General features: G+C 56.9%; 31 protein-coding genes and 4 pseudogenes. 9 read left to right on the forward strand and 26 right to left on the reverse strand.

Translation table 11 applies throughout. From position 1 onward, the window contains the following. Positions 1-729: 729 nt before the first annotated feature. From B5F27_RS07790 to B5F27_RS07885, 20 genes and pseudogenes are all read right to left on the reverse strand, one after another. Positions 730-1,460: pseudogene (locus tag B5F27_RS07790) on the reverse strand (ABC transporter permease). A 36-nt stretch (positions 1,461-1,496) separates the two neighbouring features. After that, the gene (locus B5F27_RS07795) at positions 1,497-4,682 is read right to left on the reverse strand and encodes a toll/interleukin-1 receptor domain-containing protein (protein ID WP_087366132.1); all 3,186 of its coding nucleotides are present in this window, start codon (positions 4,680-4,682) and stop codon (positions 1,497-1,499) included. Between the two features lie 42 nt (positions 4,683-4,724). Next, positions 4,725-5,393 carry a YdcF family protein gene (locus B5F27_RS07800; RefSeq protein ID WP_087366134.1) on the reverse strand — a complete coding sequence of 223 codons (669 nt, stop codon included), beginning with the start codon at positions 5,391-5,393 and terminating at the stop codon, positions 4,725-4,727. Positions 5,394-5,407: 14 nt separating this feature from the next. Beyond that, complete coding sequence (locus tag B5F27_RS07805; RefSeq protein ID WP_087366137.1) at positions 5,408-6,724, reverse strand: toll/interleukin-1 receptor domain-containing protein; 1,317 nt, start codon at positions 6,722-6,724, stop codon at positions 5,408-5,410. A gap of 46 nt (positions 6,725-6,770) precedes the next feature. Further along, positions 6,771-7,226, reverse strand: coding sequence for a hypothetical protein (locus tag B5F27_RS07810; RefSeq protein WP_087366139.1), 456 nt, complete (start codon positions 7,224-7,226; stop codon positions 6,771-6,773). Positions 7,227-7,368: 142 nt separating this feature from the next. Then, positions 7,369-8,802 (reverse strand): hypothetical protein, encoded by a 1,434-nt coding sequence (locus tag B5F27_RS07815; RefSeq protein WP_144066498.1) that lies wholly within the window; start codon positions 8,800-8,802, stop codon positions 7,369-7,371. Between the two features lie 9 nt (positions 8,803-8,811). After that, a complete protein-coding gene (locus tag B5F27_RS07820) occupies positions 8,812-9,006 on the reverse strand; it encodes a hypothetical protein (protein ID WP_087366144.1) in 195 nt (64 codons plus the stop codon). Positions 9,007-9,022: 16 nt separating this feature from the next. Then, entirely contained in the window at positions 9,023-11,233 is a 2,211-nt protein-coding gene (locus tag B5F27_RS07825) for an Mbeg1-like protein (protein WP_087366147.1), read from the reverse strand. Between the two features lie 18 nt (positions 11,234-11,251). After that, positions 11,252-11,977, reverse strand: coding sequence for a hypothetical protein (locus B5F27_RS07830; protein WP_144066499.1), 726 nt, complete (start codon positions 11,975-11,977; stop codon positions 11,252-11,254). A gap of 38 nt (positions 11,978-12,015) precedes the next feature. Continuing rightward, entirely contained in the window at positions 12,016-12,648 is a 633-nt protein-coding gene (locus B5F27_RS07835; protein WP_087366153.1) for a hypothetical protein, read from the reverse strand. 66 nt (positions 12,649-12,714) lie between these two features. After that, positions 12,715-13,029: a hypothetical protein gene (locus B5F27_RS07840; RefSeq protein ID WP_087366156.1), complete on the reverse strand. Its 315-nt coding sequence runs from the start codon at positions 13,027-13,029 to the stop codon at positions 12,715-12,717. Positions 13,030-13,054: 25 nt separating this feature from the next. Next, positions 13,055-13,348, reverse strand: coding sequence for a WXG100 family type VII secretion target (locus B5F27_RS07845; protein ID WP_087366159.1), 294 nt, complete (start codon positions 13,346-13,348; stop codon positions 13,055-13,057). 50 nt (positions 13,349-13,398) lie between these two features. Next, positions 13,399-13,650, reverse strand: coding sequence for a hypothetical protein (locus B5F27_RS07850; protein WP_087366163.1), 252 nt, complete (start codon positions 13,648-13,650; stop codon positions 13,399-13,401). Between the two features lie 14 nt (positions 13,651-13,664). Further along, positions 13,665-18,242 carry an FtsK/SpoIIIE domain-containing protein gene (locus B5F27_RS07855; protein ID WP_087366167.1) on the reverse strand — a complete coding sequence of 1,526 codons (4,578 nt, stop codon included), beginning with the start codon at positions 18,240-18,242 and terminating at the stop codon, positions 13,665-13,667. A 36-nt stretch (positions 18,243-18,278) separates the two neighbouring features. Continuing rightward, entirely contained in the window at positions 18,279-22,190 is a 3,912-nt protein-coding gene (locus B5F27_RS07860) for a hypothetical protein (RefSeq protein ID WP_087366170.1), read from the reverse strand. Beyond that, a complete protein-coding gene (locus B5F27_RS07865; RefSeq protein ID WP_087366173.1) occupies positions 22,187-24,151 on the reverse strand; it encodes a hypothetical protein in 1,965 nt (654 codons plus the stop codon). The genes B5F27_RS07860 and B5F27_RS07865 overlap by 4 nt, the downstream gene beginning before the upstream one ends. Before the next feature lie 41 nt (positions 24,152-24,192). Beyond that, positions 24,193-27,726, reverse strand: a complete 3,534-nt coding sequence (locus tag B5F27_RS07870; RefSeq protein ID WP_087366176.1) for a tubulin-like doman-containing protein — start codon at positions 27,724-27,726, stop codon at positions 24,193-24,195. Between the two features lie 63 nt (positions 27,727-27,789). Continuing rightward, on the reverse strand, positions 27,790-30,168 hold the full coding sequence (locus B5F27_RS16985; RefSeq protein ID WP_158098218.1) for a vWA domain-containing protein: 2,379 nt from the start codon (positions 30,166-30,168) through the stop codon (positions 27,790-27,792). Positions 30,169-30,192: 24 nt separating this feature from the next. After that, positions 30,193-32,550 (reverse strand): hypothetical protein, encoded by a 2,358-nt coding sequence (locus B5F27_RS07880; protein WP_087366181.1) that lies wholly within the window; start codon positions 32,548-32,550, stop codon positions 30,193-30,195. A 1,097-nt stretch (positions 32,551-33,647) separates the two neighbouring features. Further along, positions 33,648-34,238, reverse strand: coding sequence for a hypothetical protein (locus tag B5F27_RS07885; RefSeq protein ID WP_087366184.1), 591 nt, complete (start codon positions 34,236-34,238; stop codon positions 33,648-33,650). Between the two features lie 146 nt (positions 34,239-34,384). Between B5F27_RS07885 and B5F27_RS07890 the strand changes: the two genes are divergently transcribed. Together B5F27_RS07890 and B5F27_RS07895 are read left to right on the forward strand one after the other, a co-directional pair. Next, the gene (locus tag B5F27_RS07890) at positions 34,385-38,818 is read left to right on the forward strand and encodes an AAA family ATPase (RefSeq protein ID WP_087366188.1); all 4,434 of its coding nucleotides are present in this window, start codon (positions 34,385-34,387) and stop codon (positions 38,816-38,818) included. Positions 38,819-38,941: 123 nt separating this feature from the next. Beyond that, positions 38,942-39,232 (forward strand): RyR domain-containing protein, encoded by a 291-nt coding sequence (locus B5F27_RS07895; RefSeq protein ID WP_087366191.1) that lies wholly within the window; start codon positions 38,942-38,944, stop codon positions 39,230-39,232. A 66-nt stretch (positions 39,233-39,298) separates the two neighbouring features. On the opposite strand, the pseudogene tnpA reads toward B5F27_RS07895, so the two are convergent. Both tnpA and B5F27_RS07905 read right to left on the reverse strand, forming a co-directional pair. Next, positions 39,299-39,489, reverse strand: a pseudogene (gene tnpA, locus B5F27_RS07900) (IS200/IS605 family transposase); the annotation flags it as partial. Between the two features lie 476 nt (positions 39,490-39,965). Further along, positions 39,966-40,700: a MurR/RpiR family transcriptional regulator gene (locus B5F27_RS07905; protein WP_087366194.1), complete on the reverse strand. Its 735-nt coding sequence runs from the start codon at positions 40,698-40,700 to the stop codon at positions 39,966-39,968. A 208-nt stretch (positions 40,701-40,908) separates the two neighbouring features. On the opposite strand from B5F27_RS07905, the gene B5F27_RS07910 reads away from it, so the two are divergent. The 4 genes and pseudogenes from B5F27_RS07910 (at position 40,909) to B5F27_RS07925 (ending at position 43,545) form a co-directional block, all read left to right on the forward strand. Further along, entirely contained in the window at positions 40,909-41,517 is a 609-nt protein-coding gene (locus tag B5F27_RS07910; protein WP_242962127.1) for a PTS transporter subunit EIIC, read from the forward strand. Positions 41,518-41,706: 189 nt separating this feature from the next. Beyond that, positions 41,707-42,627, forward strand: a pseudogene (locus B5F27_RS07915) (UbiD family decarboxylase); the annotation flags it as partial. Beyond that, positions 42,620-43,192: a UbiX family flavin prenyltransferase gene (locus B5F27_RS07920; RefSeq protein ID WP_087366200.1), complete on the forward strand. Its 573-nt coding sequence runs from the start codon at positions 42,620-42,622 to the stop codon at positions 43,190-43,192. The pseudogene B5F27_RS07915 and the gene B5F27_RS07920, both read left to right, overlap by 8 nt. Continuing rightward, positions 43,189-43,545: a hypothetical protein gene (locus B5F27_RS07925; RefSeq protein ID WP_087366203.1), complete on the forward strand. Its 357-nt coding sequence runs from the start codon at positions 43,189-43,191 to the stop codon at positions 43,543-43,545. The genes B5F27_RS07920 and B5F27_RS07925 overlap by 4 nt, the downstream gene beginning before the upstream one ends. Positions 43,546-43,809: 264 nt before the next feature. On the opposite strand, the gene B5F27_RS07930 is transcribed toward B5F27_RS07925, so the two are convergent. Continuing rightward, positions 43,810-45,270 (reverse strand): C69 family dipeptidase, encoded by a 1,461-nt coding sequence (locus B5F27_RS07930; protein ID WP_087366206.1) that lies wholly within the window; start codon positions 45,268-45,270, stop codon positions 43,810-43,812. A gap of 589 nt (positions 45,271-45,859) precedes the next feature. Between B5F27_RS07930 and B5F27_RS07940 the strand changes: the two genes are divergently transcribed. Both B5F27_RS07940 and B5F27_RS07945 read left to right on the forward strand, forming a co-directional pair. Then, positions 45,860-46,267, forward strand: coding sequence for a transcriptional repressor (locus B5F27_RS07940; RefSeq protein WP_087366209.1), 408 nt, complete (start codon positions 45,860-45,862; stop codon positions 46,265-46,267). Between the two features lie 28 nt (positions 46,268-46,295). Continuing rightward, positions 46,296-46,577: pseudogene (locus B5F27_RS07945) on the forward strand (6-carboxytetrahydropterin synthase); the annotation flags it as partial. Positions 46,578-47,249: 672 nt separating this feature from the next. On the opposite strand, the gene B5F27_RS07950 reads toward B5F27_RS07945, so the two are convergent. The 3 genes from B5F27_RS07950 to treP all read right to left on the reverse strand — a co-directional run bounded on the left by B5F27_RS07950 (position 47,250) and on the right by treP (position 52,950). Continuing rightward, on the reverse strand, positions 47,250-49,013 hold the full coding sequence (locus tag B5F27_RS07950) for a bifunctional UDP-sugar hydrolase/5'-nucleotidase (RefSeq protein WP_087366212.1): 1,764 nt from the start codon (positions 49,011-49,013) through the stop codon (positions 47,250-47,252). A gap of 798 nt (positions 49,014-49,811) precedes the next feature. Next, positions 49,812-51,446 carry an alpha,alpha-phosphotrehalase gene (treC, locus tag B5F27_RS07955; protein WP_087366215.1) on the reverse strand — a complete coding sequence of 545 codons (1,635 nt, stop codon included), beginning with the start codon at positions 51,444-51,446 and terminating at the stop codon, positions 49,812-49,814. 88 nt (positions 51,447-51,534) lie between these two features. After that, complete coding sequence (gene treP, locus B5F27_RS07960) at positions 51,535-52,950, reverse strand: PTS system trehalose-specific EIIBC component (RefSeq protein WP_087366218.1); 1,416 nt, start codon at positions 52,948-52,950, stop codon at positions 51,535-51,537. Positions 52,951-53,181: 231 nt separating this feature from the next. Here treP and treR point away from each other — a divergent pair, with 231 nt between their 5' ends. Next, on the forward strand, positions 53,182-53,922 hold the full coding sequence (gene treR, locus B5F27_RS07965; RefSeq protein WP_087366221.1) for a trehalose operon repressor: 741 nt from the start codon (positions 53,182-53,184) through the stop codon (positions 53,920-53,922). Positions 53,923-54,337: the final 415 nt, after the last annotated feature.

The following is a 54,337-nucleotide window of genomic DNA, read 5'->3' on the forward strand; positions in this document are numbered from 1 at the left end:
AGGCCGTGTATTTTTAAGAGTGGTCTCAAAAATACACGCCCACTACATGGAATAATTCTCTCACTGTGAGACTGGGTTTAGCAAGTACGCCGTTTCGTGAGGCGCTTACTGCCAAACAGAATAAAGCCGTACAAGATAAACGAATAAAAAGACGCAGTCACCCTCCAAGTTATGGAGTTGTGGTAACTGCGCCCTCATGCACACGTAAACGCCCTCGAACGAGTTACCTTTTTAACTCGCTCAAGTTTTACTACAAAGTTTTCAATGCAACGCTACTTGTATTGTGCTACTGTGCGTTACAAATGATTATACAGAAAAAATTCGATTTATCAATATTATTTTTTACCGAAATAACAATGCTGAAGATTTTTTTATTTTTTATTGCTATCATCGGCCGCTTCTTTAGACGAATCAGCTTGTTTTTTGATAAACCATCGCCTTAGCTGGCCCGTAAATCGAGGGTCAATATGTTTAAAATATAGAGCTTTCTCCTTTTTCCGAATCACAACCGTAAATATGTCCTGTAGTGAATTGTTCCCTGGCATCCCAGCGAAGCGGAACTCTGTGACCAGATCCTACCAGAATAGCGACTCCCCACGTGAGCTTCTGATCCTACAAAGAGAGCGGTGGCCTTGATTTTATCAGAGCCGCTGCAGGGTTGCACGAGTGTGGCAAAAGGCTGCTTGTAGGGCGGCTTTTTTCTTTTGACATCGTCAAGATAGATTGCATTTATTTCGTCTTGCGGTTCAATCCTTTCAAAATGAACCATGGCAAAACCGCACAAACCATCAGAATTCCAGCACCGATTAAAACCTGAAACATATTTGCATCGTAGTAGCCGGAGAGATTGAAAACAGCTGTGATGGGATATGCCGTCTTGAGTTAACTGGACATACTTGCGAATAGTCCGGCAAAAGAATACATTTCAGCAAATACCAGCGCCAGCCAATACCCCTTTTTGATCCGGGCCACCAAAGCAGTGATTGGCAAAATGGCAAAGAATGCGCCAATCCCATCCAGAAGATATCGTTTCATATTTTCCAAAACGAGGCCAATGGACAGAGCTTTCAAGTGCAAAACAGCCTCCATGAAAAAGGTAAAAGCAAACAGCAGAAGGTAGATTAAGACGCTGAACGCAAGGGCAAGCACCATTTTAGCAAGCGTCAGCTTCACTTCATCCACCGGAATGAGCCGCAGGGATTTTAGGGTATCTCCTGTTCCTCCCGGCAGATCATATAACTTCCCAGCAGGGCAATGACCGCAGGCAGCACATAAAAGGTGGCAAGAGATTGGGCCGCTGTCATAAACCATCCGGCCTCGTCGATATAGCGGCTGCCATAGAATGTGAACTGCCCCTGTGCAAAGACAATCAACGCCACCATGACCGTTGCAAAACTAGCAATCCACAAGATTTTGGAACGTCGGAGTTTCCGGCACTCCGCCCGATGTACAGCATTCATTGAAAGTTAAATCGCAGGTTTTGAAACCGCAGTCGTCTATGAAATGCGCTCCTCGCCCAAACGGATCAGCTCCTCTGTCGTATACCGTGGAAAGAGGCCAATGTTATGATCCATCAGAGACCCTACATAAAATTGATCTTCTTCCTGTATCCAGCCGCAGCCGTTTTTTACCCATTGTCGCATTCCAAACAAGTCTTCCGATATATCCAAAACCGCACTCCCCATACTCGAAGTGAGAATCAGCGTTTCTGAATCAACATACTGCCACTTTGAACTTCTTGACTGTGTGGTTTGCAGTTCCAACCGGTTGACCCGCTGCCCCGACAGAAGGTACCTTTCCAGCCCTCCTTCTTGGTACAGCACCAGCAGACTCTCGCCATCCGGCGCAAATGATACGCTCACAGGGACATCTTCGCTTTCCTGTAGCTCGATCTTTCCCCGAAATCCTCCCTTCTGGTCATACAAATACACCCGCTTTTCTGTGAAGATGGCAAACCGAGTACTCTTTTGATTCCAGGCGTATCCGATGATTTCCTCCACTTCCTTCGGCAGATCTATTTGTTTTCCTGGTTTTAGCTGCCCGTGATCCATGCGCAGCACGCAAAAGATCTGTCGTTCTTCCTGCTGAACAGAAAAAGGGACTCTGTTTCCCATCAGCAGGAAATATTCCCCATTGGGAGAGACCACAAGGTCTGAAAAGCGTACCATCTCTTCCTCCGGATTCTCTGCCGGAAGTGCTGCGATCTGTGTCGGCTCTGGCGTCCCTGGCGTCCAGGCCCAAAGCCCATCCTCCAACTGATTGTCGGCATCAGGACCCAGCTCGTAGAGGACTCCATCTAACAAAAAATAGCCTAATCTGAGCATCCACGAATCACTGAGCTGCAGATCCAGTTGATGTACCACGCCGTCCTCCAGGGTAATTGCTACGGCTTTCACCTGATATGTCTCTGCGTCTTCTCCCAAAATAAGCAGGGCCTGCTTGCCTTCCAGCGTACAACAGCCAAGAATTTCCGGCAAAATCATACGGTCCTGCCAGCCAGATACACAGTGGTTTTCTCCCTGCCAGCGATATAGTATTTTACTGTTTTGGTTCGAGGCATTCACAATGGAGACGCAAACACCATCCACCACACAGCTGCTCATCACCCATTCCTCGTCTGTCATTGTGTAGATCGGTACAAAGTTTGGATCTGCCACCTTTTCCTGATAGGCGTAAATTTCCGGCTGCTCCAGCCAGCCATCCTCTGTATAACCGACATAAACTGTGTCAGGCCCGTCAAATACGGCCTCGTATACACCTTTGCCGCAATACAGGGCGTTGGTCCAGATGGGGAAATCATATTTCAGCCGGTACATCCGCCCATTTTCCGCCAAAATGGACATGCCCCGATCCGCTGCAAAAACTGCGCGGAACTGGGCCTCCAATTCCATCTCTTCCAGAACAGATCCACTCTGTGCGTCCAGCCGCAAGAATTGATTCCCCATCAAAAGCAGCACACAGGGCTGCTCCCCTACCGTTCTGACCAGCACCTGCATGTCATCACAGGTTCCGCTGGAAAATTGTTTTTGCCAGACCCACCGGCCGCTTTCCAGATCCACTCTGCCGCAAACAATTTGGGCCATGGTCTGAAGTTTGTACACCCAGGGCTCTCCGGGATAATTTTCACTCTCCAGCCAGCTTTCGTCTTTGTTCCACATTCCCACGGCCAGCGCTCCATCCCCCAGGAAGGACAGTGTTCTTCCCGCGCCCATCTTCCATGGGAAAATCTGTGTCTGCCTCTCCTCCAGGTCGTAAACCAAAGCCGCACTATTCAGCGGTTCACCGGGGAGCGTGTCGATAAAGAACGCAATATAACGTCCATCCTCTGACGATTCCAGAGCACTGTCGCTCATAGAATATCCATCTATTTTCACTTCGTCCTGGTAAATTTCCCGGCCGGTGGTTCGATCTACCAGAGAGACAGCAAGGGTGCTCTGGATCAAAGAAGTCCAGATCACCACCACCTGATCCTTCTTTGGCAGATACAGTGCATAACAGTCACTGTAGGGTTCATCTCCGGTCGCACGCCAGACTTCGGTCCCTTCTGCATAGTCATAGCACACCGCATCTTTCCCATCCGTATAGATCAGTTGACGGGCATTGTCCACCAGCAAGTGCTCGGAAAGGTTTTGGACGCCTGTGCCGTTTACCGGCAGCTTCTGATCCAGTTTGCCTGTCTGGGTATTCCACAGATAAATGTTGTTTCCATCCCGCGCAAAAAGAATTCCATCTGCTGCAAAAAATCCCCCTGTATGTTTGTTTTCTCTCACAAAAACGCCGGTTGTGAACGCCTCATCGCCGATTTGATTTTCGGTTGTATAGACTTGCAAGGCCTTGCTCAGGGCGTATTCTGCCTCTGGCACGGCCGGCCTTGGATCCCCATCACGCTGTAATCCCCGCAGTGCCAACTCGATTGCACCCATTGCATCATTGGCCTGGAGTTTTTCTTCTGCATTGAAAGCCTGCAAACGGGACTGCTCGATCAGCGTCGCTGTATACTGCTGCTGAATTCGCACATTCTGCATCATGGCATAGACCAAAAAAGACGCCATACAGCAAAACACACCCACGCCGGCCACTGTCATCCGTTGCAGGCGATAAAGCCGATGCCGCTGTTTCAGGGTATCATAAGTTGTGTCCAGCATGGGCGCAGCAATCCGCAGCAGCACATCTCTGCGCAATTTCCGCCGTATCTGCGACACTGTCATGCCGCGGGCATCTGCCGCAAGCGCTTCGCCGTGAACGCCTTCCCGTTTCCGAAGCTGCTCCGGGAAGGCATTTTCCGGCCCGCCTTCAATCAATACCGCCAGAACACGGGAACGATCGTGATGCTCCAGGAAGGTTTCGATTTCCCAGTTGACCCAAACCGAACCGGCAGACCGCGGCGAGCAGATGACAATCAGCCATGGCGTTTTGGACAGGACGTCTTTCAGCTCCTGTGCAAAATCTGCACAGCTGGACATCTCCCCCTGGTCCAGAAAAACCCGCCGGAACGGATGCCTTTGGCGATCCGGCCCGCTCTTTCCGACCGCCTTCGGAAGCCTGAACTCCTCCAGCATCCGCTGCACCTCGACTGCTACCACGTTGTCGACAGCGCCATGCGAATAACTGATAAACGCGTCATAGTTCTGGTCTGCCAAACTGGCGGGAACGTTCGGTTCCATGCTTTTTCGTTTCATCATACAATCCTCAGCCGGGCAAAACCACCCTGTTCGGTGTCCGGGTTATTCGCTCTTTGATTCTGCAATCAGCTGCTTGTCATACCCCTGCTGCACCAGAGCCAGATAGGCTTTCCATACGTCGTTCGGGATCTGCTGGGGAATTTGGAATCCATTTTTTCCGTAAAGCCTGATCCTCTGCAAATCTCCCACCATGATGTTGATAAAGTCATCCGGGCTCACTTGGGCGGAAGACCGATAGTACTCCAGATATTCTTCAAAGCTGTTCTGGGGAGAGGTCACCATAAACGACAGCGCAGGCCACTGTTTTTTGAGCGTTGCATACAGTCGCCGCTCCTTGAAGGGCTTATCCACCACAATCACCGAATGTACCGGGAGCTGCCGGTCCAGAATCAACTTCTTTGTATATTCTATGTTTTCACCGGTGTTTGTGGACTGATTTTCGATGTAAATTGCCTGTTCCGGAACGCCCGCAGCCATTGCCACTTCGGCAAACTGGTCTGCCTCCGGTTTGTTCCAGATGGCGCGGGTAATCCTGCCCAGACCTCCTGTAAAAATAAGATATCTTCCATAACCGGACAGGTATAATTCCGCCGCCCGCTCAGCCACATGGAGATCGTGGCTTCCAAACGCTATGATCCCCTCTGCGGGCACAATTTTCTGATGGAGATGATGATACTCCCAAAGTGTTTTTGCATCGTCCATAGCCGACATTTCAGCTTTCTCCCCTATTCAAAGATTTCTTTTAAATGCGCCAGCTTTTGTTCTTTTCCTTTCCAATAGTTCTTCTTTGCATTTTCCAGAGCCAACCGATAATACTGCTCCGCTGACTCTTTATCCCCTACATAGCTGTAGTATTCAAACAGATTTTGGTACAGACCAACGTGATAAATTTCATCCAGGTGATTCCTGCACTTTTCAAAGGAAGCTACAACTTCCGGCAGCAAGTCCCGGGCTTTCTCAAACTCATTGTTCAAGAGGAACAATTCCAGAAGCCGCCTCTGGGTATAAAAAAGTTCCTTTGGATTCATCCGGATTTCTTCCATGTGCGCCATCAGATAATCACTCATGATTTCCTCTTTGTTGATGACCGCCAGTTCCCGCTGCGGCAGCAGCAAAGCATCACTGTATGGAACATCAAAAATCTGATTTTCCTCTTTTATATATTCCACCAGCTCTTCGCACAGGTCATTGGCACAGCCAAAATTTCTTTCCTGCTTGTAGGTGACAGCCATCAGCCACCTTGCATACACGATTCGCTTGAATCCCACCTCATCGCCGCCCGCCTGGCTGCTGTAGATCGTCACCGCCTTTTCGAGCAGTTTTCTCGCTTGTTTGATGTATTGTCTGGCTCCGGAATGAATGTAGATTACCGCCAGCCGTATATAGATCTCTGCCGCGCCTGTAAGATTGACCGAGCATTTTTCCAGCGCCTCCAAAACATTCCCAATCCCATACCGATCCAGCTGATACTGTTTTATCCAGCTGTCAATGTATGCTGCATTCGGATTCTGCTTGTATGCAGCTTTCAGGGCGGACAAAAAACGCATCAGCTCTCTGTTCAGGAAAGTCCGGTCTTTCCCTATGATCCAGATCTCAACCTCTGAAATCTCGCCTGGCTGCACAACTGAAGCGGCGCCCTCATAGGTTCCGCATTCCAGTTTGATTTTGTCAATCAAATCTTTCAGCGCGTCAGAACTGATTTCAAAGGCGTAATACCGCTGCACGTCAGTCAAAAAGAAGTTGAACACATCGGTCAGGGTACAATCTTCCAGCACAAACGGGATGACACACTTGGACTGGGTAAGGGCAAGGCTCATTTCCTTAGGGACCCATTGGGACTGCTGCGCACTGGAGGTCACCATCAGCAGAAATACCTTGCAGGATTTGATGGCAACCGGAATTTCTTTCGCATAGCTTGACCCGGTTGGTATGCTTTGCGGCGCCATCCAGCAGGAAATACCATTGTATTCCAGAATTTCCTTGATGGCACGGACCTTATGAAAGTCCTTTGAACTATAGCTTATAAATACAGATTCTTTCATCGTTTTTATCTGTTTACAGTCCTTCCCGGGACAGGGTCTTTTGCTGTCAGGCGGTGGGATCTGTTACCGAGACTTCCGCGTCCATAATATACCATTGATCTTCTATGTAAGACATATAAAATGTGATATACCGTGCAAAAGTCTGATCCCGCACCACAAACGAGCACCTTGTATCCACATAGGCCCACTTGCCCTGAATTTGTTCATCCAGAATCTCCGCATCCATGCTGCTGGAAATTTCAGACAAGCTGTCCATCATCTGGTCCGAGCCGGTGAGCTGAACCAGCAGCTCTTCCATCGCTTCGGTCCCGCTGTAGCCGCTGACCGCCAGCAGCAGCCGAATGGGGTCGGCAATTTCAGGATTCAGGATCGACAGCATCGAATCTGCATCCAGACTATCCAGACTGTATTCCAGCTCTACAACGGTATTTTCCAGCTTATCCTTGCGCTGCCCGGCTATGATCCGGCCGCCCAGAAACACCACCAGCGCAATAATAAGCACCACGCCGGCTGCCGCAGCAATCCAGATCGGTAATTTTGTGCCGCGATGCCCTCTGCGGCGAGAACGCGTTCCCCTATGCCTGCGGGTTCGCGGACGGGTAGCCGTGGTATGTGCCATGATCCATCATTCCTTTCGTGTTGCTTTATTCCATGGATTCCGCATATTCTGCGGTCATCCTCTGTGCCAGCTGGGCACACGCCTCATTCTTTTGGGAAAAATCTTCCAGAAAGCCCCGCACTCTGCGCTGATAGCCACCCGCTATGCCCTGCTGTACCAGCTGTTCCACCCGCTGTTCCTCTGGAACCACAGCGGAACTGTAATACTGGGCCGCCCACAGTGCTTTCAGAATATCGCCGTCCTCCAGGCGGTCATCAATATAGATGTCCACCAGCTCGTCCACATTTTCGCCGTTCTGATACCCCGTCTCAATCTGCTCCAGCGCATTGGCATCATTGCCAGCTTCCAGGCTCTTTTGCAGGCTGAAGGGAGCGCTGAACAGGATCACCACCGTGATGACCACAAACACAGCCGCCACCAGTCCCAGGATGCTTCCCATCGCGAGCTTATCTTTCGATTCCGATCCGATGTTCTGCTGCTGCGCCTTCTGTTCTTCCCGCTCGGCCTGGGCCCGGAGCCTCCTTTCCCGGCGGATTCGCTTTTCTTCTTCGCTTTGGCGCTGTTCCTCCGCACGGCTGCTGCGCTCACGCTGATCCCGGCGGCGTTCCCATTCCGACCGCTGCCGGCGGTCCAGTTCCAGTGCAAACCCCCGCAGCGTCTTTTCCTGGCCCAGCGGGATACAGCACCAGGGCAAAAGCAGCCGAACCAGCGGATTGTCTCCGCAGACCGGATGCGGAACGGCTCTGCCTTGCAGTCGTTTCTCCTCTGCATCAGCAGCGCTTACTGCCTCCCGGGCAAAGGGCGGTTCGCCCTCATTCAGCACCCAATACAGCAGCACAGCCAGCGAATACAGAGTTTGCCTCTCTCCGTCTGCCTCCGTCCAGAATCCTTCCGGCCTCCATTCTGCCCGTCCCGGCCACCAGGGCGCCAACAGTGCCTTCTCCTCCGAGCTGAACAGCACCAGATCCGGCGTCAAGCATCCCGGCCGAAAACCGGCGTCGAGCATCTGTCCACAGCTGCTGCAAAGACCGCTCCAAATCTGACACAGTCGATCTTCATTCCCCTTGAATTCCTGCCAGACCCGGCGCAGAGGCTGCACCGCCGGGGTCAGACAGAACAGCATCATCTGCTGGGGATTGATCAGATTGACCCGGAACTCCGCCTGTAGAACCGGAAGGATCCCTTCCGGCACCCTGGCGTGCATCTCCTGCATGGTTTGCAGATACCATGCGGCGGCTCCCTCCAGCGCCGCATCCCGCTGCGCCGGTGCTGCCTGATCGATGTCCACTGCCTGCTCCAGGTCTGTGCGATGTATCCCAATTCTCCACAGCAGTCCCCTCTCTTCCCCTGACAGGGAAACGCTCCAGCAGCTTGCCGCATCGGTTTGTATCAGCGGCTCGCTGTCGGTTTGAATGCCAAAGGCAGAGACTACACTGCTGTATCCGTAATACTGTTCCATGGGCTGACCTCATCCCAGGCGGCGGAGCTCTTCTGCCGCCGCACGATATTCCCTTGCATAGCTTCTCATCTTCCGGCAGGCTTCAAAGTCTCCCAGGCCTGTGATGGCCTCTTCCAGTTCCTCTGCTGCCTGCTCCAGCTGGGCCGCTGTGTCTTCCAGCTGACGGCGCACGCTGCCCACCTCATTTTTCAGGCTCCAATCCATCGGCTACCATCCTTTGTCATTGTTCCTGCGGCACTGCCCTGCGGATTCTGCTGCATGTATCTTCGTAATCCTGCGCCACCGACCGGACATTCTGCGCGGTCTGCCGGATCTCCGCCGCATGGTTGACCCGGCATCTTCTGCTGTCCAGCCGGTACAGCGCAGCATAGCTGTGGAAAATCCCATTTTGATCCCGCTCTCCGGAACTGTTCAACCTGCGGGTCAGACGCGCCAGGCGGCTGTCCACCCGATCGGCCAGATCGGAGGCCTTTTGAATTGCTGTCAGGGCATCGCTCAGGTGTTGAGAGTCCACCTTCAGGGTGGTGGCCGGGGCATAGCGCACACAATACCCGCTGACATACCGCTCTCCACCGGTCAGCAGACGGTCGCTTGCCCGTTCCAATCCGATCAGCACCGCGCCGGAAGCAGCGTCCTGCCAGTTTCCTCCCGGCCGCACAGATGCAGCCCTGGATTTTTCCAGCACACTGCACCCAAACTGCCGCAGCATGCCAGACGTGGTATCCCGCAGCCAGTTTTCCAGCTTGTTCAGTGCACCGGTACAGCCGTCCTGGAAGCTATCCACCCACTGTTTCAGAGTGCGAAACGCCCCCGAACGGGTAAAGCCATCCCACAGACTTCGCACAAATGCAGAAAAACGGTTTTTCGCCTCCTGGATGGCTGCGCTTACCTGACCGCAGATCCGCTGGATGGTCTTGGCAGTCTGTTCCACGCCGCAGATCACAGTCTTTCCAAATGCTTTGGCCGTCTGTCCAATCCAATCCCGGATGGCAAGTACCGCCCGGGCCCATTCAGCCCCAAGGGCCGCCATGGATGCCGCCGCAAAGATTCCCATTGCAACCACCACGGCCGGCCCCGGAAACACAATGGAAAAAAGGCCTCCTGCACTGATCTGATCCTGTAAATAGGCCAGCGCCAAATCCCGGATATTTTCGGGTGTGAGCAGGGTCCCCAGAATTTTGCGCAGGACCAGCCGTTCCTCTTCCGAAAGTTCGTTCCAGACTGCCTGCATCCCCTCCTGGAAGGCTGCCGGCAGCTGGCTGATATGGAATCGGCCTTCTTCGTCGGTACACTGTTCCCACAGGGTCTGCTGTAACTGCTGAAGCCAGGGTCCGAGATCCTCCAGTTCGTAAATCCCATTCGCATCGCAGATGCGCGCAACCAGCCCGATTGCTGTGTTGAGCTCTGCATCCGAGAAGGTCAGCAGCTGTTCAAAAACCCGCTCCATCTCAATGCTCAGCCGGGTGCGCTCCTGGCCGAACACCAGCGAACCATCTTCCTGGAAATACCAGTTTCGGGAATCATGCGCCATGAAAACGTCTGTAAATTTTCCCTCCGAAGATTGAAAATACCGGTAGCCGTCGTGGTCGTTCATCAACTGTCCCACAAACGAGTTGCTTGGAGACAAGGCGTACAGTCCATCTCCCAGCCTTTCACGCAGTGCGTCATACCGCCGGACGAAATCCGGGTTCTCCAACAGGCTGTTGCCGAACCCCGGCCCGTCGTAGTTGTAGATTCCCAGAATCCGATCCTGCTGCTCTGCGCAAATACCCGCGTACAGGGCCTCGTTTCCGCCTTTGGAGTGCCCTGACAGGATAAAGCCTCCTTCCGGATACTGCTGCATCAGGGCGTTCACATATTGGGCGCTGATTTCCTGCGCCAGGACCCCCGTTTCAGTGGTCTGCATCAGGCCGTCTTCCAGCCAGGAATCCACCTGCGGGCCCGTGCCTGCCCAGCTGCAAACCTTGGTGCCATCCGGCAGCACAAAGGTTGCCATCTGTGCATAGGACCCGCAGACCGAGTCCGTTCCTTCAATGGCAAAAGAGCCCTCGTAATCAACGCAGTTGGTGATTTGCAGCTGGGCATAGCGCGGGCTGTCCATCAGCATCTGGTAAAGCGCTTGCTTTTGCTGCAATTCGGCACGTTCCGATTCGGACAGGCCTTCCACTGACAATTCCAGCTCAATCTGATCCAAACGGGAGCGCAGCGCATCCGCCAGCTTGAGACCCCGGCGGTTATTCTCTGAAATCGCCGCGTCTGAGATTTCGTGGATCGGGGTATCCTGCTGCGCCACCTCATGCAGAAGCTGTGTATCTCCGGCCAGCTGAAAAAACACAACCCGGTCAAAATCAGTCAGGTTATCTGCGCGCAGCCCCTCCCTGCGATACTGCTCCGAAAGGCTGTTCGTTCTGTCAAAAAAACTCTGACTCAATCTGGACGCCTCCCTTTTTCAACCTGCCACAAGTTCGCTGAGAATCTGTTCGGCGCTGCGCCCTTCCTCTGGCGCAACACGGACCCGCAGCCCGCCCTGGATGGCATCCTGCCAGTCCGCCTGTACCGGCTCAGCCTGCTCCCGCAGCTCATTCAGCTTCTCTGCCGGAACCGCAGCTGCATACAGCGTGCCTGTAAACCCAAGCTCTCCCAGCTGGGCGCCCAGCCGGGCCGCCCTCTGGGCCAATTCTCCGGCATACTGTTCCTCAACCAGCAGATACCACCGGGCATAAATGGCATCCTCCTCCTGCACCAGGGACAGCGGATCGTCCGCGGTCCACTGCCGGGCAGGCAGCTCCCGGATAAATCCAACCCAGGCCGAACAAAATTCGCCGTCTTTCAGATGCTCGCCGGACACCTCCGTCATCTGGCGGCTGAGGCTCCGTAGGGACAGGTTATCCCGTATCTCACCCGCGCCGGAGCGGGTGAGGAATACGTCAAAGGTCCCTTCTGAGCTGCTTGTCACCTGCACCGAATACCAGCCCTCCTGCTGGCGGCCTACCAGACCGAGTGTAAAATCCTCCACACCCAGACTGGTCAAATACTGTCCGGCCTGTGCCCGCAGCTGATCGTAAAAGCTTCCTTCCGTACCGGCGGCGCCGCTCTCTAGGCACCCGCAAAGGCCCAGACAGGCCAAAATCCCCACCAGAAGTCTTTTCAGCCGTACTGCACCCTTTCTTTTCATACAGCCTTCCTCCTTGTCCAGCAGCTTCCCCCGCGGGGTCATCCGTCCTGCTTTTCCAGTTCCCGCAGGATCTGCTGTGCTGTGCGGCCCGGCACCGGGGCCACCCGCAGCCGCAGTCCTCCCTGTGCCCATTGCATCGCCGACAGGAATCCCATCGACCCGCGGGCCTCCAGAAGGTTCATGGCCTGGTCCGGAATGCAGCCGACATACAGGGTGCCCGTCCTGCCCAGACGGGCCAGGGCTGCCGCCACTGCGGCAGCGCGGGGCGCCGGCTGGGGTGACGTGGTCAGAAATACCCAGCGCACGCCCAGCGCATCCCCCTGCGCCACCTGCTGTATGGCTGCCGTATCAGGCCATGGTTTTGCCGGCACTCCCCGCAGAAAGGAAACCTGCGCCCAGGCTGCTTCGCCCTGATGCAGCAGTTCCCGGCATTCTGCGGTACACTGCCGGTCCAGTGCTTCCAGCACCCGATCACTGCGCAGCTCCCAGGAGTCTTTCGCAGGCCGGACAAAAATCTGGAAATCCCGCTGCCCCGGGCTGCTGATCCGAAGGGCATACCATCCCCCCGGCCGGCTGGAAGGCGGCCCCGCGGCTGCATCTTTGATTCCAAGCCGCTGCGCCTCCTCCAGCGCTCTGCTTTGCAGCGCCGGGTAAAAAGACTTGTTCTCCATCCAAACCACCGCCTTCTGCCCGTCATCGGACTTTCTGCTCCACAGCAAATCAGCATCGGAGCACCGTTAGATGTCCCCGGAAGCAAGCTGATTGGCTGCATTCTTCAACTGACTTTGCAGATTGTTCATGTTGCTGCTGTGTGTCTGCACAAACTCTCCGAAGGTCTCCACGCTGGTCTTGAACTTCTGGAAGGTGCCCTGCAAAGAATCAAACTGCTGACGCATCGCCTTGCCCTCCGGGCTGTTGAAATCCGACGCGGTGTTGTCGATGATTCGCTTGGCTGCTTTCAGAATCTCAAACATCTGTTCTGCGCTGTCGTTCAGCTGCCGCCCCTGCTGGTAAAGGGCATCAATATCAATCTGAATGTGGTTGGCTGCCATTGCAATCTTCCTCCTCTCCCGCTGCTCAGCGGTTCATGGCACGGATGGTCTGCTGAATAAAATCGTCCACCCCATCTGCTACACCTTTTTCCATAAAATCGATGTACTGCTTCAAGCAGTCCTGCAAACTCTCCATGGTAGGCTGAAATTCTTTGAACTTGGCAGAAAAGGCGCGGTAGGCATCGTCATCCCACACCTGATCCAGATGCTCAATCAGACTCTTGCACCGGTCGCACTCGGTCCTCAGCTGATTGTTCTGATTTCTGAGATCCGACGCGCTGTTCCGGATGGCGGAAGTGTTATAAACAGACATGGACATTTTAGATTCCTCCTTTTTTGTGTTCCAGGCATCGGACAATGCCTGGCGGATTAAAACAGAATCAGTCTCGTTCCATTGCAAATGCTGCTCTCGGAAATCAGCAGATCCGGCGGATAGGCACCGCCCGTCTGGGCATTACACAAAATACCCGCTGTCTGGCCCCGGGCCAGCCAGTGTTCCGGGTCTCCTGTCATTTGGCAGATCAGCTCCACTGCCTGGCCAATCGTCAGTTCAGGCGGCAGCAGGGCATCCAACGTCTGTGCCTGGGATGGAATCCGAATTTCCACCAGATATTTTTCCATATTCGGCGCCCTCCTTACCACGCTGCAAAACGGCAGCCTGACAGTATGCCTTGACGCAAAACTCCGGTTTTGACCTGACCGGCCTCCACCTGCCTGCTCTCAAACAGATACTGGCTGCCCTGCCGGGGCTGCTCCAGCACCAGGCCATCCCGAATGGGCCGGAAGGGTTCCAGTGCAGGCAGCGGACATCTGAGCCCCTCTGCATACTCCGAAAACACCAGATCATAGATGGGGAACTTGCCGCTCTTGGAGCGATAGGCCAACAGATTGTTCAACCGCGCCGCCCCAGCAGCATCCAGCTGCGTCAGTAGTTTTGCCGGCGCAATGACCACCAGGCCCATGGCAGACAGATGCATCGGCTGCCCAGCAGACATCTGCGCCCGGGCCTGTTGAAATTGTTCATTTATTCGATCAAAAAAATCATTGACCGCCCCTGCGCAGTCCTGCCCTGCGTATACCTTTACATGCTCCGCCGGCAGCGGGCCGCACTGGCCTGTACCATCCAGTACACAGACCATGCCTCCCGCACAGGCCCGGGCCAGCAGCCCGATCAGCCCCCGCACCAGGCCCATCTCGGAAGGAAGGCTACACTGAAGCAGCGGGTCCGCCTGGAAATTCCAGAGCACCGGCGTGCCATCCCGGCACACAGCCACCGGCACCGCTTCCCTTGTACAGGGGAAGCGGTCGAACCAATCCGGCTCCAGATCCTGCGGCACCTGTTCCTCCGCCGGGGCCGTACTGCCGTATTTCTGCGAGATGCTCTGCACCAGCGCACAAATCTCTTCATAGGGATTTGCCGCATGTGCAAAAGGCACATCCACCTGGAATTCATAGATGGAATATCCCTTGCCACGGCCTGGCGTTTCACAGCGGATCAGCCCGCGTCCCCGGCCATCGGAAGGCGTCATTCCCTGCGTCCGGCCCAGAATACTGGCGTATTCATCTGCATTGGTCATCCGCAGCACATATACCTGCGGCAGCAGGCTGCGGAGCGAATAATGGACGCTTCGCTCATCCGTGCCGGTCAGCAGCAGGGTCAGGCCGTATTTCTTGCCAACACGCGCCAGCTCCCGCAGCCGGTCCAGCAGCTCGCCGCCATTGGGTCCGCCGGTGAATCCGCCTAAATCTTGCACCACACACAGACAGTACGGCAGCACATGTCCACTGTCCAGATAGCGTTCCAGGTCACCGCCAAAGGGCTGCAATAGCACCCGGCGGCGTTCCAGTTCTTGATGCAGCAGTTGAAGCATCTCCTCATACCGGTCGTACTCTCCTGCCAGCGCCACAAAGGCGGTGTGGCTGCCGCCCTGATACGCCTGCAAAGTGCCGGATTCAGCATCTGCCAGATAGAACTGCACCTGCTCCGGCGTATACTTCTTCATGCACTCAATCAGCACACGGCACACAAAATCGCTCTTGCCGGAACCCGCTGCACCATACACCACGCCATGCCCCAGGCTCGAGAGAGACAGAAAGACCGGTTTATGCCGGCGCTCAAACAAGTCATCGTACTCACCCACCTGGACCGCACAGCGGTCTTCCTTTGGCTTATCCAGCCGGTCGGTTCCCTCCTGAACCATAGCCAGCGGCTCGGCCCAGAGGAAGTGCTGGGTATATTTCTCTGCCTGCGCTGCTGCGGCAACCGCCTCTAATACTGCGGTTACCTCCTTGAGGTCGGGATTTTCCAGCGGACGGCTGGGGGCTGCCGAGCGCTTGACCCGGCCCTGTTCATCCAGCAGATCCACCGCCAGATCTTTGGACGGCTCATACCGGCTGCGCGGCTGGTAGGGCGTACCGCTGTAGCCGGACTGTCCCAACTCGTAGATCTCGTTCATGCCCACTTTCAGGTAGAAGCGGCCCGCCTGGGCCAGCTGTGCCGCATCCGGCGTATCCAGAACCGCCATACTGTCGCTCTTGTCCTGAACCTTGAGGCAAATCCGGAACCGCACGTTGGACCGGATCTGTTCATCCACCACGCCGTCCGGCTTCTGAGTGGCCAGAATCAGATGGATTCCCAGAGAGCGGCCAATCCGGGCAATCCGAATCAGCTGTTCCATAAAATCTCCCTGCTGATTCTTCAGCTCTGCAAACTCGTCTGCCACCAGAATCAGGTGCGGCATCGGCTCAGCTACCCGGCCTTCCCGATACAGGCTCTGATAGGTGTAGATATCCACCGAGTTCAGATGCAGCTGCTGGGTAACCTGCTGGAAGCTCTGTTGACGGCGTTCCAGCTCGCTCTCAATGGCAAGGAAACTGCGGCGCAGTGCATTCCCGTCCAGATTGGTGATGCAGCCCGCCAGGTGCGGCAGACCACGGAACACATCCGCCATGCCGCCCCCTTTGAAATCAATCAGCACAAAGGCTACTTCATCCGGCCGGTAGTGGATGGCGTAATCCAGAATCATCGAGATCAACAGCTCGCTTTTGCCTGAGCCGGTGGTTCCTGCCACCAGTCCATGGGGCCCGTGGGCTTTTTGATGCAGGTCCAGTGTGACCGCAAAGCCATCCCGATCCCGTCCAATCGTTGCCGCCAGGGTGTGGACCGGATCACTGGTCCGCCAGGCGTGCAGAATATTGAGCTGCTGGGTGTTTCCCGCCTGCTCCATCTCCAAAAAGCTCAGCGATTCGGGAAAACCTGTGCCCCGCTCCACATCATTCAGACGAATGCGGCTCATGTTTGTGAACAGCGCCAGCGCATCTCCTGTATAGCAGACCGAGGTACTGAAGCGCTGTTCCTGAACCGTTCCGCCCCGCCGCAGCTGGAGCGCGCTCCGGTCCAGATCTACAATCGCAGTACAGTTTTTGGGCAGCTGCTTTTCGCTTTCACACAGTTCAAGAAGGGTGATCCCCAGGTTTTCCTGGCATCCATACAGCTCCCGCAGCGCTTCGGCGCGCCGGCCCAGCTCCTGATCCGCATGGACAATCAGATACCACGGGTTCCACCGACGATATTCCGGAGTGGCGCCGCTCTCCCTGCGTGCGCGATAGGTTTCCAGCAGCATCTGGGAAAGGGATTTGATCTCGCTCAGATCGTTGGCAATGTACTTGACCCGGCCATCCTCCCGCCAGACGTGGGGCATCCACTTGGCAAATTCCCAGCTGGTGCGCTCTTTTTCTCCATAGATCAGGACAATCCGCAAATCTTCATAGCTGTGCAGGGCTGTCAGCTCCACCAACATGCCGATGGTCTGCCTCACCACATCATCCCGGTTTCTGCCCACAATGCCCACCAGCCGGTCGGCTTTGAGGTCCAGCACCACCGGTGCCTGATGCAGAATCGGCAGCTCCTGGACTGCTTGTTCCATCTCCTGATAAAGCGGCGGAAGGGGACCGATGGCCGTGGGTTCCGGTTTTTCCAGACGGCAGGCCGGGGCAAAATCACCGGTTCCCACCTGGACACACAGAAAGTCCGGGTCGTCGGCCAGACGCTCCCACAGGCCTTTCCAGCCGTCTCCTGCACTGCGGGCGGTACAGCTGAGCACCAGGCAGGAACCTCCGCCCGGCTGACTCAGACTGATCCCCTCTCCATCCAGCGGCGGATTGCGCAGCAGGAGGTTGAACCGCTCCACCTCGCATTCATGCTGCACATTTTGAGACAGCTGCTTTAAATATTCCCGATAATTTTCTTCTTTGCGCAGCTTTTGGGCGGCGGCCTGCCGCCGGGCCTGCCGCCGGCTGAACACCGGCACCATCAGGGACAGAACTATGCACATCACCATCAGCATACTGGAAAACAGCGTACCAATGCTTTTGCCGCTGGTAGCCGTGGTAATCATGGTTACCAGCATGGCAAAGGCCATCAGGGTGCTGGGCAGCATGGCCAATAGGCCCACCGGCTGCCGGACTTCCTCCTGCAGGCCGGGGGGAGGCTGTACGCGGATGGCATCCCGCTGCGGAAGCAGCGAGTGGGACGGCGCAATATGAAAGGAAGCATTCTGCTTTTTGCCTTGTTCCATGCAGCGTGCCGCTGTCAGCGGCTCCAGCGCTACATGGGCGCGGCCATCCGGCACGCTGAGCTGCAAAAAGCCCGCGCCTGCCGTCATCCACAAACCTGCAAAATAAACCCAATCCCCCGGTTCCAGCCGGGCCCGGCTGACTGCTGCCCCGCGGCAGTACAGCAGCCAGGGTGCCCGTTCCAAGTTTTTGACCTGCACGCCGCCTGCCTGCACCACCAGCTGAAGCGCCGGTCCGTCCACGCCAAAGCCATCCCACTGCACCGCGCAGGAACGGTCGCCGCCCATCAGCAGGGTTCCTTCCGCCGGCAGTGCATACAGAGGCAGCGTCTGGTCTTCCTGGGGGTCTTCATCGGGCAGAAGCCGCACCAGTTCTCTGGATTCCACCTGGATACTACAGGGGGTGCCCGGTTGCAGAGGCAGTTCGGTCTGCTCCAGCTGCCGAACCCGAAGCGGGTCGATGGCAAGAAACCGGCAGCCCTCTTCACATCGAATCTTCCACCCCTGTCCGGAACGGAGGATGGCAGCAATCTGCACCCGCCGGTCTCTCAGACTGGCATACACCGGTATTTCACCTGTATCCTGTGTGCCGGTCCGGATCATCTCCATCCGGCTGCTGCTCATGACGGATATTCGCATGGATTCATCCTTCCCCCTTTCGCCTCGTTGGAACGGTTACAGCGGCGGAATTCTGCCAAACGGCGATTTTCTGCGGCTGGTCCTGCTGCCCTTCTGAAATGGGTAGTGCTGCTTGTACATCCGCAGGCCATCGCCATATTCGTCGTGAACTTGCAGACGCAGATATTCATACCGTTTTGCCCGCTGGATCTGATCGTGGCTCAGCATCATCTGGATTTCAGTCCAGACAGCCATGCCTTCATAGATGGGAAGATTTTCCTCGTTGGAAGGAATCTTATCCCCCCAGTTTTCATACTGCCAGATATGGGTCAACTCGTGGACAATGGTACTGGCCAGCGCATCCCGGGGCGAGCCGTTTTCCAGGTACAGCTCCCGGCCTCCACGGGCGCGCTGCCTTGCAAAGCCCAGTGTACGCCCATCCATTCCGCCTGTGGGCTTGAACTCTTTGCCCAGCTCAGCCGCAATTTTCTGGGCGTTCACCGACCGCACCTTGATGGGGCAGCGGATGGAAATCCCGAAGGTCTGCTCCATCTCCCGGCGGGTATCCAGGAAGAGCTTTTTCACATCCCGCGCGCGCCGCACGGCCGTCTTGTTGCACGCAGGACACCGTTCCCGTCCATCCTTCAAAACCGTAAACTGGCCCGGCTCCATGGGCGCACCACAGAAATCACACAGATGTTCCCCGTCTTCAATGTGACGGACATACGCCTCGATTTCGGGATCCCCGGTGCGGGTATGATGCAGCAGGGAATCCAAAAAGCCGTACTTGCAGAGGAATGCATACAGCTGGTCCAGTTTCAGGAATGCGGCGGTTTCCTCTGCGCCATAAGTAAGGTATTCCCGCAGGGTGTGCAGGCGCTCTCTGGCGCCTTCGCCGGTCATAACGCGGTCATCCTCACCCTCAAAGTCAATGCCTTCTTCCCGCAGCACAGACTGCTGGGCCTGCTCCGGCCTGTCTAACTCTGCATCCCGGCCTGGTTGGGATTTTCCCTCCCAGCGTTCCCGCGCAGGGTCCTGATACCAGTCCAGATAATCGGCCATGATTTCCAAAATTCTGCGCAGATTCCGCTCTGCGCTGACCAGCAGACCGAGATCCATCAGGCAATCCTCGATGAGATACAGCGCCGGTTCTCCTTCGCACGTCAGCACCGGAGACAGCGCCGCCCCATACGCCAGTTCGGGCCGGGGCCCATTGGTGGCCGCCGACAGGAAATCCGCTTCGCCCGGATACAGGGTCACAAACAGCTCATTCAGCAGGACACTCACCGGATAAAGAAGCTGTACATCGGGCAGCAAAATCCGAACCACCTTTTTGCGGCGGTAGCTGCGCCGGACCGGCTGATCTCCCAGGTCCACCCGATGGGCCGTCTGGAAGTCCTCCCGGGAATGCATAACATAATAGCCGCTGGTTTCCACCTCCACATTTGCCTGCCAGATCTGTACCGACAACCCCCGCAGATCCTGGATGGGCCCGCAGGGCTCCAACTCATTCAGCTGATAGCTGCGCAGCTGCCGGTAGCACTGGCGGCTCACAATATGGTCGGCTGCCCGCCGCACCACCATGCCTTCTTCCCGGGTGATGCGTTGCAGCTGATAGTACCGGCCGTCGTAACTGAAGAACTGTCCCGGCAGCAGACTCTGGGTCACCTGGCCCATCATCCGCGCCCCCATAAAGCAGCGACCATTCTGTTCATTTTCCACCACAAAGCAGGCGGGCCGCAAAACTTCTTCATACAGCCGCCGGAAATCGTCCGGAGACACAGAAAAATACTTCCGGCTGATGGTTCCTGCGCCCAGCTCGTCCGGCTCCTCCCGGTAGATTACCCGCACGATGTCCTCCGGCAAATCTGTGTCCTGCACCAGCAGTTTGCAGAATGCCTGATAGACGTCCTTTTCCTTGTGACCGCAGAGCGTCAGTTCCTTTTTCACCATGGACTCTTCCTGCGGACTGGCGGTCATCATCAGCAGCAGCCGCAGTACGGTATTCCGCTCGGTGCGGGCAAAATCCGGACACAGGGCCGGGATTGCCTTGGGATCGTTTTCCATCATCTCTGCATTGCAGCGCATATAATCCCGCAGCAGATAGTTCTCGCTGAGTATGTTGACAAACGCGGTGCCTTCCGCGTGGGCCGCATAGACCCGCGCCAATTCAAACATATTGTTGTATTCATCTTCCACAATCACAAAGGCATCCGTCAACCGGTCCGCCTGCCACAGGCGGTTCTCAAACCGGATTCGCTCGTCCAGCACACTCTGCTCGACGCGGCAGTCGGCATAGGTGCACAGCGCCGCGGTATACTGTTCCGCGCTCCAGCGCATATCCCGCATCGGAATCCGGTTGTTGCAGTACCAATGGGACTGGCTGATTCCATGCCGGAGCGCCACCACAGAAAGTTCCGTTCCAAAGCCGAGATACCGGCTGATTTTGGGCAGAATCCGGTTTGCGACGCTGATCCCCTCCGCTGCCCAGAACATCTGATAGCGATGGTTTCTCGGAATGGGCGAAGCCATCACCTCCACCAGGCTCTGGCGCAGCGTATGACTCAGCGCGTCCACAAGGCCGTCGCTGTTCCGGTCGCACGCAGCATAGACAGGCGGCTGCTTGCCATCGCCCTCACACAGCTGGCAGATGGTGCGCAGGCCAATCTGTCCGGTTCCCATCAGGTTGCTGGGCTCCAGAAGGATCACCAGTGACACCTCTCTGAAAAAGTCCGTACAGCTCTGCTGCAACGGCATATTGTACAGATCATTGAACCGCAGCAGGCCTACATCCGGCAGAGCCGCTCCGCTGCTGTCCCTTTCCTCCAGCCATGCCACCGACCACAGCGACCGCAGATTGCAGCTGCGCTCCAGACCATCCTGTATCCAGCCCATCACATCCTGATCGCCGGACGAACGTCCCAACACCACCAGAATCTTGTGATGGTTCAGCAGCTGATGTACCACCGGCAGCATGAGGCAGTCGGTCAGATCGTGATAAAACGGGTCACAGAACAGCACACTCCGGCCCTGCATCAGGGCCAGCGCACCCTGGACTGTATCCTGCTCAATCTCCTCTCCGCAGGCAATCTTGTTTAAAAAATAATTGCTGGTGATCTGATCGATCGCGTCCGGGCTGCTGCTCAGCTTTTCCAGCAGATTTTCCTCCTCTTTCGGGGCGGGCAGCGGCGCTGCATCCCAGCTGTCCTGGTACAGCAGCCTGTCTCCAAACAGCCTTTCCAGTTCCAGGCGCAGTTCTTCCAGATCTGCCGTCTCCCCCTCCTCGGTGCCGCCCTCCTGGGCCGCGTACTCCTGGCGGGTATAGCCTCCCAGAAAGAAACTGCACTCTCCCATAATCAGCACACCGAACACCGGGTACAGCGGGTAAGAATAGAGCGGGTCGGAGGGATGCAGCAAAACCAACAGAATATCCATTGCCCCCAGCGCAATGAACGCCCCATAGAATACACGCACCAGGTCTCTCAGCTGGCGGCAATGGTCCTTCAGCATCGGACAGGGATCCCCTGCACGCTTCTCATAAAACCATTCGGTCGCCCGGCCATACAGAGAAGGAAAGCGCTCGTACAGCTTTTTGCACGCCAAAAGTGCAAATCGCTTGAAGATGCAGAACGCCGCCACCAGGACGGTATTGGCCAGCATCTGGACGCCGTACCCCCGCAGCAGATAATCCAGCGCGAGGGAAAGCAGTCTGCTCACCACCGCCCCGATGCCGGGGATCAGACCGGTCAGGCCGGCCAGCCACCGGATCAGAACGATCAGTCTGTTGAGAATTCGGTCAACCAGAATCAGGGTGGGCACGCAGTATGCCACCGCCAAAAACACCATGAGATACTGACGGACGCGCTGGCTGCGCTTCAGGTTGATTCTACTGCTGTGCAGGCAGAGCAGCACAAAGGGAACGGTCAAAAGACAGGAGCGGATCAGTTCAAACAGGCTGACGTTACTCACTTGAAAAGCTCCTCTCTCTCAAATTCCAGGCCCTGTACAAAGGGATAGGGCACACGGATCTGCCGGCCCGACCTGTCCCGTTTGAGGATGCTGCGCCGGGTGCGCAGTTCGTAGGCCTCATTTTCTTCTGGCGGAATCTCGACGTTGAAGTACTCCGGCTGGCCGCTGTGCTCGTCTTCCATCCGTTCCAGCCCCATGCTCTCCATCCAGGAAATCGTCTGGCGGCAGCAGCGATCCAGCGCCCTGATATGACGCTCCATCCGGTCGGTCTGCTCCTGCACGGCAACGGTGCGGCTCTGGATTAAATCCAGCGCCCCCCTGCCCCGCATATAGGTGCAGATCTGGGTGAGATAACCGCTGTAAAATTCACACATGGCGTTGATTTTGGTTCCAAGGGTCCGCATCACCGCGTTGTAGTCTCCGACCTTCCGGCGCAGGCCATGCCGGAACCACAGCAGAGTCAACAGGCCCACAACCGCCAAAATGCCCAGCCGTATAGCGCAGGCCAGCAAAATCGGCCCAAGCTCTGCTCCCTGCATCCGGGCACGAATCCACTCCGGCACAAAACCGGCCAGATACAGCAGCAGCGCGGCTACGCCTGCGATGGTTGTCATCCGCCGGCTCATCCGGCCTCCGATGGTTTCGCGGACCTGACGGTCGGCCTTCCGCCTGTCCCGACGGATCCTTCCCAGCGGCAGCGCTTCATCTGCATTGGTCTGGAACAGAGCGATCTCCTCTTCCATCAGCAGATGCTCCAGCTCTTCCTGTTGGTACGAATCCAGTTTCCGCACCTGTATGGGCGCCACACTGCTGTTGCGGTGCGCATACAGACAGGCCTGGTCCAGCGCTCTGCGAGGTGCCATCAGTAGTTTTTCCATCGCTCTGCCGCTCTGACGAACCGACCGCCCCCACCAGTCCAGCTCATCCTCGGGACAATCCCGGGACAGGCCCAGATCGCCGTCCTCCACCTGGAGCTCGGAACTGTTCACAGGATCCATTGCCACCGTGACCTTAAAGGTGAAATCCGGCAGTTCCTGTTCCTTGGGCGGCTCCTCCTGATGGGCACGGGTCCGCAGGGCCGACGCGCGGCGCTCCATCATTCTGCGGATGCGGGACAGCCGGTTGCAGTAGTCGCTGAGCAGCTTTCGCCACTGTTCGGTGCTCAAATCCAAATGAATCTGGTATAGTTTTTCCGGCTCTACCCTGCCGCCGTCATAATCGTTGATGGCCAAGGTCAGCGCCGCCATCCAAAAGTGAAATTCCTCCAGCGTACCCCGACCATACCGGGACCCCATACAGTCCATGGTGAAAAATCTTGCCCGGGCCGGGTAGCGGTTGCGCTGTGCAAAACTCAGATCCTTTTTTGGTTCGGGACTGTCCGGCTCCTGGTTCTTTTTGCGGACCCGGGATGCCGGATACGGGCGGCTGACCAGAAACCATACTGTGCAGGGTTTTGGCCCCGAAAACTGGTATTTGTCCTCCAAAACGCTCCACTTGATTCGCTGCTGCCGAATCGATTCCCGCGTGGTTTTCAGGACGGTGTCCCGCATCCAGCGTCCGGTCTCCGGCTGCTGGACCAGGTCATCCGCAAATTCGTAGATGGGTTCAGGCACCCCTCCCAGCATCTGGGCCAGGCGGATCAGCGGGATATTGCTTTCCTCCACCTCATAGCCGTCCTGCCGGCCATTGCAGCAGAAATCAAAGGGATTGTCCAGTTCTGCGGGAAATTCCTGCTCCTGGTCCAGATCGTCCTCCCGCTGGATCAGCGCCACCAGCGCCCTCCATTCGGTCTGGGCGGCCACCAGGCCGCTCAACTCCGGAAGCGCGGACTTGTAGTCTTTGCCCGCTGGGTTCCAATGGCAGAAAGCAATCTGCCCTTCCTGCTGGAACGGAAGGAAAAGCGTGCTGTACTCATGCAAAAACGAATCGGAATCATCTGTCGTGATGATAACAGTCAGCACCCGCGCCACCTCCTTTTCTCAGTTTTTGCCTCTGCCGCCCGTCATGCGCCAAAGGGATTTTTGGCCTGGGCATCTCGAATTTCATTCGCTGCACGGTCAATCTCCACCAGGACATTGTGCAGGTCACTGGAATCAATCAGGTATTCTTCCCGGAACCGGCGGTTCAGGGCACTGGTCACCATTCCCACCGTCTCATCCAGCAGCCGGTCCGGGCGCAGCGGCTCGCCATTGTTCATCAGGCCCTGCTTGGTCATGTTTTCCTTAAAGCGGATCAGCTGGTCCACCATCACCACCGCAAAGGCCGCATTCTGCAAATTCTGGCCGACAAACCGCGAAATATAGTACTCCACCAGTTCAATGATCGCATCCCGCAGCAGATTCATGTTGTCCACGTTGTATTCATCCACCGGCTTGCTGTACTTGTACCAGTAGAGGATATCAAAGATGGACGCGTCGGTCTCTTTATCAAACTCCTGAATGCGGAAGTAGTTCACCATATTTTCGCCGTGGTTCTGATGTACTTTCGCAGGGTCATGCCACCGAATCCGCCGGGCAAACAGCGTCTCGCCAAACTTTTTGCGGTCCCGCAGTTCGATCTCAATCTGGGTATCCAGCGAGCGCAGAATCCGCGCCACCTGGGGCGGATTGATGGCCAGTGCATCCGCCAGCTCACTGAGTTTGTCGCAGGGGTTGGCCTTGGCGGCGTCCCCTTCCCGGCTGGGCACGATAAAATCCCGATTGTCATTGCTCTCCGGGGTATACAGATGATCGCTCACCTGATACTTGATGTTTTCCGAAATCAGACCCCAGACCATTGCACGGAATACATCCTTGATCTCTTTTTCATGGACCTCATCTGACAGGTCCGGCAGATACTTGGCCAGATGCCAGTTGCGGTCAATATGGGGCGTGATATCACTGTTGCGGGCCAGCACCGGACCCAACTTGCTGACACGGCTCTTGTATGCCTCATAGTAGATGCCGGCCCGGCGCTTCATCGTCCGGGAGTTGATCTCCGGGCTGAACTGCTGCAAATCCACAGCGCGGATGCCGTAAAGTGCATGATAGAAAATCAGCTCGCAGTCATCCACCGAGTCATCCGCATAGCCGCCTTCCTCATTCAGTGCCCGGGTGATGAATCCTTCATACCGCCGGCGCACATTCTCACTGTAGCAGCTGACTTTGATGGGATGCCGGATTTCTCCCTGGGGCCGTTCGATGAAGGGTTCTGCCATGTTGGCTGTCTGCGTCAGCTTGCTCTGGCAATAGGCCTCCTGCTCCGTCATGGTGATGTCCTTGCGGTCTGCCATATAGCAGGCCTCATTCATCAGCGCATCAATGACATTGATCTCCAGTCTGGCGCCATTCTTGCGCAGCACGGCGCGGCGCCAGTAATCCATGATCTCGTTTTCATACATCTTTTTGAGGCCGCGGCTGTCAATCTCCTCGCGGCTCAGGCCCATCCGTTTGATTTCACAGTAGATGGTCCGGCTGACTTCGCTGTCCATGCTGCTGAATTCATAGGGCATCTCTTGCTCCATGGCGTCCAGGCACCGGCTGTTGGCACAGACATAGTAAGTCGTACTGCCCTCACAGTTGCTATACCGGCCGCGGATCAAATTCCGGTCGCGGCGTGTATCCTCCAGGCAGACCCGCAGGGTGCTGAAAAACAGTTCCATGCAGTTGACCAAACGGCCGACGTGTTCCCGCAGCGCTTCCAGCACCCGCATCCGAACCAGCTGATCCCGCTCTTCATCCACGCTCTTTTGATGGTTCTGGAAATAGTCCACCAGATCGTCCACCGCCGTCAGATTCACGCGCTCAGGGAACACAAATACCTTTTTGGTGACCCGGTAATCGGTGATGTCCTCGCGGATGCCCTCCGTCTCCTGGTCGTCAATCTGGTCATCCAATTCTTTCAGGTCCTTGTGAATCTTTTCCAGCCGCGTGCGGCTGTCTGCAATCCGCTTATCCAGCAGATTTTGCAGCCCATACAGGAAATACCTCACCGAGGCCGGATGCGCAAACTGGTCCTTATTTCCCCGCAGCCAGTACTCCATGTGGGTGCGTTTGCTGGTTTCGGTCAGGTCGCCTTCGGCCAAAATGTGATTGTTGATGATGGAAGATGCCACAATCTGCGCACTGGCCAGCGAACGCTTGTGATATTCCATCAATTTGGCATAGGCAGCGTCGCGCTCTGCTTCAATGCCCTCGGTCTCATTTTTGCCCACTGAAGTCAGGGTGTTATAGCTGGTTTGCAGGTCCTGCTTGGCATTCTCCATCTGGACATCGGCTTCGATCTCCTGGTGGATCATCTCCCCCAGGTCGATCAGATAGTGCTCCCACTTGCCCACATCCTGGGTGGGATTGGCTGCATCCTGCGCCCGGCATTCCTTGCGGATGCGGGCGGTCAGTGCGCTCTCCTTGTCGGTTTCCACCGTATTGATGTAAAAGTCCCGCAGGCTCATCATCTCCGCCATGGGGTCCCGCTCCATCAGCTGCTCCTGGCGGCGGCTGTACTCCTCATACTTTCTGTCCAGATACAGCCAGCCCTCACCCATGCTCTTCAGCGCCCATACATCCGCCATATAGCGGATTACGTCCTCTTTGGGATAGATCATGCAGCTGCTGCCTGCACCGCAGAACCGGTTGCGTCCATGGCCGGCGCAGAGGGTCAGAATCGTGTTGTCCTCGCTGGAATTGCTCCGGCCGCTCAAAGCACTGATGGACTGGGCATACACGATGTTGGCTGCCTGGTTCATGTACTCCTCAAAGCTGGACAGCCGCTGATCGGAGGTATTCTGCGCCCCATACAGGAAGCAGAAGTTAAACGGCGCCAGCTTGTAATCCACCCGGGAATCAGTGGTCGGGTCCGGCATGGTCAGGGACAGGCTGTGCAGGATGCCGCTCTCCCTCTCACAGTCGCTGCGGCGCATGAACGCATCCAGCTCCCGCAGCGCCGCGTAGCCGTTGCAGCAGAGATTGTTGATCTCCTCCGGGCTCTTGGCTGCAAAGAAGATATCCGGCAAAAGCAAAAATCCACGCATCACACTGGCATTGCGCTTGAAGTGCTTGTCCAGATAATTTTTGATGTACATGGCCGCAGGCAGAATGATGCCGCTGCCTGTGCCGCCTGCAAGGCTGGAAACCACAATGACCCGCAGCGCCTGTCCGTTCACCCGTCCATCCAGCGGATAGAGGCCATCAATGGCTTGTTCCAGCGGCTCCAGCGCACCTTCCCGCACACAGGTGTCAAACGCCAGCCGGCTGATGGCGCGCACCTGTCCGGCGCCCTCGGTGGGGGTCTTGGAATTCATAATGTGATGGGTGGGAAACCACACATCGCGGGCATAATGGTTTTTATCCAGATACTCGCCCACCGTGTAGGGAGCCGAGGTCTGAATCGTCACCAGAAAAGGATTTTTCTCCCGAAGCGTGCGCAGATCATTCACATCGGTATCAATGCAGACAAAACGAACCTGTTTTCTCTGCTGGGAGTTTGTCTTATTTGCAACCTTGGCGACAATCTTGCTGCCCGTTCCGCCCAGACCGACAATCAATGTAGGTGCGTTCATAAAATTTCCTCCTGCTCTTTTTTGTTCTGCTTTTGCTTCCGCTTCCACCGCATCGCGGCAGGTTCATCGACCATGTCTCCTGGATTTTCCTCTTTTCCTGCGGGAGCTCCCGGACTTCGCCGCCTTTTTGCTGCGTATCCCAAACTTGAACTCACAGGTCGGGGGAATGCTGCCCTTGCAGGTATTGCTCCGGCAGGTAATCTTGATTTTGCTGTTCCGCGGCCGGTGGTTGTCTCCCGGTTTGACCTCCTTGCCGTCCACATAAACCGGCTGGATGCTTCCCACCTGCGCAAACTTTTCGATGTTGAGAATCTCAAACCGGCGATCCTTATTGTTCAGGCATCGGTTTGCCGCCCGGATGTGCAGGGCGGGCGCCGAGATCTTGCCGCCGAACGACATATTGATCCGCGCTTCCTCCGCGCGGAACACACTGAACTTCCGGTGAATCGCCATCTCCCGCTCAAATTCTCCGCCGGCAAAGATGCCCGGAGTCTTCTCCACCACGGTCAGCGTAACCTGAAGCCGGGCCGGCAGCCGTTTCTTGCGAATGAACCCCAGAATTGCTGCCAGCGCCAGCAGCAGCAGACACATGGCCTTGATCATCCGGGGCAGCACCTGCCGCAGCGGCGGCGGGCCAATGTTCACTTCACAGGACTGGGAAATATGCACTTCATGATCGGCTGTGCCACTGGTCCAGTCAAGCCAGAGGACGGCTTTGCCGTAGTAGGTGTCGTCTGCCCCCTGCCCTGCATAGTGGGGCAGAACCAGCACCTGGTTCCCGTCCGGCTGCGTGGTCCAGAGAATTTCCCGGTCATCCAGATGACGTTCATACAGCGCCGCATAGATACGGTACAGCCATCCCAAAGCCCCGCTGCCGGCGCTGCCGGGATCGGCGGCTTCCATTCGGACCTCCAGCACGGCGCTGGCCATTTCTTCTGCGCCCGGTGCCAGCAGTTCCCCGGTTTCCGGGTTCTGAATCTGCGGGACAACCTGAACGGCCGAACCGTCCTCCAGAGTATCCAGCAGGAACTGATATGTTGCGCCGTCCTGGCTGACCTGTGGGAGCACAACCTCCAGCTGACCCGTCCAGACCTCCGGCCCCACTACGCTTTCAATGGGAACCCGGATTTGCTGCTGCCAGTCCAGCTGCGCCAGCAGCTCACCCATCAGCTCGCCGGAAGAAAATTTCACCGCGGTGCCGCCCTGTTCCAGGCCGGTCAAGGTATAGGTCTCGCCGCCATTGCTGTAGGTCAGGGTACAGGATTCCAGCTTGACCAGATTGCTGCGCACCGGCTCTCCTGAATCAGCATCCACCAGCTGAGCCGTCACATGATAGCTGCGATTATCCACCTCGGCTGTCTGCCGGTTCAGGTGATACTGGTTTCCCTGCTCGTCCTCCATCAGCAGTTCAATTTCCACCGCTGGGGTGTAATAAACTTCCACGTTGGACAAATCCGACACCGGCACCTGATAGGTTCCCGCTGGGATGGTGCCTTCGGACGAAAAGGATGCCAGAATGCCCTCTAGATTTGTGTCCACCAGAATGTTCTGCTGTTCCTCCGGGGTGTAGTTGCTGGGCATCTTGTCGCTGTAGCGCACTTCGGTCTGGGTCGCCGCCTGCAAAGTATCCTCTCCGCCGGACAGCGCCCCAATCTCAATCTTTTGCCCCTGGGCAAAGATGGTCAAATCCCACACCGGAATATCCGTTGTAAATTCCAACCCGTATGCGGTCTCCTTCAGATAGCTGTGGTCCAGCGCTCGCTGGTTAAACACCTGATTGGCGACTTCGATGATGCCGGACAGAATTTCTTCCGAATTTTCCACGCGATACGAGTAGATTCCCAACTCTGGGGCCTGCCCAATGCTCTGGGTTCCCTCTCCCATCACAAAATAGATGACCTTGATCCCCTGTTCTGCCGCCTGACGCAGGTACTCTTCCACCTGCTCAATGGGGGTATCAAATTCGCCGTCCGTCAGGACGATCAGCCACCTGTCCTGCCCCTGCTCCACCGTTTCCAGATAAGCACAAGCCGCTTTAACACTGTTGAAATAGGTTCCCTGGCTCAGGTGGTCCATCTCATGTACCGTCTGAACCCGCTGGTCTGCATCCATGCTGCCCTGAATCCGCACCGGGGCGCGGCTGCTTTCCACCGAATTGCGGTAGGCACTCATGGGAAAGATGCTCATGTTGTCCTCTTTTTTGAGCATCGCCGCAAACACTTCCATCGCATATTTTGCGCGGCACCAGTTTTCTGTATAGACATTGTCCTCGCGGACCATGCTGCCTGAATCATCGTATACCACCGCAATCTGCCGGGCATTCCCCATGCTTTCCACGGCCGCCGCAGCGGACGGCACCCACCCAGCTGCCATCCACAGCATCACCAGAACCAGCACAAGCACTGCCATCCAGCGGCTTATCGTTCCATCCTGCGTTTTCACCCAATTCCCCCTTTGCCCACTGTGTTACACAGCCAATGCCAGCCGTTTTGTCAACTGTTCCACCGTCAGCGTCTCTAACGCTTCGGGCTCTGTTTCGGCCCAGGCATATAGCTGTGCCAGCTGTTTCTGCGCTTCGGGTCCAGCCCCTTTGCTGTTGATCTTACCGCGCAGCGCATCCAGCAGCGCCAGCCGGTCCTTCCGTCCAGGGGCCAGTTCCCGCAAACTGAGGTAGGCCCGCAGCTTTTGCCGACCATTCTCTCTGGCCCATTCCTCAATTATGCTGTAAATCTCGTACTTTTCCGCAACTTCCCGCAAGGCCTGGATGTCATACATCTTATAATCATCCTTCCAGGGCTGTTCCCGGGTGGGTTTTTCCTCTGATTTTTCGCCGCCGGCCCTCCAAGCGGACAGCGCCTGTTCATACCGGCTCTGGGCAAACTCTTCCTTCAACTGATGCAGTTGCCAGGATACCCGGTCCAATCCATCCAGCTGTGCAAAACGGACCGGGTCCCGCTGGGGCAGGTCCGCCTCCCAGTCCTGGTCTTTCAGCCGGGACACTGGCTCCGGGCCCGCAAAGTCAGTCAGGCATACATGCAGCCCGGACGCTTTGTCCCGGGATGTTACCTCTCCCTTGTTTCGGCAAAATTCGACCCAATCTGCCAGCAAAACACTCCGGTACCCCGACGAGCGCATATAAGCGTTCCAGCGCCGGTGTTCATTGTACCCAATTGCATAATCCCGCGCCTGGTCTGCGGGCGCCTGCAAATACAAGTGCAGGCTCTCCCGTATTTTCAGGGGCAACTGTTCCGGGCACAGGTTGGGCGCCAAAAAGCCGCCGCTGTACAATTTATACTGAATATGCAGCGCCGCGGCCAGCGACGACCGGCGCTTGTATTCATTTTCAGCACTGAACTCGCCCTTTTTCTCCTGCCAGGCGTTATTGATCATCCAGGCAAAGTCATGCAGGATGCCCCACTGGTTACTGCCTGAATACAGATCCTGCACCGAGCCAAAGGGATGCAGGGTACAACCGTCCCGGCTGCCTGCCTGCCAGGCCTGGAGACTGGCTGTCAACGCATTGTTATTGACCACGTAGTGCACCCACCCATGGAATGACTCGGTCAGATGGATCGCCCGCAGGCGCCGTCCCAGCGCCATGGCCACAGCTATATTGCGCCGATCTGCGCCCAGACTGACATACCATATCCGGCAGTCCCGGAGCGGCTGCTGCATGAGGCGCGCTTCGAACGCCTCGCTCTCCGGATCAAGGGCTTCAAAGGCAATCTGACAGTACGCCTCCCGTCCGTCATTTTCCTCCAGCTCCGGAATCTGTGCATGGATGTGCCGGGCGAACCGTTCCGCATCCGGGCTGATGAGGTGGATGTTCAAATGCTTGTTCAGAATCTGCCCGCACCAGTACACCGTCCGAAACAAATTTTCTGCCCAAGCATCCGTGCCCAGAATGGCCACCGTGTAGGCTTCCTCCTGCTGCGGGCCGCGGACAAACGCATCATACAGCGGGTATTCGCTCAGCAGCCGGTACACCGTCATGGTGACCGGCGAAATCATCCGCAGGCGTATCGTCTTTTCCTCGCGATACCTGGAAAAAGCCTGTTCCAGAAGTTCCGGTGCGCTGGAATCATGGGTGTAGACCCAGATCTCTGTATCGGTCGCCCGACTCCAGAGACCTTCGCGGTGACTGGCCAGTTGGAGCGCATCCTGTAAGTTTCGCTCCTCGTCCTCCCGCGCAAGAACATAGCTGAGCGGACGTCTCCAGTTCAGTTTCAGCTCGCCGATGCCGTCCTTGAGACAGATCCACCCGCGGCGCCGTGCCTCCTCGATTTGGTTTCTCTCATCCTCTTCGCCTTCATTCGCCGCCGTATTGGCAAATACAATCCGGACACTGCTGTGGCGGCCAGCCTCCGATGCCATTTCCGCAGCCAGGCCAAAGGTGTTGTCATCCAGGCTAGAGAAAATCACCACCCTGCGGCACAGGTAGGTTTTATACCAGTAACGGAACTCAGGAAAAATATCTGCCAGAATGTTGAGAACCGCTGCACCGCCCACAATCGGGGCGCACATCAAAATCAGCGTTGAGTACAGATACGCAAACGCGCCCTCTGTATAAATGGCCTGTGAGATGACGTCATAGGATGCATCCAGAGTAAAACTTTGCAGGGCCGCAATCATCCCATAAAAGAAAAGATCCCACGGAGTCATCTGCGGGTATGTCAGCCGCTGGGATGCCAGATTGACCAGGAAAACAGCCAGGAAATACCACCCGGTAAACCGGATCATGCGATGGGTCTGTCCATGCCTTACGTTCTGGGCAAATGCAATGGCCATTGCCACCATGGAAAAGATCACACAAAAAAGGCTCATTTTATTCACCTTGTCCTTCCGGTTCACGATTGCGGCGCCAAGCTCAAATATAGCATTTTATTTGAATATTCCGGCCGTTTTGAATGCAGTTTATGATTACTTCTATAATACAATCAGCCTTCTATCCTGTCAACCTTCTGCCGACCTGGATATTACGGTAAACCGGACCAAAAATTTTCTCATTTTTCCGGCAACCTGCACAACATATCACCCAAAATATGCAGCATCATTTCTATTGACTTTCCCCTCGTTTGGCTTTATACTTTGTAATAATTTTTTCTGTCTGTGCCGGGAAAACGCACCTCAAAGATATGCCGATTGAGAGCATGATTTTCCGGTTTGTTTGGTGTGTGATTTTTTTCAATCGGACTGTCTTTTATCCTCTCCCACTGCCAATTTTAGCGGCTGTCATACAACCCGGGAAATCTGCCGCTCTCCAAAAGCGGTTTTGCCCTTTCATTTCACAAGTTCATCGGAGTGCGCTGTCCCGCCGGAGCTGTTTGGCTCTCTCCAAAAACATCTTTTATTCGTTGTTTTTTCTTCACAACGCCGACTGAATGTCAGTCGAAAGAGGCTGGCCGTTCCCCATGCAGGCCTGCCGCATACTGGCAGCTGCTTCCGGGTTTTGTACCCCATGGCACCGGCTGAACGCAGCATGTAATCCTCCCTTCATTGAAACCATTTCGTTTTCTGATGGAGGCGGCAAATCGTTTGCCCTGCGGGATGCAGGACTGATTTTCTATGGTGTAAAACCCACTTATTTTTGCGTGCGCTTCTGTCCATCACCCATCTGTGTTTGATCTTTTTGATCCGTGTTTTCAGGGGCGATATATGATTTATATTTTTCGCTTAAATTGGATGAAAAAGCTGTATTTCTTTTTTTGCTGAATAATGGATTACAGACCGCAAGAACGGCATTCATGCCGCTTCTTTTTATTCAAATAATGGATGCATTTTTTATTCGTTTTATCGAATCATGCGTCAAATTCGTCCATTCATTACATCAATTCCTCAATCTATTACAAAAAACACGGAGAGGCCACCGTTCATTGCCTCTCCGTGTTTCTATATTTTTGATTTCAAATTCTTGTATTTTTTTATAATTTTCGGCACCTCGCCGGGGAGCCAAACCAAGCCTTCCGGAGACGGTCCGGAAGCCGCCGCAGGCGGTTCAGCAGCCAAACTGCCACCAAACCGCAAAGTATACATCCGGCCCACACTGCCGAACTGAATACGACTTTGGCGGGAGCTGCAACCGTCTGCGGCTGAAAGAACAGGCTGCAAAATCCGCCCCCCAGGATGCCGGTCACCACCAGCATCCACTTGACGCAATGAAACGTTGCCGCACAAAGCCGGCTGCGCCAGGAACGCCGCAGCCTGGGCAGCTCGGTCCATTCGCGCAGGGCGTCCTTGTCCAGCCCGAGGATCTTTTCCATCTGCGCGTTGTACGTCTGATACTGCTGTACGATATCTTTGGCAGTGAACCACCTGAGCAGCTTAAAATATACCGCAGCGAGCAGAATGATCACCCCGACGCCCAGAGCCAGCCATAAAATACATGCCACTGCTGTTGCGGCAACGACGGCAGTATCCCGGTCCATATAGTTGGAAAACAAAGGATAAAAGAACCGGAACGCCGGTCTCATCTGCCAGGCGACCAGATGCACCAGCTTATCGCCCCAATCCATGCAAGTTCACATCCTTTCCTGTATGGTACGTTTCAACCATATTTTAGCATAGCTTCGCCTTGTCCTGCAAGAATCCAGGCAAAATTTGTTCGACCGCCCCAAAAGCTCATCTCGGATTTTTTCTGACCGTCAAGGAGAATCACGCCATGGAAAACAGAACGTTCCGCCTCTTTATCAGCTCCACTTTCCGGGATTTCATGGAGGAAAGAAATCTCCTGACTCAACAGGTTCAGCCTGCACTGGAGCGGCTTTGTGCCGCATACGGCTATCATTTTCAGCTCATTGACCTGCGCTGGGGCGTTACCACCCAGTCGGCCCTGGACCAGCGCACCATGGATATCTGTTTGAAAGAGGTGGACCGCTGTCTGCAAGTTTCTCCGCGGCCAAACTTTCTCCTGATGATCGGCAGCCAGTACGGCTGGATTCCGCTGCCCGCACACATTTCTCCCCGGCAGTTTCAAAGCCTCTGGGAGGCGGCAGCACCCGCAGAGCAGGAATTTCTAGGGCAGTGGTACGTCCTGGATCAAAACCAGATCGGCGGCGAATACTGTTTGCGGCCCCGGAACGGTCCATGGCTGGAGGATGCGCGCTGGCAGCAGGAGGAGGACAAACTTCGCGCCCTGTTGCAGCGGCTGCAGCAGGCTATACCGCCGGCAGCAGGCGAACCTTTTATGGCATCAGCCACCGAACTTGAAATCTGGCACGGCCTGCTGCACGCTTCTTCCCGGCAGGGCCACACCCTCGCTTTTTTCCGCACCGAAACGGGCGTACCGATTCCGGATTCTGTCGCCCGTCTGCGCAACCAGGTTCGCCAGCGGCTATCCGCTGACGGGCAGAGCGATGCCCTCACCGAGCTCACCGTGGGTCCGGCGTACCAGCAGCAGTTTGTGGACTGGGCCATCCAAAGCCTCAGCAAACGGATTCTGGCGGAGATGCAGCGCATCGAAACCCAGATGAAACGCCTTTCCCTGCATCAGGCCTCTCAGGAACTGCTGCATACCTTCCACGCGCCCTTCTATGGCCGCAGCCGGGAACTGGACCTTTTGGCCCAAGAGTTGCAGCGTCCAGGCAGCCGGCCCCTGTGTCTTCTGGGCGCATCCGGCAGCGGAAAAAGTGCGCTGCTGATGGAAGCGGCACTGCATTTTCCCCATCCGGATGACCTGTTTTTCTTGTTCTACGGTTTGGAACAGCATTCCTACCGGATTCTCGACGGTGTGCAGCAGCTCAGTGACGAGATCTCACAGCGATACGGGCTACAGATCAAAGAACCTCTGACCTATCGCAGGCTGGGCCTTCAGTTCAGTCATCTGCTGAAACAGATTCCCGCCGATCAGCACTGCGTCGTTCTGATCGACGCCGCAGAAATGTTTCAGGACATTGGCCTTCTCCATACAGCTCTGCTGCCTGAAACACTGCCGCCCCAGGTCCAGGTACTTTTCTCCACCACTGACCACTCTCTGGCCCAGCGTCTTTGCCCCCAGGTCCGCATTCTTCCACTGGATGACCTCGAAACGGCCGACCGCGAAGAAATTTTCCTCCGGCTGCTGGCCCAGCGCGGCCGCTGTCTGGACGCGCAGCAGCTTGCATTCCTGCGCAGCACCGCATTTTCCCAACCTTGCAGTCCCCTCTATCTGCAATTCCTGGCGATTTTGTGTAGTCACTGGCGTTCCGGCACACAGCCGGAAGCGCCGCCGCCGGATTTGAAACAAGCTGCCATTCAGGTCATTCACAGCATGTACCGGCAGCTCGGCCACGATGAGACTCTGGTGCAATATGCTCTGAGTACCATCGTCGCATCACCTTACGGCCTCGCTGAAGAGGATCTGCAAACGGTTCTGCTGCAAATTCCTCAGGTGCGCGTTGCCTTTGCGATGGAGGACCGTTACGACATCGCCCACAACCGCCTTCCCTTCGTGGTCTGGTCCCGGTTGTTCTGGGACCTGGATGGCGCTTTGCAGCTGGTTCCTTTCCACGGAATCCTGACGGTGCGCTGCTTCCATGCTGTATTCGCCCAGGCTATCCAGGATCTGTTTGCCGCTTGCTATACCCAGGCGCAAACCTTTCTGATCCGCTATTACACCCAGCTGCCTGTCTATCTGGATGCCGGGGAACGGCTGGTCCGCACTGGCAAGGTGTTTAATCTCCCATCCCTCCTGCGCCGCACCCGGGATCTCGATGCCCTTGCCCGGCTCTACCAACCGGATTTCGCGGATGCCTCCGTCCAGCTGGGCGAGCTGGAACACATGATCGATGACCTGCTCTGGCTGAAAAGCAACGGCCAGCACAGCCGGGATGCTCTGCTGGCCTGTCTGCAACAGAACCAGACTATGCTGCAATGCTATCGAGACGCTTTCCCCCTCTGCGCGGATGCAGCCGGTCTCCAGCAGGCTCCCGAGCTGCCGCTGCGGCTGGTTTCTGCCCATCCAAATGGCAATGGCCTGCCCTTTCCCTTTCGAAAAAACGTTCCCCTCATCTGGTCGCCCAGCGGGGCTCAGTATGCCGTCTGGGCGGGGCCTGATGTCTTTTTCTACCAGTTGGACAGCCAGACCGAATACCTCCACCTCTCCCTGCACGCAAGCGATTCTCTTCTGCATCAGCAGGCCGTATGGCCGCGGTCCGATTTGTTTGTGCTGGCATACGGGGCTTCCGTTTATGTCTACCAGCTGGAGGCAAACTCTGTCCAGCTCCTTTATCATCTGGATGGTTCCCTGGACTCTCCTCTCCTCCATGGATTTTATTGTGATCCACAGCTGGAGCTCCTGTTTTTGCTCGCAACAGATGACACCACGCTGATGGCCTATCATCTCACCGATGGACAGCTGCTCTATTCCATCAAGACACGTTTTTCAACAGCGCCCATTGTATTCTCCTCTCAATTTGTGATTGTCCTCAACCCCGTCCGATCACCCGATTTATTTTCTATCGCCGACGGCCAGCCCGTCCAGGACAGCCCTCTGCAGGCATCGATGCGCGCCGCCTTCGCCTTCCGTTCCATTCTCTTCCTTTCCTCGATGCCTTACCGTCTTCTGCCTTATCCTGACCCGGAGTCCACATCCTTTATCGTTACCCCCGTGTCTTTCCGGTTCGATGAGCTTCCTCCGACGCTGCCTCAGGGTGCCATCGTGATCCATCCAGACTCACCAAAAACACGGCAATGGTTTCTCCCTCCGGACCCGCAAAAACTGCGCTGCCAGTTGAGCGGTCTGCGGTCTATCGTCTATGGCTATTCCTCCCTGCTGCTCTGGCTGGATCTGCCCCAGAGACGCTTTTATCAAATGCCTTTTTCTGACCCCATTCAGCTGTCCTGGGTCCATCCGGATGAAACCTTATCGGTCCTGACCGAACAAGGCATGTTCCTGTTCAAAAAGCAGGACTTTGCCCCGGTTTCACAGGAAGTCTCTTCCTTTGCTGTTGATCCCTTCGCATGGCAGTTCCGCTCTTCCACACATCTGCTCGGTGCAATGTTCCATTCCTATTTTTTCGCCGTTCATCATCAGTTTTATCTGCAAGTAACTCTTCCCCTGAAGCAATTATTCCTGGCCGCCTGCATCACCCATCCCTGGCTCTCCCGACTTCCCGGGCAGGATAGTTCCTTTTCCTTTGTACTTACGCTGCTGGACGGCAGCTCCTCTGCGTCTTCTCCCGTCTCTGCCAGTCTCCGGTGCACCGGCCCTAGTGGAAGCTATGCGGTCGCCTATGAGCGGGCTGGGTGCATCTTGGTTTATCACCCCAACGGCCGGCCACGGCTGGAACTGCGCCCACTGGGTCAAACCCTTAACAGACATTTGCAGAAAATGTATTTTTCTTCGGACGAACAGTTTCTCCTGGTGCAGGGCAGCAGTTATCTGACCGTATACCATCTGTCCTCCGGCCGGCCACGGCTGCGGGCAAAGCTTCCTCCCTTTCTCGACTGCCGCGCCTCTTTTTCCGATGACAGCGCCAGCCTCACCATCTCTGTGCCAAATCGGTCTCCTATCACTGTTTCTCTGGCGCGGCGGCGCCGTCTCAACCTGTCCCGTACCAATACCCCTCTGGTACCGGTCCTTCGCCTGGCTTCTTTTCTGTTCATGATACGCCATACCGATACCCCGCCGGATGAAATTCTCTCAGACATGCTGTCCCTGCTGACCGAGCCGGAGGCGGTCCGCCTCGGCTTCTCTACGCCCGGCGTCTACCGTTGCAGCACTCTCACCGTCATCCTCAACTGGGTCACAGGCACCCTGACCCTTTTGCAGCAGGGCCGCTCCCGTGTGGTGGAATCCCCGCTTTTGGATCTCCGGCTCAGCTTAAAGCAGGAAGACCTATCTGCTTTGCCTTTTGACCGTTTTCTCCAAGAAAAAAACGACAGTTCCAGCGTGCTGATCGATCTGGGCCAGGCACACTATCTTCTGGTATCCCGGCTCTTGAACTCTGTCTTTCTTCTGGACGCAGCAAATGCCCGGATTCTGGCCGCATACAAGCATCACGGCCCCATCCTGGACGCTCGCTTTGCAGACGGGCAGCTCACCCTCTTTTCCAATACATGCTCGGTGCAAATGTTGCAAATCCGGCAGGACTGGCGTCCAAAAGACGGCGAATAAGGGTAATGTTTTCCTCTCTGGGAGCCCGCTTGTGCATCCTGTGTCCTCAACCGGTGGCAAAGCCCATAGAATTTTGCTATAATGGTTTTATCATTCCTCTGTATTCTGAAAGGAGAATTTGCTATGGAAACCTACCATCCCGCTCCTGTGGACACTTCAGACGTTATCCTCAGTCCGGAACTTCTTGCGCTCACCGAGCAGCTTGCTGCATCGGTTCATGATACCTGGGCCATCGGCCGCATGCAGGAAGGCTGGCAGTATGCTCCTGGAAAAGTCAATCCCGATCAAAAAACCACCCCTCTGCTGGTTCCCTATGACCAACTTCCGGAATCGGAAAAGCAGTACGACCGGAATACCGCTCTGCAAACCCTCAAGCTCATCCATAAGCTCGGGTACAAAATCATCAAAGTATAACGCTGTTTTTAGATGACAAAAGGCTGCTGCCGAGCTGATGCGCCAGGTCTGGTTGCAGTCATTTCACAAAATGTGAATATGTTCTTTCATTGCATGTGCTTCAACTATTTCCACGTGTTTGTAATCGCAGAGCATCCGCAGTATTTTCCCGATATCCTTTCTTAGCTTTCCGTAAATCACTTTTCTGCAATACTTGGGCACAAGTACAATGTGGTATTTGTAATTCCAAACGTATGTGATAAACTTTTTTCGTCCATATTGGATGAACCTCCTTTTGCTTGTTGGTGCGGTTGGCGTTACCCGCTTTCATTTTAGCAAAAGAAGATTCTTTTTTCATCGTATCAACGCTCGTGCTATACTCGTCCACAAGCATAGCTTGTGGTTTTGTAGTCCACCACCAAAAACAGCCTAGAAACTTGCGTTTCTGGGCTGTTTTCTTTTTGTCCGACCACACTTTAGGTGTCCATATCCTGGGAATGCCCCACAAGGGACTTGACAAGTCCCGCCGGGCAGCAGGCCACAGGATACCTGCACCTGCGTTCCCATGGGGCCCCGGACTTCCACCGTCCGGACGCTTCCCTGCAGCCCGGCCGCGCCGGTCCGGCGGTTTTCCACCGGCCGGCCCGGGGCCGCCGCCTCCAGATATACCGGCAGCGGCAGGACGGCGCAGCCGGTTTTCCCTCTTTGGGGCCTGGGATGCAAAGTGTCCCGGATATGCCCCTTCCCCTGCTTCTCACACTGGCGGCAGATAGTTCACCAGCAGTTCCACAAAGATATCAAACAGTACGGGGGAAATCGAGTCCGCCTCCGGGTCTGCCGAGAGGAAAGGCAGCAATACCAGCTTATCCACCTGGTCTGCGTAGCGGGGATCCGGGCGGGCGGTCACCAGCATCACCTTCCCGTTGGTCTGCAGAGCCTCTTTCATGATATGTTCGCCGCCGCTGACAGAAAAAATCATGAGAAGATCGTCCGATTCCATATAGTCTGCAAGCTCGTTCAGGGCGTCCCGGCTGACCGCCTGGGCAAAACGGCGATGCTTGCGCATCAGGATTTCCAGCAGCTCAGCCGCATGGCGGCTCTTGCCGATGCCGCTTGCAAAGATACGGGGAAATTGGCCCATGTACACGCCCAGTTCCCGGAGATAGTCGGCGGTCAGAAGCTGTTCCGCTTCATGAAGCAGCTGATACAGCTGGCTGAAATAAAACAGGTGTTCCTGCCCGCGCTCAGACTGTTCCGTCTGCTGGGCCACCATCTTGATCAGGTCGGCGCGGAAATCCTGGTACCGGGCATACCCCAGTCCCTTCACAAAACGGGACAGCGCCGGCTGGGAAACTCCGCACAGCTCGGCAAAGGTACTGGTGGACATATGGGTGATGCCGGAGGGGTTCTGCATGATCCGATCGTAGATGATTTGATCGTTCTGGGTGAATTCCGATTTGTGCAGTTCCATACGCTGCAGCGGGTTCATAATACCTTCTCCCTCCCCAAATGATTCTCTCTGTATCAGTTTAACAGAAATTCCGGAAAATACAATCCCGCGGCCGCTTCTGAATAAAAGTTTTATTCAATCATCTTGCAGAAAGGCGTTGGGCGTCCATGGCCCCCCTTGCCGGCGGCCCATGAATCACATAAAAGCGACAAAAACCCAGCAGATTGTCAAAAAACGCGGGAGATCTTTGTATAAAACTTATATTTACAATCTGGCCTCCAAACTGGAAAAAGCCTTCAAGCAGAGCCTGCCGGAGGCCATCCGCGGCATCCTGACCCCGGTGCTGGTGCTGGTAATTACCGTTCCCCTGACCTACATTGTGATCGGCCCTGTCTCGCAGGGCATCTGCGGCGCCATCTTTATGGTGGTCAAGGCCCTGTATGAGTGGGGCATCGTCGGCGGCATTCTTGCAGGCGCACTGGTCGGCGGCGGCTTCGGCGTGCTGGTTATGTTTGGCCTGCACTGGGTCATCATCTCGCTGGCCCTGTCCAACATCGGAATCAACGGCTTTGACTACATCATGGCTTCCGGCGGCATCGGCCCCATGATCGGCGTGGCGCAGGGCCTGTGCATCACTCTGCGCACCCGCAGCAAAAAAGTGCGGGATCTGGCGCTGCCCTCCTTCATCTCCCAGGTATGCGGCGTCGGCGAGCCGCTGATGTACTCCATCCTGATCCCATTGAAAAAGCCTTATGTCATCAACATTCTTTCCGGCGCAGTGGGCGGCGCTGTGATGGGCGCTCTGCGCACCAAAATCTATCTGTTTGGCTGGATCGACCGAATCTGCGCAGAATAAGGGCCTGCATCACCGAAAACCTCCCCCGCTGCACAGGGCGCTGACGCGCACCTGACGGAGGGAAACCGCTCACCTGGAAAGGAAAAAGATATCTATGGATCATCGCACCGAAATTTTGGATTTGCGCACAGCCCTGGAGGTTTTGCGCCAGACCCCGGGCCAGCTGGTGGAGACCCGGGTGGAAGTGGACCCGGCAGCCGCCACATCGGCGCCATGGCCGAGCGGGCCACCGAACTGGGACAGCCGCTGCCCATCTCGGTCTCCATCGGGGTGGACCCCGCCATCGAGGTGACCGCCTGCTTCGAGCCTCCCACCACCCCTCTGGGCTTCAATGAATTGTCCATTGCGGGCGCCCTGCGCCAGCGTCCGGTGGAGCTGGTCCCCTGTCTGACCGTGAAGGAACACGCCATCGCCAACGCCGAATACATCCTCGAGGGCGAAATCCTGCCCGGCAGCAACCATGTGGTGGAGGACCAGAACACCCGCACCGGCTTTGCCATGCCGGAATTTCCGGGCTACAACGGCCCCGCCAGCCACGAATGCTGGCTGCTCAAGGTCAAAGCGGTGACCCACCGCAGAAACCCCATCATGCAGACCTGCATCGGCCCGTCGGAAGAGCACGTCAACATGGCGGGCATCCCCACCGAGGCCAGCATCCTGGGCATGATCGACAAAGCCCTGCCCGGCAAGGTTCTGAACTGCTACGCCCACCGGTCCGGCGGCGGCAAATACATGGCCGTTCTCCAGTGCAGAAAGACGGTCCATACCGACGAGGGCAAACAGCGCCAGGCCGCCCTGCTGGCGTTCTCGGCGTTCCCTGAGCTGAAACATGTGATTCTGGTGGACGAGGATGTGGACATCTTCGACACCAACGATGTCCTTTGGGCCATGAATACCCGGTTCCAGGGCGACGTGGACATCATCACCATCCCGGGTGTCCGCTGCCATCCCCTGGACCCCAGCTCCAACCCGGCCTGCAGCCCCGCCATCCGGGATATCGGGTGCAGCTGCAAGACCATTTTTGACTGCACCGTCCCCTTTGACCAGAAAAGCCGCTTCCACCGGGCGTCTTTCCTGGAAGTAGACCCGGAGAAGTGGCTGCATGGGTAAGAAACAGCGTTTGATTGTCGGGATGAGCGGGGCATCCGGCGCGCCGCTGACGGTGGAACTGCTGCGCCAACTGTCCCTCTGCCCGGAGGTGGAAACCCATCTGGTGGTCACCCGCGGGGCGGAACTGACCCTCCGGCAGGAGTGCGGCATGACGCTGGACGATCTGAAACAGCTGGCGCCTGTATACCACGACAACGGCGACATCGGCGCCTCCATCGCCAGCGGCAGCTGCAAAACCATGGGGATGATTGTCTGTCCCTGCAGCATGAAAACCGTGGCGGGCATTGTCTCCGGCTACAGCGACAATCTGCTGCTGCGGGCCGCCGACGTCTGCCTCAAAGAGCGCCGCAGGCTGGTGCTGGCGGCGCGGGAATCCCCGCTTTCCACCCTTCACCTGCGGAATCTCTACGAGGCCAGCCAGCTGGGGGCCGTCATCCTGCCCCCCATGCAGACCTACTACAACCATCCCGCCACCCTGCAGGAAATGGTCTGCCTCACCGCAGCACGGATTCTCTCCCAGTTTGACCTGGAGCGGGATTTGCCGGAATGGGAGGGTATGCCATGAGTTCCGAGTTTTGTTTTGCCTGCACCGTCCTGGGCGCGCCGCTGACAGCCCGTCTCCAGCCCCTGGACGGCGGGATGCGGGCCGAAATTTACGGCGGCACCCGCCCGCATATCGGGGCGGTCAGCATCGCCGGGCCGGACGGGAAGGTCTCAACCACCCAGTTCCCGGCCCACAGGGACGGCGTGGTCTCGGCCCGGTGGGCCGGGGCTCTGGCCGCCGCCGGGTACCGTCCGGCGGTGGTGCTGGCGGGAATCCATTACGACCATCTGGACCGCGCCGGGATCGACCAGGTGGTCCAGGCGACGGAACACCTGCTGCACCAGGCGCTGGAAGCGCTGGCCGCAACGTCCTAAAAGATTCCAGCGTTTTTTGTCTGGTTTGCCGACCGACTGCGTCGGATCCTCGGAATGGCACCGACCTATCTCTTCGGTTTCACCGCCGCAGATTTGGCAGAGGAGACTGAAACCCTATGACCGGCCCGGATGAACGGAGAAAACAAATACAAAAAGCCCTGCGGCGTGCCTCAGACACCGCAGGGCTTTTGTCGTTTTCAGGTTTTTCGGGGACGGATCAAACACGAGGCGCAGATGCCAAACAGCCGCGCCCCGGTGGTCTCATCAGTTGTCTCCTCTGTGATACCGGATCTTCATGTGCTCGGAGGCATTTTTGAGAATCTGGCCAAGGGCCTTGTCCGACTCTTCCCGGACCATATCGGCAATCCTGCGGTTGGCTTCCTCCAGGATTTCAACAGGCTCCCCCTGCCGGATTTTCTCATCGTACTCGTACAGGAACTGCTGCCCGCGGTTCATCACGGCATTCACATACCGCTCATCCAGCAGCAAAGCATCCCCGAAATGGGCATCGGTCAGCGCCGCAATCAGCCGGCTGTGCCAGTACATGCTGTTTGTGGAAACCGTTTCGGTGGTACCGCTGAGATACTTGGGAAATTCCGTCACATTCGCGTATACCGGGAAGCAGGCCGTAAAGCCGCTGCCCCCCATCGACAGCCACTCCACCCCCTGGATGGCCGCCGGCAGGCCGCCGCGGATCTGCATGATCCCGCACACGTCGCTGTTGGGCACGCCGATGGTGCGATACCTGCCCTTGCAGGCGGCGGTCTTGTCGTAGGGATTGTAGGGCGTCCCCTGATAATAGGAGCCCAGCAAATACCGCACATCCTCCACCGTCACCTTGCGCTCCGGCACAAAGGACCAGGGGATGTCGTTGCTTTCCGGGGTGAAGTCGGCGTTTTCTCCTTCCCACTTATAGGTCCGGGGCAGGAAATACCGGGCCATGAACCAGGCGCGGGGCGTATTGTAAATATGGTCCGCATCCGAATGGGAACCGAAGGCCAGCCGCGGATTGAAACCCGCCCCCGTATCCAGCGCCAGGCTGTACTTCTCCACGAACGCCTGCAGGTCTTTGGAGCAAAGATTTTCCTTCTGCTCCCCGTACGCGTCCGAAAAGTCAAAGTGATCCAGACCAAACTGGTTGGGCATGACAACCACCCGGTCATCCGGCACACGCCGGGCAATCCAGTGGTGGCCGCCGATGGTTTCCAGCCACCAGACTTCCTCGGCATCTGCAAAGGCCATGCCGTTGGGCTCATAGGTGCCGTACTGCTCCAGCAGTGCGCCGGTGCGCAGCACGCCTTCCCGGGCAGAATGAATGTAGGGAAGCACCAGGGTCACCAGGTCCTCTTCCCCAATTCCGCCGGGCACTGCTTTGGTATTGCGCCCCTTCTTTTCCTGATACCGGACATAGGGGTCTGCGCCAATCACCCTGGCATTGCTGGTGATGGTCTCGGTGGCGGTCATGGCCACATTGGCCTCATTGATGCCGCAGGCGGGCCACATCCCGTTGGTCTTTGTCACGTTGGGACAGTCGGTGTAGCGCATGGCCTTCTCCGGGAGCTCGACCGTCAGGTGAGAAATGACCGTTTTATATGTAGCAGCCTTCTCCCTGGCCGGGTGCGCCAAAAGGCGCTTGGCTTCAAATCCGCCGTCATCATTGCGGGCAATGATGGTGGAACCGTCATGGCTGGCTTTCCTGCCGACCAGAATCGTTGTACAAGGCATAGATTGTCTCCTTTTCCATCTGCATCCGTTTCAATTACGCACAGCTTCGTCTTGCTGCACAGCAAACTTCCTGCATCCAAGAATCGACAAAAAATCTGTTTCTTCTTATTTGCCGCATTTATGATAGCACGGACGCTGCACCATTTCCAGTCCCTGTTTTCTCCGGCCTGTTTATGCGGATTGCCCTACTGTGCTGGGCGGCCGTGATGTGAACATGCGGAAACGGCACCGGCACCCTCAAGCGCACCCCGAAAGACAGTTTTTACTGGTACAAAAAAGTCACCGCCACCAACGGCGAATCCTTAAACAACCCCTAAGTATCCGCTGCTTCACAGCGCAAAACCGGTCTAAGTCCAAGAGGCAGGAGCTTCAAACAGAAGTTCCCGCCTCTTTTTCATGCGGCGTTGTCCGGCCCGCCCGCATTTCTGCGGGGCCATGGCGCCGCCCGCCTCTGTCACAGATCCCGTCGGAGGCGATCACGTCCTGGCACCCCCAGCGCCCCAGATGTGAAAATTTTCCGGCGGCCTTGACAAGTCATACTTTTTCTCTATAATGGAATTAGAATAATTCTAATTTCTGGTGATTGACTATGCGTTATGAATCAAAAATCTTGGAGATCATCTCCTCGTCCCACGCACATATGACGGCGGAACAGGTGTTTTTCACCCTCAAGCAGGAATATCCCGGCGTGGTGCTGGCCACGGTGTACAACAATCTCAACAGCCTGTGCCAGCAGGGCAAAATCCGCAAAATCAGCGTGGAGGGCTGTCCCGACCGGTACGACCGGAACACCCGCCACGACCATCTGGTCTGCCGCCGGTGCGGCAGCCTGGCGGATATCCACCTGGCGGACATCACCGCCCAGCTGGAGCAGCAGACCGGCTTTGCCATCGACGGGTATGATCTGAAAATCCAGTACCTGTGCCCCCGCTGCCGGGCGGCCCAGGACAGCGGCCAAGGCCGCGCCGAATCTGTACAGAAGTCTTCGGACCTGTAAATAAAACACATTGCAAGGAGGTTTTTACATGAGAAGCATTACAACGTTGGATCTGCAGTACGCGCACCGGTTTTATGGGTTCAAGGGCGAAGCCCAGTATCTCCACGGCCACACCGGCGTATTGACCATCGAAGTGGAAGACACGGTGGAGCCCGGCGTCAACATGGTGTTCCCCTGCAACGAAATCCAGAAAACCGCCTGGTCTGTGCTGAAAAACTTTGACCACGCCCTGATCCTGCGCCAGGACGATCCCCTGCTGCCCGCCATCCTGAAGGTCTATGAGGAACAGGGCATCCGCAACGGCGCGCCGCGGAGGGCGCTTGCAAAAACCGGAGCGCTGCGCCAGCTTCGGCCCGGCTGTTTCGTCCACTGGACGCGCCGGGCCAAAGCTGCCCTGGACCCAGATAGAGTGGTCGCTCTGGGCAAAAGCCTAAAAAAACACGACGGCCTTGGCTCGTTAAAACTTTAAGCGCTTACAAAAGACGGCCCGTTTTTTTCTTAACGGCTTTTGCCCGCCGTTCCGATTGGTACCACATGCCCGCCTCAGCGGGCTGGCGGTTCAATAGGTTTATAACTGCTGTAAAACCTCACACTTTAAAATTGCAAGGCTCTACCCTTTTTATGATCTAAACCCACCCAACCACCCATCTAAGGAACCCCCAGCCCTGCGGGCTCGCCCCCATGGGGCTTAAAACTTTTAGCTTCCTTTTTCCATAAAGGGCCTCGTTTTGTCCACTGGGCACGCCCGGCTCGGCTGCTCTAAACCAAAAACAACCCCCGCCCCTAGATGAGGCGAGGGTTGTTGTATTTTATAGGTTTTTCAGTGCGTACCGATCGAGAAAATCAGTCTACACAAGACTTTGGTCTCACCGGGCCGCAGGCCGGGAGCCTGCTAAAGAGGCTGAAACCTCACCGCCGGCAGGGCCTTGTGAAGCCCACAGCAGTCAGCGGTACCAGGTGAAAATCTTTTGGTCCTTTTCTTTTAGAAAAGGACGATGCGGCCGGCGCCGTAGGGGTTCTCGTAGTCCAGCAGGTAGCCGGGATAGTCGGCCAGGGGGCTGTTGGCGGTGGTGATGGTGGTGCCGTCAAACAGCATGGCGTAGCTGGACAGAACCAGATAATCCTCCGAGACGTAGTCCTTCACCAGGGTTGCGCCGTCGAACATGGCGAAGCCATCGCCCAGGCTGCGCAGGGTGTAGTTCATGCCGGCCATGTTGTAGGTGCGGTTGGGATCCAGAGGCTCGTAAGTGCCGGTAGTGCGGTTGTAGATCTTGACGTTCTGTACCCGCGGCGTGCCGGTGGCAGGGCCGGTCCAGACGTTCTGGTCGTCGGTCTGGACGGTGTTGGGCAGATCGGTGTGGATCTCATAGGTGGCGCCTGCAACCTGCAGGAAACCGCCGTTCTCCTGGCCCGAACCCGCAAACCGGGCGCCGAACTCCAGGGCGTTCTGGATCTGGGCGCCGGTCACCGACATCAGGCAGGCCACGTTCCCGAAGGGGCTGACCGTCTTGCAGGTCATGTAGGTCCAGTCGCCTGCCGGCACGTCGGCACGGATGCCGCCGCCGTTCATGATGGCGATGTCGCAGTCCAGCTTCTCGATCTCGTTGAAGTAGGCATAGATGCCGTCGGCCACCAGGTCGCCCATGTTGGTCTCCTGGCTGCGGATCAGGCGCTTGCCGGTGACGGGGTCGTTGATGTAGAAGTTCACCGGGCTGGCAGCGATCTTCTCGCCCAGCATATCGTCCACGGCGGCGATCCAGTCGGTCTGGAGGATCTGCGTCTCGTTGAAGGGGTTCAGGTTGGTGGAGGAAATCAGCTCGGTGGTGAAATCGCGGTCGGTGTTGATGACCATACGGCCCACGTTGCCCATGTAGCAGCCGGTCTGGGTCAGGACCACCGGGTTGCCCTCGGCGTCACGGACGATCTCGCCGGCCATCTCGGTGTGGGAGTGGCCGTCGATGAAGGCGTTGAAGCCCACCGTGTTCTGGATCACCTCACGGCTGGTCCAGGGCGACGAAGAACCGTCCACGCCCAGGTGGCCCAGGCCGATGACGAAGTCGGCGTACAGCCATGCCTCGTCGATGGCCTTCTGAACGGCCTTGTACAGCTCCTTGCCGTCGTCGCCGCCGTCAATGCCGTAGATGTACTCGGTCTGGTCGGCGTTCATGAAGTAGGCGGGGGTGGACTTGGTGATGGTCTCGGGGGTGGTGACGCCGATGAAGGCCAGCAGCCGGCCGCCGCGGAAGAAATACTTGATGGAGGGCAGCACCTTCCGGCCGGTGCGCAGGTCCTTGAAGTTGCAGCTGACGTAGGGGAAATCGGCTTCCTCGTTGATGATGGTCATGATGCGGTCCATGCCATAGTCAAACTCATGGTTGCCCAGGGTGGCCAGGTCATAGCCGGCGGAGTTCATCAGCTTGATGATGGAAGCGCCCTTGTCCATGGCGCCGTAGGCGGTGCCCTGGATGTGGTCGCCGGCATCCACCAGCAGCACGTCCATGTCTGCATCCTCATAGCTCCGCTTCAGGGCAGCGATCGAAGCATAGGTCAGATCCGGGCTCTCGTTGTCGATGTAGGTGTGCACATCGTTGGTGTACAGGATGGTGATGGGAGTCTTGTCAGGCGCTACCAGGGGATAGAAAGCGTCTGCACCCAGGGGGGCCGCAGTCAGGCCCAGGGCCGCTGCTGCGCCGGTGGCTGCACCGGCGGCCTTCAGGAAATTACGACGGGATATATAGCTTTTCATCGAAATGTCCTCCTCGTCTGTTTACTGCATTGTGGTGTCGGTTTTTGCGCCGCAGGGCATCCAAACCCCGCAGTACTGTACTATAACAATAGCATAAAACCCCACCTAAAACAAGACCTAAACCGTCAAATCCTGTTTTTTTCAAACCATATCTCAAAAGTTATTGGACACTCTGGCCAAAAAACAGTCAAGTTGAGCCCTTCCCCTCCCCGGCCGCGGCGCAGAGGCCGTCCGGGCCGGATTTTCCCCGCCGGGCCCCTGCAAAGCCGGGATGCGGCCCCGGGCTGCGGCGCCCTGCTTTCCTTTGGGCGGCGCCGCGCCCTTGCAAAAGGCAGACCGCTGTCCTCTTGCGCTTGGCCAATTTTCCCGGCGGGCCGCAGGTGCGCCCTTGTGAAAATTGGAGCGCTGCCCCGGGTTGCCGTTACCCAAATTTTCTGCGCCGGACGCAGTCCGCTTGAAAATTTGGACGGCGGCCCCTGCTCCGCCTCGGCTGTTTCTGCCGCAGGCAGCGCCTCGGCTGCGCAGCCAAACACAGCTCCCTGTTTCGTCCACAGGACGCGGTCGCTGTGTTTGCCCCTGGGGACAAAATTTGCCGCAGAACCGCGCACGCGGCCTTGCGGCCTCGCACACTCTCTGCGGCAAATTTCCCTGTAGGTGTCCCGGCCGTACGCACATGTCGTCCGGCCGGGACTTTTTTGTTGGGTGAAGGACGCAAAAACCGGACCCGTGCCTCAGTGCACCGGTCCGGTTTCTGCTCATGGTCCGTTCTATGGTCGCGTGTGAAAATGTCGGAAAATATCAGCCCTTCTTGAGCACCCAGCACTCATAGGGGCGCAGGCTGGTGCGGCTGCCGCCGTCGGGATAGTTCCCCAGCAGCAGGCCGGCGTCGGCCCAGCCCTCGGGCAGGGTCACGGGGGCGTCATGGCCGGTGAGGTTGCAGACCACCAGGAGCTGGGTGTCCTCATTCCACCGGCGATAGGCCAGCAGGTCGGGGTCGTCCTTGTACAGGAACTGGATCTGTCCCCCGCTGATGACCGGCTCCTGCTTGCGCAGGGCCACCAGCTGTTTGTAGTAGCTGAAAATCGAGTCGGGGTCCTTCACCTGGGCGGCGGCGTTGATGGCCGGATAGTTGTCCGCCTCCCCCAGCCAGGGGGTGCCGGTGGTGAAACCGGCGTGGGCGGTGCCGTCCCACTGCATGGGGGTGCGGCCGTTGTCCCGGCTGCGCTGGGCCAGGATCTCCAGGGCCTCGGCGGCGGTCTTGCCCTGCTGCTGGAGAATCTGGTAATAGTTCAGGCTCTCCACGTCCCGGTACTGGCCGATGGAGGTGTAGTGGGCGTTGGTCATGCCGATTTCCTCGCCCTGGTAGATGTAGGGGGTGCCCCGCATCATGTGGGTGGCGGTGCCCAGCATCTTGGCGCTTTCCTTCCAGTACCTGCCCTCGTCGCCGAAGCGGCTCACCGCCCGGGGCTGGTCATGGTTGCACCAGAAAAGGGCGTTCCAGCCGTGACCCGCCTGCATCCCCTCCTGCCAGAGGGTGAACAGGTTTTTCAGGGCCATCCGGTCGGGGGGCATCAGGGACCACTTGTCCCCGTTCTTGTAGTCCACCTTCAGGTGGTGGAAGCTGAAGCTCATGGTCAGCTCGTGGCGGTCGGGGTTGGTGTAGCCGATGCAGTTTTCCAGGCTGGTGGAGGACATCTCACCCACCGTAATCATCCCGTCGATGCCGCCGGCGGCCACCAGTTCCTGCAGATACCGGTGGACGTTGCGGCCGTCGGTGTAGAACCGCCGCCCGTCCCCCTCATAATCGTCCTCAAAGACCTCGGGCTTGGAGATCAGGTTCACCACGTCGAAGCGGAAGCCCTTGATCCCCTTCTCCCGCCAGAACCGCAGGATGCCGGCCAGCTCGGCCCGCACCGCCGGGTTTTCCCAATTCAGGTCAGCCTGGCTGACGTCGAACAGGTGCAGGTACCACTTGCCCAGGCCGGGCAGGTATTCCCAGGCCGGCCCGCCGAACTTGGACACCCAGTTGGTGGGGATTTTGTCGGGGGCGCCGTCCTTGAAGATGTAGTAATCCTGATACTTCTTGTCCCCGGCCAGGGCCTTCTGGAACCACTCGTGGTCGGTGGAGGTGTGGTTGAACACCATGTCCAGCATCAGTCCGATGCCCCGCTTGTCCGCCTCGCGGATGAGGGTTTCCAGATCCTCCATGGTGCCGAACCGGGGGTCTACCGCCCGGTAGTCCGCCACGTCATAGCCGTTGTCCCGCTGGGGCGAGGGGAAAAACGGGGTCAGCCACAGGTAATCCACACCCAGGTCTTTCAGGTAGTCCAGTTTGGCGGTGACGCCGGGCAGGTCGCCCAGGCCGTCGCCGTCGGTGTCGCAAAAGGACTTGGGGTAAATCTGATACACCACTTTATCTTGGAAATTTGCCATCGCGTATCCCTTCTTTATCTTGCCGAAATGTTCTCTCTTATCATATATCCTGTCTGCCCGCGGGAGCGGGTCGGAAATGGCTTTGGAATTACTGCACGTGCTTCTTCTTGCCCACGATGACGGTGAGGACGAAGGGCACCACCACAGCGATCAGCATGCACAGAGCGAAGCTGAGCATGGACTGGGGCTGGATGGAGAGGATGCCGGGCAGGCCGCCCACGCCGATGGCATTGGCGGTGGTGGAGGTGGCGGTGCAGACCACGCCGGCGATGGCCGAGCCAATCATGCCGCACAGGAAGGGGAAGTTCAGCTTCAGGTTGACGCCGAAGATGGCGGGCTCGGTGACGCCCAGGTAGCAGGAGATGCAGGCGGGAACGTTGACTTCCTGTGCGTCGGCATTCTTGCGCTGGAGGTAGATGACGCCCAGAACGGCGGAGCCCTGAGCGATGTTGGACAGGGCGATCATGGGCCACAGCATGGTGCCGCCGAAGTCAGCGATCAGCTGCAGGTCGATGGCGTTGGACATATGGTGCAGGCCGGTGATAACCAGCGGCGCATAGATGAAGCCGAAGATGGCGCCGAACACCACCCGGAAGGAGCCGGAAATGCCGGCGTACACCACCGAGGAGATGGCGGAGCCGATGGTCCAGCCGATGGGGCCCAGGACGAAGTGGGCGGCCATGACGGCCAGCACCAGGCTGCAGAAGGGCACCACGATCATGGAGATGACGGCGGGGCAGATTTTGCGGAAGAACTTTTCCAGATACACCAGGGTGAAGGCGGCCAGAACGGCGGGGATCACCTGGGCCTGGTAGCCGATCATGTTGACCTGGATGAAGCCGAAGTCCCACTTGGGGATGTCGGCGGCGGCGGTGGTAGCCACCGAATAGGCGTTGAGCAGCTGGCCGGACACCAGGGTCAGGCCCAGGATGATGCCCAGGATCTGGGTGGTGCCCATTTTCTTGGTCACCGACCAGCAGATGCCCACCGGCAGCATATGGAACACGGCCTCGCCGATCAGCCACAGGAAGCTGTCCACGCCGCTCCAGAACTGGCTGATGTCGCACAGGGTCTTGGTGCCGTCCTCGAACAGGTACAGGCTGTCGATGCAGTTGCGGAAGCCCAGGATCAGACCGCCGGTGATGATGGCGGGGATCAGGGGGGCGAAGATCTCAGCCAGCGCGCTCATGACCTTCTGCAGGCGGTTCTGGTTCTGCTTGGCGGCGCTCTTGACCGCCTCCTTGGAGACGCCCTCGATGCCCGACACCGCTACGAAATCATTGTAAAACTCGGACACGGTGTTGCCGATGATGACCTGGAACTGGCCCGCCTGGGTAAAGGTGCCCTTGGCGGACTTGATTTTCTCGATCCGGGGCACATCCGCCTTGGCCGGGTCGTTGAGCACAAAGCGCATCCGGGTGACGCAGTGAGACACCGCCGCAATGTTCTCTTTGCCGCCGACGGCCGCCAGCAGCTCTTTTGCGTCCTCTTGGTACTTGCCCATGAAAACATCCTCCTTCGATTGGTGCCACATGTTCAAAAGTCCGAACATGTTCAAATAGGTTTTCGTTCTGGAGCAAGTATAGCATTCCGGACAAAAAAGTCAATCGAAACCCGCAAAAATATGCGTGACACCAGACATTTTCAGAGCATGGCACAAACTGCGCTCTTGCAATTTGGAAGGATTCACTGTATAATAGGGTCAAACATCTGAACATGTAGGAGGTTGATTACGGTGCCCAAAGCCAAATACGAAGGGATCTACCGCAGCATCAAGCAGCGGATCGAAGCCCTGGATTATCCCTACCAGACCCTGCTGCCCGCCGAGAGCGAGCTGATCCAGGAATACGACTGCGCCCGCAACACCCTGCGCCGGGCCCTGGCGGACCTGACGTCGGACGGATACCTGCAGCCCATCCAGGGCAAAGGGGTGCGGGTGATTTACCGGCCGGTGGGGCGGACGGCGTTCCGGATCGGGGTGATCGAGAGTTTCCGGGAGACCGCGGCCCGCAACCACCTGCGGGCGGTGACCAAGGTGGTGAGCTTTGAGCCCACCGTGGCGGACGAGCGGCTGGCCTCCCAGAGCGGGTTCATGGTGGGCGAGCCTTTGTGGGCCATCGAGCGGGTGCGGTATCTGGACGGCAAGGCCCTGATCCTGGACTGCAACTACTTTTCCCAGGAAATGATCCCGGGCCTCACCGCCGAGATCGCCGCCGGCTCCATCTACGACTACATCGAAAAAGACTTAAAACTCCGCATCACCACCACCAAGCGCCGGGTCACCATGGACCACGCCACCACCCGGGACCGGGCCCTGCTGGACCTGGACGACTACGACGGTGTGGTGGTGGTTTCCAGCCTGACCTTCGACGCCGACGGCCTGCTGTTCGAGTACACCCAGTCCCGCCACCAGCCGGCCTATTTCTGTTTTGAGGATACCGCCACCCGGCGGAGGCAGAGTCAGAGCGAAGGGTGATTTTGCCCGCTTCGGTGGGCAGTCAAGCCGACCGCGTCCTGCGAACGAAACCGCTTTATGGTCTATTCCCCCGAAGGGAGCAACGGCGGCGACCGCGTCCAGTGGACGAAGCAGTGAGCCGCCGCTGGCGCCGCGCTCCGGTTTTTGCAAGCGCCCTCCGTGGCGCGCCGCAAAAATCGGCTAAGCGCAAGAGAATTGTCGCGCAGCGACAGGGGGACACATTAAATGGGTGGAGGGTGGGTTTAGATCATAAATAAGCAAAAACTTTGCCGCTCCTGCCTTTAACACTCTGTTTCTTCTCCCTCTTTTTCCGCTCCGCTGGGGCCAGAGGGCCAGGGAGGGGGTTTCGACTCCCCCTCCCTAGGCCCTCTGGACTCCCTACCCACCCTAACGACCAGGGGAGACCCCTGGACCC

Source organism: Faecalibacterium sp. An192, assembly GCF_002160175.1.
GTDB lineage: Bacteria > Bacillota > Clostridia > Oscillospirales > Ruminococcaceae > Faecalibacterium.

Bases quoted from the DNA above. Each gene is read 5' to 3' on its own strand.
- B5F27_RS07795 (WP_087366132.1), bottom strand. From the start codon at position 4,682: ATGATGAAACGAAAAAGCATGGAACCGAACGTTCCCGCCAGTTTGGCA.
- B5F27_RS07800 (WP_087366134.1), bottom strand. From the start codon at position 5,393: ATGTCGGCTATGGACGATGCAAAAACACTTTGGGAGTATCATCATCTC.
- B5F27_RS07805 (WP_087366137.1), bottom strand. From the start codon at position 6,724: ATGAAAGAATCTGTATTTATAAGCTATAGTTCAAAGGACTTTCATAAG.
- B5F27_RS07815 (WP_144066498.1), bottom strand. From the start codon at position 8,802: ATGGAACAGTATTACGGATACAGCAGTGTAGTCTCTGCCTTTGGCATT.
- B5F27_RS07820 (WP_087366144.1), bottom strand. From the start codon at position 9,006: ATGGATTGGAGCCTGAAAAATGAGGTGGGCAGCGTGCGCCGTCAGCTG.
- B5F27_RS07830 (WP_144066499.1), bottom strand. From the start codon at position 11,977: ATGAAAAGAAAGGGTGCAGTACGGCTGAAAAGACTTCTGGTGGGGATT.
- B5F27_RS07835 (WP_087366153.1), bottom strand. From the start codon at position 12,648: ATGGAGAACAAGTCTTTTTACCCGGCGCTGCAAAGCAGAGCGCTGGAG.
- B5F27_RS07840 (WP_087366156.1), bottom strand. From the start codon at position 13,029: ATGGCAGCCAACCACATTCAGATTGATATTGATGCCCTTTACCAGCAG.
- B5F27_RS07845 (WP_087366159.1), bottom strand. From the start codon at position 13,348: ATGTCCATGTCTGTTTATAACACTTCCGCCATCCGGAACAGCGCGTCG.
- B5F27_RS07850 (WP_087366163.1), bottom strand. From the start codon at position 13,650: ATGGAAAAATATCTGGTGGAAATTCGGATTCCATCCCAGGCACAGACG.
- B5F27_RS07855 (WP_087366167.1), bottom strand. From the start codon at position 18,242: ATGCGAATATCCGTCATGAGCAGCAGCCGGATGGAGATGATCCGGACC.
- B5F27_RS07870 (WP_087366176.1), bottom strand. From the start codon at position 27,726: ATGAACGCACCTACATTGATTGTCGGTCTGGGCGGAACGGGCAGCAAG.
- B5F27_RS07880 (WP_087366181.1), bottom strand. From the start codon at position 32,550: ATGAGCCTTTTTTGTGTGATCTTTTCCATGGTGGCAATGGCCATTGCA.
- B5F27_RS07885 (WP_087366184.1), bottom strand. From the start codon at position 34,238: ATGGATTGGGGCGATAAGCTGGTGCATCTGGTCGCCTGGCAGATGAGA.
- B5F27_RS07890 (WP_087366188.1), top strand. From the start codon at position 34,385: ATGGAAAACAGAACGTTCCGCCTCTTTATCAGCTCCACTTTCCGGGAT.
- B5F27_RS07895 (WP_087366191.1), top strand. From the start codon at position 38,942: ATGGAAACCTACCATCCCGCTCCTGTGGACACTTCAGACGTTATCCTC.
- B5F27_RS07905 (WP_087366194.1), bottom strand. From the start codon at position 40,700: ATGAACCCGCTGCAGCGTATGGAACTGCACAAATCGGAATTCACCCAG.
- B5F27_RS07920 (WP_087366200.1), top strand. From the start codon at position 42,620: ATGGGTAAGAAACAGCGTTTGATTGTCGGGATGAGCGGGGCATCCGGC.
- B5F27_RS07925 (WP_087366203.1), top strand. From the start codon at position 43,189: ATGAGTTCCGAGTTTTGTTTTGCCTGCACCGTCCTGGGCGCGCCGCTG.
- B5F27_RS07930 (WP_087366206.1), bottom strand. From the start codon at position 45,270: ATGCCTTGTACAACGATTCTGGTCGGCAGGAAAGCCAGCCATGACGGT.
- B5F27_RS07940 (WP_087366209.1), top strand. From the start codon at position 45,860: ATGCGTTATGAATCAAAAATCTTGGAGATCATCTCCTCGTCCCACGCA.
- B5F27_RS07950 (WP_087366212.1), bottom strand. From the start codon at position 49,013: ATGAAAAGCTATATATCCCGTCGTAATTTCCTGAAGGCCGCCGGTGCA.
- treC (WP_087366215.1), bottom strand. From the start codon at position 51,446: ATGGCAAATTTCCAAGATAAAGTGGTGTATCAGATTTACCCCAAGTCC.
- treP (WP_087366218.1), bottom strand. From the start codon at position 52,950: ATGGGCAAGTACCAAGAGGACGCAAAAGAGCTGCTGGCGGCCGTCGGC.